This window comes from Schaedlerella sp. (genome assembly GCF_056796775.1).
Map to the genome: position 1 here is coordinate 1 of NZ_JBQIKP010000010.1, position 56,802 is coordinate 56,802.

Sequence of the window (56,802 nt, forward strand, 5' to 3'; positions counted from 1 at the left end):
GCTAAATATTCTACATATATTTTAGCATATTTAGTGCAAAAAGTCAAGTGCTTTTCGTATATTTAGCATAAATTAAAAAATGATTGAGACGCTACACTAGAGGGTATGGCAGTAACGAAGTTATCTACGCTGACTATTTTTGGTGCTGTTATCCCGTTTTTCATTAAATCAGATATACAGTATGTACTATCTCCGCTACCCTCTTTTTGGATTGGAAAAGCGATTTTAGAAAATATGCCGCTTTATATGCTGCCCGCATTTGTTTTATTTGCTATGTGGATTTGCTTTTTGTTTAAACGATATTTGCGTAAAATCTAGGAAGAAATAAGAGTATAAGTATCTGCTTTATGAAAGAAAAGGATTTGACATTATAAAAACAGAATGGTTGCTTTGCCCAATCTGCGGAAATAAAACAAGGTTATAGATACGGTAAGATACAGAATTGAAAAACTTTCCACTATATTGTCCGAAATGCAAACTTTTAGTAGGCTATAAATTTTTAACGCAAACGTCCACCATATAAAAAAACGGTGTATGGTGGGCTGTTTTTGTTGTTGGCTGCCGTTCGTCGCCTTTCCAATCTGGATTATTACATTTCAAAAATTCACGGAGGTAAGCATCATGAAAAAGAATTTAACAGAACTCGTATTTGTCCTGGACAGGAGTGGCTCTATGAGCGGGCTGGAGAAGGACACCATCGGTGGATTTAATTCCATGCTTGGCAGGCAGAAGGAGCGGTATGGATGGGAATTTTTATTCCTGGGCGCAAATATTGACGCTATCGAAACGGCCGGGCGCTTCGGGATCCAGCCCAGCCGTGCGGTGAATTATGAGTGCGACAGCGCGGGGACGCAGCTGAACTTTCAGGTCGTAAGCGATACGGTCCGCGTCTTGACCACGGCCAGTTCTCCCTCCTGGATCACCATTGAGATATATCCGCTGTGGCGTTTCAGGATTCCCCCGCTGGCTGCTTTGCGGTAGGCGGAAGCCGGAGCGCGCGGCTCCGGACAGTCTGCGAAAAATAAGAAAGAAACGGGGCAGCTGATGGGACAGCTTCCTCGCTTCTTTGTGGTGACATATTACTACAAGTCTTTGGAATGTCAATATTTACACTTTATATTTTTCCGCACATTTACTTTTCCTGCTCTTTCGGATCGTGAGTTTCGATATATTCAATCAATTCCAGGATTTCATCACTGCTCAGGCCTTTTTCTTTTAGCTTCCTTATAAGATTTACAACCTCTTTACCAGTCATTTATTCATCGCTCCTTCCTACTGAATTAAAGCATACTCAAGGGCATCTCATAGTGGCCATCCGGCCGTTTCATAAGGTATGGTTTAAGGGATGATTTTATTATATCAAAGGGAGCTTTGGGTGTAAAGCCTGTCTATAGATTTTAGGCAGATTTAAATTGCGATGCCATAATATTCTGCCGCCGCATCAACCAGGTCATTTCGGATTTTGGTGTGGTCGTTTCCATCCAGGGACATGACACAGAGAACTGCCTTCTCTTTCGGATAAACCATACAATATTGCCCATAGTTCCCACCTAAGAGCACTGCACCCGGAATGGGCGCCATGCGTATAAAATATCCATAACCATAGCTTTCGTAGTCGCGAACGATCTCATCTTTTCCTTGGTTATCAATCTGCTTCCTGCAGGCATCCGATACGTAGGAGGACGGAACGACCTGTTTCCTGCTATAGTCTCCGTTATACAGCAGCAGATGCCCGAAATGAGCCAGCTCATCAATTGTCAGATACAGTCCGTTTGCTGCCATGCAATGCCCCATGGGACATACTGTCCAGTCCGGATTGCCAATGCCGATTGGCTCAAACAGGCGGTCCCTGAGATAGTTCAGCAGATTTTCTCCCGTGCGCATTTCAAGTAGGCACGACAAGATATAGGTATTAAAATTGCTGTATAAAAAATGGGTTCCTGGTTCATGTACAAATTCTCCGGCTGTAAAATAATAGCGGATCCAATCTTTGACCTGATACCGCAGAGGGTCGTCACAAAAAAATAAGGGCTCTTTTAAGCCGCTGCTCATAGTCAGCAGATTTTCAACGGTGATTTTTTCTATATTCCGAGTATACTTCCCATCTTCCGGGATGTACTGCTGAAAATCCGCATAGATGGATTCCGCCCGTTTTATGATGCCTTCCTTTTCCGCAATACCTGCCGCCATGGCTACAAAAGGTTTGCTGACCGACCATACATTCAATCGGGTCTTGATCGGGAAAAGCTTATACTCCGCTTTCAGGATGCCATTCTTATAAGCCTGTGCATAGATAATATTCGAGTGTTTTTCTTTTGACTTTTTCAAAAATAAATCCATCAGCTCCTGCATGTCTGTCCCCCCTATTCAAAAAATAAATCCATATCGGAATAAACCGTCTCCAGCGTTTTGAGACGCTCTGAGATTTTATTTTTATTCTTCTTTTGTATTTTTGCAATGATGGCGTCAAAAAGAATATATAGACATACCACCGAATTAAATCCCATTTCATCCATGTTGGAATCGACGATTATGGACTCATCCGAAATCTCAATAATAGGAGAAATGATGCTGTCGGCTATGCTTAATACCTTGGCTCCTCTTTTTTTCAATATTTTCGTATACTGGTACGTCCATTTTGTATAACGAGCAAAGGTAATGGAGACAGCAGCGGTCTTTTCCGTAACACCGGATACCAGTTCTGTTCTGGAGTCGTAAAATTCCTTTATAACATATACATTTCCAAGCAGCCGCTCCAATACAGCTCCGAACCATAACGACGCGCTGTAGGATGAACGGGCACCGATCACTAGGATTTTGTCTGCTTCCAGCAACAGGGTAATAAAATGATCTAATGTCTCCTCATCCAGATGGTTTTTCCAATTTTCCAGCATGAGCATTTCCTTTGCGATTACACTCTGGTAACAGCTTCCGTTTGCAATGGCCCCCTCGGCCCGACGCTGGGGCTCCGTAAGAATTTCCTCACGGACCTTCTGCTGAAGGCTTGAAAAGCTTTCGAATCCAAGGGAATACGCCAGCCGAATAATCGTTGTCTCACTTACTGCGATTTCCTTGCTTAACTTTGTCAATGTAGAATAGCTGAATAAATCCTGGTTTTTCAGCACATACTCGGCGGCCTTCCGCTGTCCGGCGGATAGGGAGCCTATTTTTTCGCGGATCAATTGTTCTACCTTCATATGCTCTCCCTCTTTTTTTTCTATTCTACCATACGATTCGCTGTTCAACAACATATAGTAGAAAAAAATTCTTCGAAAAAATAAAAAATGTAAAAAATGCATAAAAATCATAACATAAATTTTCGCATTATTGCTAATATACAATCTTTAGGATTTATGATAACATGAAAAAGAATTAAATAATTCGTATTGCAATAATGAAGAATTAAATTCACTATTAGAACGTTTTTCTAAAAAAATGTATTATGGGATGCCATAGGTATTCTATCTGAACCGGAAGGAGAAAAGGAATGAACAACAGCAAATCAGAACAAAAAACAACGGGATTTCTTGGAAGATTTGACCTCTATACGATTGGTGTCGGGCAGGCAATTGGATCCGGCGTCCTCACCCTGATCGGCCCGGCAATTCTGCTGACCGGGCAGTCCGCATGGCTTGCCTATGTCGCGGCCTGTGTGTGGGGATTCTTTATGATTGCGCCCATCCCATGGATCACTTCAACGCTAAAATTGGGAGGAGGTTTTTACTCCGTCATCGGTGACCTGGCCGGAAAGCGGCTGGCCGGCATGTATGCCGTAGGATTTCTTCCTCAGACGATTAACCTGGCCACCTATGGGGTTGCGATCGGTATGTACGCAACCTCACTCTGGCCTTCACTGAATGCAAAATGGATTGGATGTGCGGCCTTGAGCCTGTTCTTTATCATCAATCTGTTTGGTGTGGATGTAATGGCAAAAGCACAGAAGATCATGGTGATCCTGCTCTTTGCCGCATTAGGGCTTTTCATTGTTTTAGGGGTTGTACAGATCAATAATCCGGTCATGAATTTTACTGCGCCCGACTTTTTTTCAGAAGGCGGTTCCGGCTTTTTTGCAGCGATTATGCTTTATGTGTATTCCACAAATGGATATTCCTGTATCATGAATTATGGAAAGCAGGCTAAAAATGCAAAATTGGATATTCCCAGGGCATTGTTCTATTGTATCCCGACATTGGTCATCGTCTACGGCGGGGTAGCACTGGTAGCAACCGGTGTACTGCCTCTGGATCAGGTAGCAGGACAGCCGTTGACTATGGTTGCGCAGAAGATACTGCACCCTTCCTTGTTCGTTATTTTTATGCTGGGCGGTCCGATCCTGGCTCTGTCGTCATCTATCAATTCGACGATATCGAACAACTGCATTCCGGTTGCCCAGTCCTGTAAGGATGGATGGCTTCCGAAGTCATGGGCATCTACCAACAGGTACGGAGCATATTGGAAGCTGATGACCTTCACCTACCTTATGGGGATTCTGCCGGTTATGCTTGATTTTTCGATCAGTCAGGTGGTAAATAATATTATGCTGCTTGCGTCCTGCGTTGCGTTCTTACAGATTTACGCATATTTTCAGCTTCCGAAGCGTCATCCGGAAGCATGGGCAAAGTCTCCGATGCATATACCGGACAAGGCATATTATGGAATCTGTACATTGAGCCTTCTGGCCTATGTCTGCATTTTCCTGAATTCGTGCTTAAGCCTGACGATTCCGGTCCTGGTCATCAGCCTGGCGGCGATTGTGGTATGCATGATCTATGGCTGGTTCCGGAGCAGCAGTCCTGAAGTAAATATGGAAATCAGTGTATGGGAGGAATAAACAAGATGAGAAATGACCAGAATATACTATCAGAATTTGTAATTGACACTTTAAAACAAAATCTAAATGTTATGTACGCCCAGATTTGGCGCGAAGGAACCCGGACAGCGGAATATAAACGGATGCCGGTAAAGACGCGTCTGAATACTTGGTCTGCCTGCAAAGGCGTGGTGTCATGTGCGGCAGGGATCGCATTGGACGAAGGGCTGATCCGTCTGGACGAAAAGCTTGTGGATATATTCCCAGAATCTGTGCCGGAGGATCCCGGAAGCAATCTGCCCAAAGTAAGTCTGGAGCATCTCCTGACCATGACCAGTGGGCTTGAGAACTCCCTGTTTTTCTGCGATTGGGAGGAGCGTTACACAACCAAAGACTGGATCCGATATTTCTTTACAAATGCTGTTTTTGCAAATGAACCTGGAACTCAGTGGCTGTACAGCAACTTCAACACGTACATGCTAAGCTGTGTCATAGAGAAACGGGCCGGTGTGAATCTGCTGGAATATCTCCGCAACCGTTTCTTTGAGCCGCTCGAAATCGGCAACCCGGACTGGACCCTGTGCCCCAAAGGCCATGTCCACGCGGCCAACGGACTTTATGTTACGATCGATGAAATGGCAAATTACGGGAACATGATCATGAATATGGGGAGATATAAGGACCGGCAGTTGGTTCCGGAGAGCTATATGAAAAAAGCGACCTCCAATCTGGCAGATAACTCCGCTTCAAAAACCCCCGGGAATCTGTATTCCGGCTTCGGATATGGATACCAGTTTGTGATGAACCCGGAACCGGGCTCATTTCGGTCTGACGGAAATTACGGACAGTTCTGCTTGGCCTATCCAGAAAAAAGGACCGTTGTTGTTGTGATGTCCCTGGAAGGACAGTTTCAAAAGATTGGTAACTCACTCTGGCAGACAGTGGTTCCGCAGTTGTAAAAAAGTATAAGAAAAATTTTCCCTGAACATTATGAAGTGTTACTATTCACAGTCATTTCACTCACATGCGCAAAAACAGTCGGCAAAGCCGTCTGCCGATGCTTCGCGTCTTGATTTTTTGCTTATGTGGGTGAAGTGACACCTTTAGGCATAATTTCTAATACAGATAAGGATTCAGAACAGCAGGCCGTCGATTCTGTCTGCTGTTTTGAACTGCCGTAAAAATAAATACGAGGAGGAAGGCTATGAACAAGGATTATTCATTGGAATCATTACAAATGCACTATGACCTGAAGGGAAAGATAGAGATTGCTTCCCGCGCAAGGGTGGATTCCAAAGAGGCGCTGAGTCTTGCGTATACGCCCGGCGTTGCAAAGCCCTGCCTGGAGATTCAGAAGGATCCTGATAAAAGCTATGAACTGACCCGGCGCTGGAATACAGTTGCGGTTGTTACGGACGGCACCGCAGTCCTGGGGCTGGGGGACATCGGTCCGGAGGCGGGGATGCCGGTCATGGAAGGAAAATGCGTCTTGTTCAAGGAATTCGGCGGCGTGGACGCGATTCCCTTGTGTATCCGCAGTAAAGAGACGGATGCTATTGTAGAGACCGTCCGTCTCCTGGCCGGCAGCTTTGGCGGGATCAATCTGGAAGACATTTCCGCGCCCAGATGCTTTGAAATTGAAAAACGCCTCAAAGAATGCTGTGATATTCCGATTTTTCATGACGATCAGCATGGAACCGCAGTCATTACGCTGGCGGGACTCATCAATGCGCTCAAGCTGGTTGGCAAAAGGCTGGACGAAGTAAAGATTGTGACCTCCGGCGCCGGGGCGGCAGGTATTGCCATTATCCGCCTGCTCATTTCCATGGGGCTGAAAAATGTGATCATGACAGACCGGCAGGGGGCAATCTACCGTGGCCGGGAAGGGCTAAATCCGATCAAAAAGGAAATGGCGGAGATTACCAATCACGCCTGCGAAAAAGGAAGCCTGTCGGATGTGATCCGAAAAGCGGACGTATTTATCGGGGTATCTGCCCCGGAGACATTGACCGCCGATATGGTCCGGTCTATGGCAGAGGATCCCGTCATCTTTGCCTGCGCCAATCCGACTCCGGAGATATTTCCGGAAGAAGCAAAAGCAGCAGGCGCAGCCGTAGTGTCTACCGGACGGTCAGATTATCCGAACCAGGTCAACAATGTATTGTGCTTCCCAGGAATGTTCCGCGGGGCCTTGGATGTCCGAGCCGCGGACATCAACGATGAAATGAAGGCGGCTGCAGCTCACGCGATCGCGGGTCTGGTGAGCGACGCGGAGCTGTCCGCAGATTATATCCTGCCCGCGGCATTTGATCCGCGCGTAAGGGATGCGGTGGCACAGGCGGTTGCGGAAGCGGCCCGCAGAAGCGGCGCGGCACGTATAAACGAGGAAACAAGTATGGCTGCCGTTTGAGGAGCAAGAACAACCCGTCTCTGGATGGCTTGCTGACGCGATAAACGGCAGCTTGAAAGACTATGGTCTTGACCTGGCAGATAAACAATACTGACTGCGGCACAGGAACATACAGAAAGGCAGTACGTTTCCAATACATGGCGTACTGCCTTTTTGCGTTTAGATCATTCATCAGAAGTAAATTCCGTTTTCTTCCCAAAGAGGAAAGGCTCTGAAAAACTGTGGTTAAAGAACACGATCAGGGGCCCCATAAAAAATGCTGTGATGAGCGTGCCGATACCCGGCAGCAGGCCTGTAACTGTTCCGATGATGACACAGAACAGGTCGCAGCCGATCCGTACGAATTTGAAAGGAAGCTTCCGCTTTTCCGCAATGACAATAGGGATTGCGTCATACACGGAAACGCCCAGATTGGAAGTCATGTATAAGGAAGAGGCGAAGCACATCACCAGGACTCCGACAGCAAGAAAAATGATCCGCGCCGGCAGATCAGGATTCGGAAAGAAACGGCTTATGACCATGCAGGCAAAATCAACCACATACCCCGTCAGAAACATATTGACCAGGGTGGCCGCGCCCATAGAGCTTCTGGCGATAAAAAGATCCAGCACCAGCATGATTCCGCTCAGTATGATGTAGTAGCTTCCATACGAAAGCCCTGTTTGAAAAAAACGCCCCCAGATTCCCTGTGCAAAACACTGGAACGGATCCACACCGAACTGTGAGCATTTGAAAAATCCAACGGCGATGGCGCATAAAATGACGCCGACGGTTGTCATAAAGATCCGTTTCTGAAAAATTCCCTGCTGATTCATTCCCTTTTCCTACCGATTCCGAGCTGCAGTACAGTCGTATACTCTCAAAAGCCTCTGACATTATAATACAGTTTTCGTGCCAAATCAACAGGGAAATTCCGTATGCTGGGCCGGCTCCATCGTAAATCCGATCGGTAGTTCTTCATTTTTGGTCATCATGCTTACCTCGTTGTCAAAATTAGTATAAGAAAATCACAAAAGAATATTCTTTCAGGGAAGAATTGCCGGAAAATGGACACACTAGATCTTGAAAAACCGCGTCAGCCGGCGAATGTACATGCAGACATGTCCGCTTGCCTCTCTGCTTCGCGGAAATCAACATGATGAGACAAGGATGGTAGAACAGCGATGAAAATTTTATTCTATGATACAAAAAGCTACGACAGGGATTCTTTTGAGGAAAAGCGGTGCCTTTATCCGGATATCGAGATTGATTATCTGAAATCCGAGCTGACCCCGGCCACGGCAAGGCTGGCAAACGGCTATGACGCGGTCTGTGCCTTTGTAAACTGTGATGTAGGAACAGAAACTGTAGAATTGCTCCACGAGTGCCGGGTACGCCTGATCCTGCTCCGCAGCGCCGGCTTCAACCACGTGGATATCGGAAAGGCAAAGGCGTTCGGGATCAAGGTCATGCGGGTGCCCGGCTATTCCCCGGAGGCGGTGGCGGAGCATGCCATGGCTCTGGCGCTGGCGGCAAACCGGCGGATCCACAAGGCATATGTGCGCGTCCGGGAAAATGATTTCAGCCTGGGGGGCATGCTGGGATTCAACTTTTACAGAAAGACCGCGGGAATCGTGGGGACCGGAAAGATTGGGGCGGCGATGGCAAGGATCTGCCATGGATTCGGCATGGAGGTGCTTGCTTATGACAAGTATCAGAATCCGGAGCTGGATTTCGTTCAGTATGTGGCCATGGATGAGCTGCTCGGCAGGAGCGACCTGGTTTCTCTGCACTGTCCTCTGACGGAAGAGACGTACCATCTGATCTGCCGGGAAACGATTCAGAAAATGAAGGATGGCGTGGTGCTGGTCAACACATCCCGGGGCGGCCTGGTCAAGACCGAGGACCTGATCGAAGGCATTCGGGCCAGAAAATTTTTTGCGGTGGGTCTGGACGTGTACGAGGAGGAAAAACGGAATGTGTATGAGGACCGTTCCGATGAAATCTTGGAAAGTTCGATCACATCCCGCCTCCTGTCGTTTCCGAATGTGCTGATCACCTCTCATCAGGGATTCTTTACGGAGGAGGCGCTGGGCGCTATTAGCGAGACAACTTTAAAAAACGCGGCTGCATTTGCCAAAGGGGAGAGCACGGGGAATGAAGTGGAATAAATAGTAATATCCCCCCGCCCTGGCGCATACCATAAATTAGGACATGCGCCAGGGCGCTGTAATCTCCGGATCCGCTTTTTTACATGCTGCGCTTCGGGGGACAAGACACGAAAGGGGGGATTTTTTTGTACGAAGAGAAATCCATAGAGGAGGTAACCGGACAGTTCCATACGGATCCTGAACAGGGACTGTCCTGGGCGGAAGCGGTCACCCGGCTGTCCGCCGACGGGAGAAATGAACTGGAAGGGGAGCGGAAAAAAAGTGTCCCGGAGACATTTCTGGAGCAGCTGAATGACCCGTTGATCTGTGTGCTGCTGGTGGCGGCATTCGTATCGTTTCTATTAAAAGAATATAGTGACACAGTCATCATCGGAGTAGTCATCGTGCTCAATGCGTCGGTGGGGGTGATCCAGGAGGGAAAGGCCCAGAAAGCCCTTGATTCGCTGAAAAAGCTGACAAGCCCGGAAGCGCACGTCCGCCGGGGCGGTGAGATCCGCAAGATCGCTGCCGCGGAGTTGGCACCCGGAGATATCGTGCTGTTAGAGGCAGGAATGCAGGTCCCCGCCGACCTGCGTCTGGTCAAAACCTGGAATCTCAAGATCGAGGAGTCCGCCCTTACCGGGGAATCCCTTCCGGTTGAGAAGGACGCGGAATTTTTGGCAGCCGGGGAGCTGCAGATCGGGGAGCGGAAAAACGAAGCGTTCATGTCCACCATGGTTGCCGGCGGCCGGGGCGAAGGCATCGTGATCGCCAGAGGGATGCAGACGGAGATCGGAAAGATTGCTTCTATCATAAAAACGGTTCCAAAGGAATTTACACCGCTCCAAAGGAAGCTTGCGGAGCTGGGAAAATTTTTGAGTATCGTGTCTGTCCTGCTCTGCGTTTTGCTGTTCGGTATCGCGGTGCTGCAGAAACGCGACATTCTGGAAATGCTCATTACGGCGATCTCCCTTGCAGTGGCGGCTGTGCCTGAGGGCCTGCCTGCGGTGGTGACCATTGTGCTGGCCATGAGCGTGTCCCGGATGGTGAAGGTGAATACCATCGTGAGAAAGCTGCCATCCGTAGAGACTTTGGGAGCGGTCAATGTGGTCTGCTCCGACAAGACCGGCACGCTGACCCAGAACAAAATGACTGTGACCCGGTGCTACGTCAACGAGCAGGTGATTCCCATTTCCACAAGCAATATCCGGGAGCAGGCGGAGATCCCGGAGCTGTTTTTGCAGGGCTTTGCGCTGTGCAACGACGCGGTCATTCCTGAGAGCGGCAGGGCGGTGGGTGACCCTACAGAGATTGCGTTGGCGGTCATGTCGTCCAACTGCGGAGTCCGGAAGGCACAGACGGAAGCCCGGTATCCGAGGGTGTCGGAACAGGCATTTGACTCTACAAGAAAGATGATGACTACGGTGCACCAATGCCGCGGCCTGATCGCTTTTACAAAAGGAGCGCCCGATGTGGTGCTGAAACGCTGCACAAAAATCTATCTGGGCGGCAGGATCCAGCCCCTTGGGGATCTCAAGCGCCGGAGGATCCAGGCCGCCCTGGCGGAAATGTCATCCCAGGCGCTGCGTGTCCTGGCGCTGGCCATGAAGGAGGGAACAGGGGATTCGGAAGCGCTGCTCAAAGAGCGGGACCTGGTATTTCTCGGCCTGGCAGGGATGAAGGACCCTATCCGTCCGGAGGCCAGGAATGCGGTCGCGAAGTTCAGCAAAGCCTCGGTGCGTACCATCATGATCACCGGTGACCATGCAGATACCGCATTTGCCATTGCAAAGGAACTGGGGATCGCCAGGAAGCCTGACCAGTGCCTGACAGGCGCGGAGCTGGACAATCTGTCGGATCACAACCTGCGGGTGCGTTTAAAAGAAACCAATGTATTTGCCAGAGTTTCCCCGGAGCATAAGGTACGGATCGTGAAGCTGCTAAAGGAGTGCGGCAATATCGTTGCCATGACCGGGGACGGAGTCAATGACGCGCCGTCGCTGCGCACCGCGGATATCGGCATCTCCATGGGATTGTCAGGAACAGACGTGGCAAAAAATGCCTCCGACATGATCTTGACGGACGACAATTTTGCCACCATTGAAAAGGCCATTGAAGAAGGGAGGAGTATTTTTCAAAATATCAAAAAAACCGTGCTGTTCCTGCTTTCCTCCAATTTTGGGGAGATCATCACCATGTTTACGGCGGTGCTGCTGGGCCTTGCCGCTCCGCTGAAGGCCAGCCATATCCTCTGGATCAACCTGATCACAGACTCCCTGCCGGCTCTGGCCCTGGGGGTGGATGAAAATGACAAGGAGGCATTGATGCGGGAGCCGCCCCGGAGCGCAAAGGAGGGGATGTTCGCAAACGGCGGGCTGGCATGTACGGTCTTTTACGGACTGCTGATCGCGGCCATCAGCCTGACCGCGTTTTTAAAGATTCCGTGGGATGTGCTGGCGGAGAGTGGGAAAGCCTTCAATTTGTCCAACATTGCGGCGGTGCTGCAGAACGAAGCGGCGCTGGCGCGGGCCCAGACCTACGCGTTTACCGTGCTGGGCATGTCGCAGCTCTTCCACGCCCTCGGTATGCGGGATGTGCGGACCTCCGTATTTTCCGGAAAACGAACCTTTAATCCGGTGCTGGCCGCGGCCTTTGTGCTGGGAGTCCTGCTGCAGATGGCGGTCACGGAGATCCCTTATCTGGTGGGGATGTTCGGGACGGCGGTCCTTGGGTGGCAGGAATGGGCCGTGCTGCTGATCCTGGCGGCATTCCCGGTGCTGGCCCATGAGGTGTTTGTGCTGACGGGGAATGGAGAGGAAGGATAAAAAGCAATAGACAGAAAAGGTGAGGAGCCTCCTGGCTCCTCACCTTTTCTGTCCTCTTGTTACTGCTTACACCCTGACCGGGTGCTCATAATAACGTATTCTTCGTTACAGGTCACACCTTGACCAGGCGTGCCCTGTAACTCAGGCCGTCATTTTAAATTGCCTGCGGCAATGGACGGCCTGAATCCCAGCTTTTATGTGCATCCTCCTGACCAATCAGCGTAGTGATTGGTCAGTGTGTGACATGTAACTATTCTTCCGTTTGCGATGGGAAAAGCTCCGGAATGTGGTTGAAATGAAGCCCCCAAAAATGTATAATGATGATAATTGTTCGGAATAGAATAATAAATTGGATGGGGAATAAAAAGAGCAAAATGGGATAATCAGGATGAACGATTCATTGCATTAAGAATTTTACTCGGGAAGGAACGTGGGATTTATGGGCAAAAATGAGATTTTGATACGGAATTTCGGACCGATTGATGAAGCCAGAATAGACTTGAATGATAAATTCCAGATTTTTATAGGGGCACAGGCGTCAGGAAAAAGTACAATCTGCAGAGTCGTTTACTTTTGCCAGAAGATCAGAGATTATACTCTGGATTTCCTGATGAGCTCTGAGCAGTTCACAGAAAACCATAAGAACGAATATTTCAATAATTACTTGAAAAAAATGACAAAGCAATTTATGGGCTGCTTTGGAACTACAAAGCATATGCAGCGATTTGAGATTCGTTACATTTTTCAGGAAAAAAGTATACGTATATTTTTGAATGAGGACGGGTATGTACGGTTCTTTTTTGACACGGATCTTCGAAATGAAATTTATGCTCTGATAAATGAAGCAGCAGACATGTTTCTGAACAAACTCGACTATGAGGTGAGCACGATCATGGACAATATTACAGCCATGGGTGTCATGAAGCAGCACTTAAATGTAGTGCTGTCTTCGCTGTTTGGAAATAAATCAGAAATCATATACGTGCCTGCCGGAAGAAGCCTGCTTGCAACTATGTCGGAACAGCTTCAGGATGTATCGGTGGATGAGATGGATCTGACCATGCAGGAGTTTATCAGGCTGATCAGAACTACAAGGAGTAAATTCGGAAGTAAAATTCCGGAGATGGTGAAGGTTTATACAAAAACAGTCAAAGGGCAGATTAATAATAATGCATTAGACCATGCATATCGTTTGATAAAAAGGATTTTAAAAGCAGATTATACCAGTGAAAGTGATGGAGAAAAGATTTATTTTGATGATTCTCATTGGGTAAAGCTGATGTATGGTTCTTCGGGGCAGCAGGAAGCCTTGTGGATATTAATGCTCGCATTTTCTATTATTTTGGAAAAAAGAGATGCATATTTTATAATAGAAGAACCGGAAGCACATCTGTTCCCTATTGCGCAAAAAGATATGGTCAGCCTTATTTCTCTGATGTCAAATGTGACCGGAAGCAGAGTGATTATTACAACCCACAGTCCATATGTTCTTACCTCGATTAACATTTTGTTGTATTCGGGAAAAGTAGAAAGAGCGCATACTAAAAATGAAAAGGATGTGATTCCCAAAAACCTGAGAATTTCTTATGATACATTTGCGGCATATAAAGTGGGAAAATTTGAAAGATCAGTGGAGTCTCTGCTTGACACCGAGAGCCATATGATTTATACGGATTATATTGATGAAGTTTCTGCGATTACAAATTCGGAATTGGATAAACTGATGGATATGGAGATGGAAAATGATCTGTAATAGGTTAGAACTATGTGTAGAGGAAGTGTTATCTGGAAAACATCCTGAAAAGTGCGGCAACCATAGTGAGCGGTGTATCGTATCTGCTGACAGGCGCTCGGAGATCAAATGTGAAGAAAAGAAGAAAAAATATATCCTCGAAAACAGCATGAAAAACCAGGTTATTTCTTTCAGGATGGATGGGGGAATTATCGTGGTGGATTCATCAGTGCCGGATAAGCTGAATAAGTGCGACTTTTTGTTTGTGGTTCATTCTCAGGAACGTTCGGCGATTTTGATTGAACTCAAGGGGATGGATGTCCCGAAAGCTTTAAAGCAGATACAGGAAACCGCTCATTTTCGAAAAAGGAGGTAACATCATGATCACAGGAGCTTTTATGGTGCCCCATCCGCCGCTGATCGTACCGGAGATCGGCAGGGGGGAGGAACGCGGGATTCGGGATACCGTTGACGCGTATCACGAAGTGGGCCGCAGGATCGGCGAGTTAAAGCCGGAGACGATCGTTCTGCTTTCGCCCCACCAGGTCATGTACGCAGACTATTTCCACATTTCCCCGGGAAATGGCGCGAAGGGAGATTTCAGCCAGTTCAGCGCGGGGCAGGTGCGGTTCGAGGTCCGTTATGATACGGAATTTGTGGACAATCTGTGCAAGCTGGCGGATGCCGGTGACCTTCCCGCGGGAACCGCCGGGGAGCGGGACCGGCGGCTGGACCACGGAACCATGGTGCCACTGTATTTTGTAAATCAATATTGGAAAGACTATCAACTGGTGAGAGTGGGCCTCTCCGGGCTCCCGCTGACCGTGCATTACGAGCTGGGCAGACGCATCCGGGAGACTGCGGAGGTACTGGACCGGAGGATCGTGATCATTGCCAGCGGGGATTTGTCTCACAGGCTGAAATCAGACGGCCCTTACGGCTACCAGAAGGAGGGCCCGGAGTATGACAGCCGCGTCATGCAGGTCATGGAAAGAGGCAATTTCGGGGAACTGCTGGAATTTTCCGAGGATTTCTGCGAAAAGGCAGGGGAGTGCGGGCACCGTTCCTTTACCATCATGGCCGGGGCGCTGGACCGGACGGAGGTGGAAGCCAGGCGTCTTTCCTATGAAGGGCCCTTTGGCGTGGGCTACGGCATTTGTATTTATGAGATCAAAGGAAGGGACCTGAATCGGAATCTGAAAGATCAGTATGAGGAGAAGGAGAGGAACCGGATCTTGAAGCAGCGGCAGCGGGAGGACGCATATGTGCAGCTTGCCCGGAACACTGTGGAGGAATATGTCCGTACCGGAAAGAAGCTCCGGATGCCGGAGGGACTTCCCGGGGAAATGCAGAACCGCAGGGCAGGCGTATTCGTTTCCATTAAAAAGGAAGGAAGGCTCCGGGGATGCATCGGCACGATCCAGGCAGTCTGCCCGTCCATTGCGCAGGAGATCATAGAAAACGGAATCAGCGCGGCTTCCCGCGATCCGCGTTTTTCGCCCATAGAGCCGGAGGAACTGGACAAGTTGACCATCACCGTGGATGTGCTGGGGGATACGGAAAAAATTGATTCCCCGGACAAGCTGGATGTGAAGCGGTACGGCGTGGTGGTGACAAAGGGCTATCGAAGGGGGCTGCTGCTTCCCAACCTGGAAGGCGTGGATACGGTGGAGGAGCAGATCGCCATCGCGAAGCAGAAGGCCGGGATCGGAGAGCAGGAAGAAGCGGAGCTGGAACGGTTTGAGGTGGTACGGCACTATTAAAAATGGAATGATTCAGAACAGCCGCGGGAGGAATCCTGCCGTTTTGCGTCTGCGGCTGGTACGGTACTCATGGTAGATTTTATCGGCCGTGAACATAGATAACAGGGAGGACATTATGAAAGAGACATGTCAGGCATGCATCCATCACTGTAGTCTGGAGCCGGGACAGACAGGGCTGTGCAGGGCGCGGAAAAATGAAAATGGCCGGATCATCTGCGGCAATTACGGCCAGGTGACTTCCCTGGCGCTGGACCCCATTGAGAAAAAGCCGCTGCACAGGTACCGGCCGGGCAGCCTGATCCTGTCTGTGGGGAGCTACGGCTGCAATTTGCGTTGCTCCTTCTGCCAGAACCATGAGATCTCCATGGCCGGACCGGAAGAGGCCGGGGCGGTATCCATTTTCCCGGAGGCCTTGGCGCAAAAAGCGGAAGAATATAAAGCGATTGGAAATATTGGGGCGGCGTTTACCTACAATGAGCCTCTGGTCGGCTGGGAATATGTGCGCGACTCGGCCCGGCTCATCAAGGAGCTGGGCATGGACAATGTGCTGGTCACTAACGGCACGGCATCTTGGGAGGTGCTGGAAGAATTGCTTCCCCTCATCGACGCCATGAACATTGACCTGAAAGCCTTCCGGGAGGAGACCTACCGGAAGCTGGGCGGGGATTTGAAGACAGTGAAGGAATTTATCACCCGCGCGGCGGCAGACTGTCATGTGGAGCTGACCACGCTGATCGTGCCGGGGATGAACGACGGGACGGAGGAAATGGAGGAGGAAGCGCGGTGGATCGCCTCCCTGGGAAAGGACATCCCGCTCCACGTGACCCGGTTTTTCCCCCGGTATCAGATGGCAGACCGGGACGCCACGGAGACGGGACGGGTGTACCGCCTTGCAGATACGGCGAGGAAGTATCTGGAGCATGTGTTTGTGGGGAATTGCTGATGGAAGAGAGTCGGGGATTGAAAGGAGAATAAAATGAAAGAGGTACTGAAGAAAAATCATGTAAAAAAGTTAGCGCTGGTGGGAATGGCGTTAGTGATCATGCTTTTTTCCATGATGATTCTTTCAAAGGCGGCAAGCGCCCCGGAAAATCATAAAAAAACAATCGCTGCATTAGATGAGAAAAGGGCGGATGTCTTAAAATTGACAGCAGCCTCAGCTGGAGCGGCAACAGCGATCGCGGCAATTCCAGGTGATTCGACCACACCCGTGGCGAATAAACTGGCAGATCTGGCCTCATATTTTTTGACCATTCTGATGGTGATCTTTCTGGAAAAATATCTGGTTACACTTACAGGATATGCAGCCTTTTTTATATTGATTCCGGCAGCGTGCGTCTTATTTGCGGCAGGAATTTGTCTGAACAGGACATTTTTAAAAGTGTTGGCAGCAAAAATTGCGGTCTTCGGGCTTGTCATATTTACGATGATTCCACTGAGTATAAAAGTCTCTGAGATGATAGAAGAAACATACGAAACGTCAATGGAAACGACCTTAGATGAGGCACAGGATCTAACGGCTGAAATAAATGATAGCACAGATTCAGAGGGGAATGTTTTGGATAAGCTTGTGTCCAAAATCAAAGGCGGAGTATCGGGATTGATGCAAAAAGGGGAATCGCTTTTAAATCATTTTATTGAAGCGATTGCTGTGATGATGGTGACATCCTGCTTGATTCCGATTGTTGTACTGCTGTTTATGCTCTGGCTTGTCCGGATCGTATTTGGGGTACAGATCCATGTGCCGAAGGAATTGCCAGACAGACCCAGGAAAAATATCTGCCAAAGAAAATAAAGGAGCGAATCGATATGATAAAAGTAATAGCAAGTGATATGGACGGTACACTTTTAGGGGACGACCACAAGCTTGCGCCGCGGACCGTACAGGCGATCCGCCGGGCATGCGATGCAGGGGTACGTTTCATGGTGGCGACCGGCCGTGACATGAACGGAGTCCTGCAGGAACTGGACGGTACGGGTCTGGTCTGTGATTATATCGTGGGGAGCGGCGCGGAGGTGCGAGATCCGCGGCAGAACATCATAAGCAGGGTGCAGATGGACACCGGAGTGTGCGGAGAAATCTATGACGTACTGAGACAATACCCGGTATCCACTATTTTTATGACCGGGGAATGCGACTACAGCATCGGCACTCCGGAAACGCTGGAAGAAGACCTGCGCAAAAACCTCCAGGTATTCTTTTCCGACCTGACCATGGAAGAAATCCTGGAAACGGAAATGTACCGGCACATGAAGGAAAGCACCCGCATCATTCCTGACTTTCAGACGCTAAAGGAGAAGGAGATCAACGTATATAAAATCTTTGTTTTCTGCTGTGACACGGAGGTGCTCGGGGAGCTTGACAGGCGGCTGCAAAAGGACAAAAGGCTTGCCGTAGCCTCTTCCTTTATCAACAATTTGGAGATCACCGATGCCCGCGCCCAGAAAGGCCCGGTGCTGAAAAGCTATATCGAATCCCTGGGATATACCATGGATGAGGTGATGACATTCGGCGACAGCATGAACGACTATTCCATGCTTTCCATGGACTTCGGCGCGACAGTAGCCATGGGTAATTCCGAGCCGGAGATCATCAAGGCTGCCAAGTATGTGACAAAATCCAATGAAGAGTACGGGGTGGCGTATGCAATCGAGGAAATGCTGAATCGGAGGAAGGCGTAGGGGAGAAGAACGACTCAGAAGGGCAAGCAGTTGTGGAAATGAACTGACACATCTTGACTTGCCTGTTTCTCCGGCGGCGCAGCTCAAAAAGCCTCGACGGCATCCCATTATGGCCATCCGGCCGTTTCATAAGGTATCCCCAAGGGCATTACATTATGGCCATTCGGCCGTTCCATAAGGTATCCCCAAGGGCATCCCATTATGGCCATTCGGCCGCTTCACAAGGTATGATAATAAGGGCAGATATCCTCATAATGCCCGTCCTTCATCCGAAACCCTTTCGGAATCGTTCCGAGCTGGATAAAACCAAGCCGTTCATAGAGATGTCTTGCGTGGACATTTGACGCGACCACCGCATTGAACTGCAGGATCGTAAACCCGAGCCTCCGCCCCTGGATGAGACAGTCGGAAACCAGAGCTTTACCGATATGCTGCCCACGGCATCGCGAACTGACAGCATAGCTGGCGTTGCAGATGTGGCCGCACCGCCCGACATTATTGGGGTGCAGGATATACAGGCCGCAGACCTCTCCGGTATCCGCATTTACCGCGGCGGCATTGTATGTCTGCTGCTCAAAAAATTCCTTCCCGGTCCGGGCATCCAAAAGCTCCTCTTGGGGAAACGCGATTCCCTCCTCCACAACTTCATTCCATATCCGAATCATTTCGGGAAGATGCTCTTCCCTGTAGGCTTCTATTTCTATCTTCACATTCATTTCTCAAAAATGTTCCTTCCCATTTTCTGTTTTACTCCATTTCAATTCGATCAGAAGAACCGACTGTCACTGCGCGGACAAATGTTTCGTCCCTAATGTGCTGTTGATAAATGCGATCAACTCGGCTTTATCTACATACGTATCCCGGATCGCTGCGGCAAAACCCGCATTTCCGGTATTCACATAGTTTCCCATAGGCTGCGCCGCTTTCCGAAGCTTTCATAGACAATTTTCTGGAACGGCAGACCGTGAAAGCCCCCTGCTGTTCCGGAGTGCTCAGGCAGATTTTCTGCCTCTTAGTATAACATGCTGGCGGATGCAGGGCAAGACGCATTTTGACTACTCATAAATGAGCAAAAATGCGGCGTTACAGGTCACACCTTGACCAGGCGTGCCCTGTAACTCAGGCCGTCATTTAAAATTGCCTACGGCAATGGACAGCCTGAGTCCCAGCTTTTATGTGCATCCTCCTGACCAATCAGCGTAGTGATTGGTCAGTGTGTGACATGTAACAAAGCGGCTGCGTTAGCAGACGTTAGAGTGCGTAAGCACAGTTTTTGCGAATGGATGAGCAGGTTGGAGGCTCTTTAGAGCATCCGACCGTACAGTTGGAATATTTTTATAAAAAGTCTTGATGATATACAAAAAAGAAAGTATAATTATATCAACAAAATGATATAAAGGAGTGAAAAAAATGATTATCAAGGCTTCAGCAGCACTTCGTAATGATTATGCTTCTATTTCTAACCTTGCGAGAGAGACCAGCGAACCGATTTATATCACCAAAAATGGGGAGGGCGATGGTGTGTTTATGAATATTGATGCCTTTGAAAAAAGAGAACAGGCATTAGAGCTTCGCGCAAAGATCATGCAGGCAGAAGAAGAGCGGCTAAGCGGAGCAAAGACAAGAAGCATCTCTGAAGCAAGAAAGGAACTGAGGGAACGTGCAGAAACAGTATAAGGTGGAGATCCTTCCCACTGCATGGGAGGATTTGAAAAAGATTGAAGACTATTACTTGCTTCAATTTGGCGTGGAATCTGCTATGAAAGTTACAGACCATATTTTAGATAGCATCGAACGGCTAAAGGCATTTCCGGATTCCGGTTCCCAGACGCCGGATCAATGGCTGAATCAGAAGGGCTACCGTATGGTCATATGGCAAAGATTTGCTTCTGTATACCGTCAGATCGGAGAGATTGTATACGTCTATCATATTGCGGATACACAGACAGAGTATACGAAATTATTCTAGTACAGCATTGCGTATATAATGGTGAATAATGTGCCTGACATGGACATCAAGCGCTTATTACTTCAAAATTAATGCAATGTTATACTAGCTGTGCGGTTGAATGCTCCAAGGAGCATCCAACCTGATTATTCATCACATCCCGAAGTCTTATCGTGTTCCAGTCCATGGATCTTCCACCGTCTCCTGCCCTCCATTCGTTTTTTGCATGAGCCCTGCTGATATAGCAGACGTAAAAACGAGCGTTTTTTTCTCCGAGAGAGGATTATTTTGGTTACATGTCACACCCCGACCAATCACCACGCTGATTGGTCGGGAGGATGCGCATAAGAGTTGGTATTCAGGCCGTCCATTGCCGTTGCAGCAGCGATGAAGCAACCGGAATCACTATGAGCGACACAAACACAAAGAGCGCTGTCAAGGCAATCAGAGCCTGTATGGGAAGGTAACTATCCTACAGGTATTAAATTCCGCATTTTTCAGGCGGCGGTCCTTTCCCTGTCGTTGCTGCTGGCTTCGGTTTCCGTGGTCGGAATCGCGCTTTGTTTCATCGGCGCGTTTTCTCCGATGTTTATTCCTTCTCTGGTCGGAAAAATTGCAGTACGCGTTCTGGCGGGCCTGGGCGTCGGTCTGATCCAGCCGTTGTCGGCATCTCTGATCGTGGACTGCTTTGAAGGAAAGGTGGCAAATACAATGATGGGAGTTCAGTCTTCCTGCGTTGGCCTTGGAGCATCGCTGTTTTCCTATACAATGGCCGGCATCATGGTATATGACTGGCACTATGCGTATTGTGCATATCTGTATGCTGCTGCGATCTTCCTGCTGGTATTATTCGGTATGCCGGCTTTTGTAAATCAGATCGGACGTGAGGAAAAGAAACCGGCGGCTCAGAATACTGCGGATCAGGTTGTAAAAAAAGCACTTCCGGCCGCATGCTACATAGGATTTGTGGCTCAGCTGATCTATGGACTGGGGTACGGTGCCTTTGATAACAGCTTGTCTCTGGCCGCGGTTGAGACAGGAACGATCACAACGGTACAGGCGGCGGCAATCGCAAGCTGGGGCGGCATTGCCTCATTGATCGGAGGTTTTTTCTTCGGCTTTATGAAAGGTAAGATTGGAAATAATATCGGCTGGTTATCCCTTGTGATGAATATCATTGGCTTTGCCGTTGTTGGACTTACATCTTCTACGACGATGTGGTATATTGGAGTTACGATATGCAAAGTCGGCTTCTGCTGGTGGATGCCTTATATCAACTTCCTTGTAAATGACGGGACGGATGAGAGCAATTCCGCACTGGCTACATCACTGGGATTTTTTGGTAATTCCTTCGGCGCGTTTATCTTTGCTTACGTCCTTGCCTTTGTCGGAAATATGGTCGGCGGAATTACACAGCATCAGGCATTCTTCTATGGATGTGCCTGGATCGGTATTGCTTTGGTTTTGATTGCGTTCAATCATTTCAAAAACTATAAGCATTATCAGGAAATCGCATAGTGCGGAAGCAAAAAGTATTATCAGGAAATTGTGCAATACAAAAAATTATAGGAGGCTATGAGCGTGTTTGATCCAAAAACAATTATGGAAAAAAGAAAACTTTTAGAGCCGATCCTGACTCCGATTCCCGCGGAATTTCCGCATACAGATGAAGTGCCGGAGGGCTGCGCCGTTCTTACAGGGCTGAAGGACGAGTGGGGATATTATGTAGATATACATCAGGATGTGATATATGCTGAGCGGGATGGGCGTAAGCTCCGAATGCATATTTTAGAGCCAAGGGTGCATTTCGGCGCGCCCGAAGAGGAAGAACGGACTCTGCGTAAATGGCCCTGCATTGCATATATTCAGGGGTCCGCGTTTCATGAGCAGTGGCTGTGGAATAACATTTCCCGCCACATTCGGATGGCAGAGCACGGCTACATGGTGGCGATCATAGAGTATCGTCCGTCTGAGACGGCTCCGTTCCCGGCACAGATGCAGGATGCCAAGACAGCAATCCGTTATCTGAGGAAGCATGCGGAAGAGTACCATATCGATACGGACCATATGGCAGTCTGCGGTGATTCTTCCGGCGGGCATACCGCTCTGATGGCGGGCTTTACCGGGGACGATGCGCCGGATACCGAGCTGTACGGCGAGTATTCCGCAAAGGTGAACTGCATTATTGACGTGTATGGGCCGACTGTATTTTCGCTGATGAATTATTATGACAGTTCCCAGAATCATTATGACCCGGACAGTCCGGAAGGATTTGAGATCGGACATAAGCATGTGCTGGAAAATCCGGAGCTTGCCGATGCGACGATCCCCATGAATTATCTGTCGGAGGATAAGCCTGTGCCGCCGCTCCTGATCATTCACGGCGGCCGCGATATGCTTGTGCCGTTTAATCAGAGCTGCCAGCTTTATAACTATATGAAGAAAATGGGGAAGGATGTTACATTCTATAAAATTGATGATGCAAACCATGGATGCCTTGGGTTTGACAATGATACGGTTCTTGGAATCGTGCTGGACTTTTTGAAAGAGAATATATGACTGAAGTAAAGAAACTGCTGAAAAATATCCGGATGTGGGGACGCCAACCAGAAAGGGGGGCCTCGCATCCGGAATTTTTAGTATAGCCTGATCTGCCCGGCCGGGGTGTGAACAGTAATGGAGTGAGGGATGCCAAACCAAAAGCCAAAACGAACACTTGCCAGAATCCGGGATAAATGATAAAATGACAAAATCTCAGCCAGATCATATTATTTGGCTCACGCGCGAGAGGTACAAACGGGGAACGGAGCGATATTGACCTGGCGTTGTATGCCGGGGATACGAAGCAGTATTATCATATTCTGGATTTTGTGGAGGAGATCGAATCACTGCTGATGTTTGATATCGTGGATCTGAACGGAGGCGCGGTTTCACGCGATCTTCTCGATGAGATCCAGAGGGATGGGGTGATCCTGTATGAAAAAGTTTGAGCAGTTAAAACGCTTATATAGAACCATTACCGGATATATGGATCCATATGATTTTTCCGACGCAATGATTTCAGGGCTGATAGCAGACTTTGACCGTTTGTTTGAATTGCCGTGGAAAAGCTTAAAAGAATATATGCGGAAGCGGTTCAAAACAGCGGGATGCCCCTATATTCGTTTGTGCAGAAGGTGAAAGCGGAAAATGGTCTTGCGCGGGATGAAGATATTTTTCTGCATTGGGATGCAATAAGGGAGAAGTATGCAGGGGCAGATGCCGTCAGGGAGAGGGAAAAAACAGAATAAAAAGAACAGCAGAAAAACAACGCGGTCAAAATTACGGGCCGCGTTGTTTTAATTACGGAACTCTTTTTTTTAATCGTACGGTTATTCTTTTATTTTGTCAAGTTCTGTCAGATTCACACCTGCAGTACCAAGCAATGCTTTTAAAGAAGTATATTCTTCTTTCAGATCAGCGTATGTTTTTACTGCATTTTCTTCCTTCGCTAAAAGCATACGTCGCTGCACTCTCTGAAAATCGTGGATAGATCTTTCTATAATTTCCAGATTATTCGGCATGAAATCACCTCCCTCTTATGGATGAGCACTTTCGGAAACTTAGGAACAGGAACATATAATATGAAAACACGACTTCTGATAATCTCATTGTATCAAAAGGAAATATAAGAGTAAAGTCTTTATTTGATGGTAAATCATTTCCAGCTGCGCGGCTGCGGCCTGCGTGATTTTACTCCTTTCTCTTATATCCATCCGGCGAGATTCCTTCATATTTCTTAAACACCTTGGAAAAATACGTGCAATTCTCAAACCCCAGGACATCAGACACTTCATACACCAGCTTCCCCTCCTCCAGCATCTGCTTCGCCAGCGCCACCTTCCTCTGATTCACATATTCTATAAAGTTCACCCCCATTTCCTTCTTAAAGACTGTACTCAAATACGCATTAGACACCCCGGTCTCTTTTGCGGCCTCGGACAGATGGACCTGGGTTGTCAGATGGCTGTCGATATAGGAGAAGATACTTTTTAACAGGTCCGACCGGCTGCATTTGTATGCCACAAAAAACTGTCTGTAAAAAATATCCTGAAATTCCAGGAACCAGCCTTCGATCAGATTCAGGCTGCCCATCATCATCAGCCTCTGATAGTGGCAGTTATTACCCCGGACCCGAATTTCTTCGATCGCCCCGTTTAATTTCTGTGCGGTCATGGAATAGATTCCCAGCATATCCATGAAGATCCGCCGCAGCACATTGATATGGATATAAGGGTCCGTCCGGATCGTGGACAGGATCTGGCGGATGACAGCTTCCGATTCCTTCCCGGAAAATGTCTCCACAGCCTCCTTGAGACTGTCAAGCAGCAACCGGGTCCCTTTTGGACTGTGTTCTTTGAGTGCGATTTTTTCCGGAAAATAACAAAGCTTTTGTTCCTCATCGTAATAACGGATGACCAAGATCTGCTCCGCCAATACGATCGCGCGGTTTACGGCCTCCGTATTTCCCATGACCGATTCATGGATGCCGAAATAAACCTTCCCAGGGAGATAGTCTGTCAATTCCTGATGAAGCTGCAAAAAGAATTCCCTGGAAAAATGCCGCTCAAAAAGGAAGCAGCAGAGCCGGTGGCCTTTGATGATCTGCATATACTCTGTGTAATGCTCCGCAAACCATTTTTTTGAAGCGTTTGCCGCAGCGTAAAAGGAATGCTCCGCAGACCATTTTTCCGCGGCTTCGGCCGCGGCATAAGCGGGATCTCCGGAAGTCGGTTTTTCTGCGTCTCTGGCTGTCCGGCAGGCGGAGACGTCCGGGATCTCTTCCGGAGGCAGGATGCACAGAGCCGTCCTGTAAGTTCCCACGTTCAGAAAAAGGTCCTTTCCATTCGGATTCAGGATCTCATCATAGCGGATCTCATGGAATGTAAAGGAGGACAGCTTCTCATCCCGGTCATTGCCTGTGCGGAGCTCCTGCCGGCATTTTTTCAGGATCCCCAGCAGTTCCTCGGAGGAAAGGTTCAGCTTCCGCAGGTAATCATAGGCGCCCAGCTTCATGGCCTCTTTTACCATATCAAATTCCTCGTTGCAGCTGATCACGATGACCCTGCAGTCCGTATTCTCGTCTTTCAGATGCCGCAGGATCCGGAGCCCGTCGATCTTAGGAATGTTCAGGTCCAGGAGGATGATATCCGGACGGTGCTCCCGGATCCTGTTCAGCGCCTCTTCCCCATCCGCCGCGTCGGGTAGAAGGGCGAAGCCATATTTTTCCCAGGGGATCAGCTGGCGCAGGCCGATTCTGGACAGTATTTCATCTTCAATGATCAATACACTATACATGTGACCTTCCTTTCGGTATGCGGATCCAGATCTCAAAACCAGTCATGGACTTTTCATTAAAGATCAGTCCGTAGGATTCGCCGTAAAGCATTTTCAGCCTTGAATTTACATTATACAGCCCAATCCCTGTAAAAGCACTTTTATTCTTATTTGGCTCTTTCAAAAGCTGATTCATTTTTTCTTTATCTGCCGATTCTCCATTGTCAAATACAGAAATTACAAAATTGTCCGGATATTCCACCGCAGACACGATGATCTGTCCGGCCTTCATATCCTTAACGCCATGGAGGATGGCATTTTCAACGATGGGCTGCATGGTAAACGCCGGAATCTCATACAAATACAATTCGGTGGGGATGGTGTTATAAAAATAGAAGGAATCCCCGAACCGCATCTGCATGATATCCACATAGGCCTGCAGAAGAATGGCCTCCTGGCCGACAGTAGTCATGCCGTTTTTGCTCTGATAGACGGCCTGGAGGATGGCGCCCAGGGATTCCAGCGCCCGCTCGGTCCGGCTGTCCTGCTCCTTCTGCGCCATGATCTGAATGGAATGCACCGTATTGAAGATAAAATGCGGAGAGATCTGGGACATCAGCATTTCATAATGCGCCTTTTCCTTCAGCTCGCTTTCCAGCTTGACCCGCCGGATCAGTTCTTCGATTCGCTCCCCGGCCTTGTTATAGCTGGCGATCAGCTTATTCATTTCCCCAAAGGAAACCTCCTCGTCCCGGAGCCTTAAGATCCCGCTGTCCGACTGTTCCAGCAGGTCTACCATACGGATCAGCGGGCGGGATAATTTTCCGGAAAAATAGAACATGGTCAGGATCGTCAGAAAAACCAGCAGTACGATCAAAACCAGTATCCCGAAGGCGATCCCGGAAAGTTCCTCCCTGTAGTTAGAGGCGGGGATGGAATAGACCAGGATATTTCCGGAATGCTCCAGTGGGACAGCCATATAGTAATCCGTGCCGCCCATGATGCCCCTCAGCACATGCTTCTGATCCAGCTTCCAGCCGGCGGCTTTTTGGGACAGGCGGTTCAAAAAGCTGGCATCCCTCCCATTATAATCAATCAGCCGGTGAAATTCATTATCCAGGATATAAAAAGCTTCCTGGCCGGAGCTTGCCAGCGCTTCTGTATAGTTGCCCCAGATCTTGGAGGCGGACAGCTGGACCATGATGATCCCCAGGGACCGTCCGGAATAATCCTGGATACTCCTTCCGATGTACAGGTGCTGGTGGTCCTTGATCGTATAATTGGACATGGCCCGGAAAACACGGATCAGTTCCGGCTGAAACGTGATCTTCCGCCCGTTCTCCAGAATGGTGTCATACCAGGATTCCTTCTCATAATCCAGAGTGGTCTTGCTTAAATGATAGGAGCTGATCAGATAGCCGTCCGAGGTCAAAATGGCGATCTTGCCGTCCACTGCATTTAAGACGGAGCTCTCCAGATCCGCAATCCGTCCCGACAGGCCGGATCTTGCGCGGTAAAGCTCATAGCTGTCCGAGCACTCGCCCAGCAGCCGGAGGCTTTCCAGAACGTCCCGGTTGACCATCATCATGCTGGTGGAATAATTCATCACCTCAATGATCTGATCCGCGTTATTCTTGATCTGGAGCAATGAGGAGCTGTCAAAGCGGACCTTGCTGTCACTCATGACCTTCTGCAGATAGATATTGAGGACCATCAGGCCGAGACACAGGGGGAGCACAACAAAGATGCTGATATATACGATCAGCTGCGTCCGTATTCCCTTTTTATGAAATTCCAGCAATTTTTTCGTTCTCATACTTCCTCCTACACATATCCATAGTTTAACACAAATCAGCGTGTGAAAACAGTGAAATTAGCAGCCAGGTTCAGGGAAGCCCAGCAATTGAAAACAGACTGCGCATCACAGGACGGCAGTCTATTTCATATTTGTGTTATCCTTTCACGGCTCCGGAGGACAGACCGTCCACCAGATTCTTCTGAACCAGGGCAAAGAAGAGGAGAAGTGGGATCAGGCTGATCACCACGGCCGACATCAGCAGCCCCCAGTCCACGGAATACTGTCCGACAAAGTCCTGCATTCCCACCTGGATCGTTTTCTTCAATGTGGTATTGATGAAAATGGACGCGTACATGTATTCATCCCAGGAGGACATAAAGCAGAAGAGCGCGGTTACGAACAATCCCGGCTTCGCTACATGGACGATCACGGTGAAAAAGGAACGCAGCCGGCCGCATCCGTCGATCATGGCCGCTTCCTCCAGCTCCCAGGGGATCGTATTGAAAAACGCGCAGGTATTCCAGATGGCGAAGGGAAGCGTAAAGGAGCAGTACATCATGATCAGCCCCACATAGCTGTCGATGAGCTGCATCTGCTTCATGATGATATAAAATGGAATACAAAGCAGGATTCCCGGAAACATCCGTGTCATCAATACAGCCATTTTAAGTTTTTCCGACCCGATGATGTAATATCTGGTCAGGCCGTATGCGGCCATCACGGACAGGACCATGCAGATCACCGTAGTCACAACCGTGATAAAGATACTGTTCATAAAATACCGCACAAAATTAGACTGGAACAGCACCTGGCGGAAATTTTCCAGAGTGATGTAGGTGGGAATGATCTGATCAGGATCATAAATCTGTTCCGAGCTTTTCAGCGCGGTCAGTACGACATAGATAAACGGCATGACCGCAAGGAAAACCATGATCCATATAAAAATATAGGAAATGGAAAGACGGACTCTTTCCCCTTGTTTTTTTGGCAGCAAATCGTCCACCCCTTTCTATTCTTTTTCCCGCACCAGGCGCAGGTAGATCCAGGAAAACCCTGTCATCACGATGAACAAAATGACAGAGGTTGCCGCCGCAGTGCCGAAATTATGGTTGATAAAAGCTTCCCTGTAGGCAAAGGTATACAGGATCTCCGTACTGTACAGCGGTCCGCCTCCGGTCATGAGCCAGATCGTATTAAAGCAGGAAACGATACCGATGAGATTCAGGATCGTGGCAATGGCCAGGGGCTCCTTGATGATGGGAAGCGTGATCGTCCAGAAGCTCTGCCAGCGGCTGGCTCCGTCGATCTCGGCGCTCTCATAGATGTCATTGGAGATCCCCTGCAGTGCGGCCAGGATAAAGATCATCTGAAACGGGATCCCCTTCCAGATCGCGACCAGGATCACGCACCAGAATGCGGAATCCATATTTCCCAGCCAGGAGACGGACTCCGTGATCATCCCCAGCTTGACGGCCAGGATATTGATGATCCCCACGTTTGCGTTAAATAAAAAAGTAAAGGTCATCGCTGCAATAGCATGGGGAACGGCCCAGGGAACCAGGATCAGGGTTCGGTACAGGGAACGTCCTTTGAGCTTCTGATTCAGCGCCAGCGCCAGCAGCATGGCGGCCAACAGCTGGATGACCAGATTTACGATGGTCCATTTTACAGTATTTCCGATGGACTGCAGAAAAATTTTGTTGGAAAAAATATTTTTATAATTGTCAAGTCCGGCAAAGGTATTGAAAATGGCGTCGTTTGGCCTGACCAGGTTATAATGGACAAAGCTGAGATAGATCCCGCGGAACAACGGATAGATGGAAAGCGTAAATACGGCGATCACCGCCGGCGCGAGCAGCACATATCCGGGCCAGTTCTTTTTCAGATCCAGACTTTTTTTAATCCTTTTTTTATTCATAGATTCCTCTCCTGTAAAGGTATTTATATCCACCCATTCAATCCATGTGATGATTGAGCGGGTGGATATACAGACCGCAGACAGATTCACCGTTTAGGCGGAGCCTGCCGTATTCATTTTCTGATCGATCAGACTACTGGTAATTGGTCTGAATATTTTCCTGCAGCTTTGCCGTCAGGGAAGCCAGCGCTTCATCCGCGCTTGCTTTTCCATAGTCTACTTCCAGGATCGCGTTTGTGATTAGCTCATCGATCACTTTTTCATTGATGACAGCAGGACGGGCGCAGGTATATGGAAATTCATCTGTAAATACCTGGAGACGTTCTTTTCCTTCCAGTGCCTTTGCATAGTCGAAATCTTTTCGCGCGGAAATCTTTCCTTCTACAGCCAGGATGGAATCCCCGGATTCGGAATTCAGGTAGCTGATCAGGTCGTAAGCAGCCTCCGGATTTTTGCAATTGGTATTGATATTCCAGGTCCATCCGCCCAGTACGGTTGCCTGTGTTTTGCCTTCCACCATAGTGGTGATGCCGTAATCCAGATCCGGATTGATCTTGTCGATTCCAGGAGCACACCAGTCGCCGCCCAGAAGGAAGGTTGCCTCTCCGTTGGCAAAGCTCTCATATACTTTATCCCAGGTTGTAGCTTCCTTGAAGGATTCTACAAGCCCGCCGTTTTCGATGATATCGCAGATAAAATCCCATGCCTCTTTTCCGGCTTCATTGTCTATCACAACCTCCGGAACCTCGCCGTTGGTGTCAATGACCGGACATTCGTTCTGATAAAAGAAGGAATAAAATGCATAGGCGCTTTGATAAGTAATGATCCCGCCGTAACCGGCATCCTTTACCACCTTCAATGTATCGGCCAGCTCTTCCCAGGTGCCGGGAACCTCCAGATCCAGCTCTTTTAAGCGTTCCGCATTATAATAAAATCCGCAGCAGTCCATGTACCAGGGAACCGAATGATATTCACCCTGGAATTTTCCGGAATTTAAAGGCCCTTCCTGATATTGGCTGATCAATTCCTCGGCGGAGGTCAGCTCGCTTAATGGATAGAGCAGTCCCATTGCAGCCAGGTCGATGGCGTGCCCGGAATTATCCATGGTTACGATATCCGCACCGCCTCCGGCCAGCGCCGCAGTCTGGAAGGATTCCTTGATATCCTGTTGCGAAGCGCCCTGCAGGGTGATCTTGATTTCCGGATGAGCTTCCTCATACTGCCGGATCACCTTCGTAAATTCCGCACCGAGCTCAGTGGATTCATCTACCCAGTCGTTTCCCATGAGAAGAGTGAGCTCTGTGGCGTCGGAACCGGATTTCTGCTGCTCCTGAGCTTGATCCTGCTCCGTGTTTTCGTTTGTGTTCTTCGTACCACCGGAACCTCCGCAGGCAGTTGCTCCGAGTACCATAGACGCGGCCAATAAGATAGCGGTCATTTGTTTCTTTTTCATATGTTGTATCCGTCCCTTTCATTTTTCTTTAAGTTTTGCCGGCTGTTTCTTATATCTGTATTAAACCACACCGGGGGTTTGATTAGAATAAAGATATTTTTTCAGTTTTCTGGAAAATACCAAAAAAATAGGTGCGGTATTTTTTTACTGCCCCCACTTCTACTATTTTTAACTGTTCTTCCGGATTTATATAAAATATGTTCATTTTCGACGAGACTGCGGAATCTTTTTCTGATAAAAGGCGCAAATCCTATAAATTTTTTTTATTCCTGTTTGGCATGGTATGCTCTACAATTTTTGTAATTGTTCTGAACAGTTACACCAATTTTAAAATGGAGGAATCAACGTATGAAAAAATTGAATGTAGCCCTGGTAGGACTGAGCTTCGGTCTGGAGTTTGCCGCGATTTACTGCAAACATCCGGATGTGGACAAGGTATATCTGGTGGACCAGAATGAAAAACTGCTGCGCATCGCAAGGGAACGCTACAGCATCCCGGAGGAACGGTGCCATACGGATCTGCAGGAGGCGCTGGACAATCCCGAGATCGACGCGGTGCATCTGGTGACGCCGCCGGCGACCCACGCTCCTTTTTCTGTCCGTGTATTGAATGCGGGCAAGCACTGCGGCTGCACCATTCCCATGGGAATGAGCATCCAGGAGCTGAATGATGTGATCCATGCCCGGAAGCAGTCCGGAAAAAATTATATGTTTATGGAAACCACGATCTTTCAGAGAGAATTTCTTTATATGAAGGAGCTCTATGAGAAAGGGGAGCTTGGAAGGCTCCAGTATATGACCTGCGCCCATTATCAGGATATGGAGGGCTGGCCGGAATACTGGAAGGGCTTTCCGCCGCTCATGCATCCCACCCATGCGGTTGCGCCCTGCCTGATGCTGGCGGGACATCTGCCGGACCGGGTATACGCAAGGGGCTCAGGCAAAGTCAGAAAAGAACTGGAAGAGCAGTACGGATGTCCGTATGCGTTTGAAGCGGCATTTATCTCGCTGAAGGACAGCGATGTGACGATCGAAATGGAACGCTTCCTCTACGGCGTGGCCCGGAGTTATTCCGAATGTTTCCGGATCTACGGGGAGAATAAGAGCTTTGAGTGGCAGCAGCTGGCAGATGAGGACCCGGTTCTCTACACCAGGACAGGCGCTCTGGAGAAGGTGGATATCCTGACCGATGAAAACGAGGAATCCAGCCGGGGCGGCGAGATCAGAGAGGAGCGGATCCAGATTCCGGACTATGCCCACCTTCTGCCGAAGGAGATCGCGATGTTCACTCAGAATACGGTCTACAATAATGAAAACACGCATCTGTCATTTACCCAGGGGGGCGGCCACGGCGGTTCCCATCCCCATCTGGTCCATGAGTTCGTCCGCTCCATCCTGGAAGAAAGAACACCGATCATGGACGATATCATGGGAGCCTACTGGACCGGCACCGGGATCTGCGCCCATGAGTCGGCAATGCGGGACGGAAAGGTGATTTCTATTCCGGCTTTTGAAAAAGTAGAATAAACAAAAGGCGGATGCCCCTGGACTGCTGTCAGATGCGGTCACAGGGGTACTTGTCTGTTCCTTTCAGCAGTACACTGACTATGAAATAACAACGGATTTCCGAAGTGCATTCTCCACAAAGCTGTTCAGAGACATTTGGCGGGAAGTGGCGCAAACGACCAGCTGCTTATGGAGTTCCGGGGAGATTCGGATATTGAAGCTGCCTTTATAGGCTTTCTCTGGCTCCCTGCCTTCCGCCTCACAGACCGAGAGATAATCATCAACTGCACTGTGAAAATCAGAAATAAGCTCGTTGGCATTTTTGCCTTCATAGGAAATCAGGGAACGGATCCCCATGACTTTCCCGAAAAAAAGAGCATCTTCTTCCGAAAACTCAATAGTTCCAATATAACCTCTATATTCAAATGTATTATTCATATGAGACCCTCCTGTTCCAAAATTTCTAATAATTGTTTTATCTGGTAAGCTTTCAATTCTTTTTGCGGATGCGGTTTATGGAGTAAGATATCTCCATGTTTTTCATTGGAAAAAATTACACGGGAACCACTCGTTTTTCCTTTATTAGAGCGGATATAATCGAGACAATTCAGCAGAGATTCCGCATCATCAAAAGTAAAATCTTTCGGTTTTGACTTGAGCCGCTGTATTAGCTTTTCTTTTCTTCCCATAGATTATCCTCCTCTTTATCTCTATTATACTTGGTATAAAGTAAAATAGCAACTAGAAATAGTTGCAGAAGATATTAGAAACCATATTATAGTTTCATGTATTCCGTAGGGGTCATACCGGTATACTTTTTAAATTCTTTCCACCTGTACGGTTGGATGCTCTAAATCAACAGGGGAGGCCCGGCAGCACAGCTGATCAACGACGGAGAACTGGATCCGGAGGAGCTGTAAATATATACTGAGCGCGGATAAATCTGCCGCACAGTATAACATGACGCGCATTGTCGAGGAAAAGCTTAAAAGAATATATGCGGAACGACCTGATGATGCTGCCCACCACTATAAAAATTCAGCAGCTATTTTATATATGGGACGAATTATGGATCTGTATATGGACGTGATCAAAAAACTGATCGAACGTCTGGCGGAAAGGTGATTTCTATTCCGGCTTTTGAAAAAGTAGAATAAACACAAACCATCAGAGACAGATAAACAGACGGCACGATCCCCTGATTGCTTTATATGCGAAGTCAGGGGATTTTTTTCTCGGCCTCCGGCTATGAAATAACAACAGAATTCCGAAGTGCATTCTCCACAAAGCTGTTCAGAGACATTGGAAAACGTATTTGCTCAATCGGGACAAGTCCGTATTTTCTTTTTTAATGCATCACTGATGGAAAGATCATAAAAGCCAGCCGCATTTTCCGTATGTATGGGATAAATGGCCTCTTTTGGATCTACGGCTTCGATCATTCTGGCAATCATTTCCGCATCGGCATGGCCGCTGGTATGAAGATGTTTGACCTCTATGCCTTTTGCCTTCTGCCGTTTCAGGAAGGAATCCCAGCCCGCCTTGTAAGCTTTGTGCCGGGGATCCAGATAGCCGTCCCATAGGGAATAGATGATGGCAGGCTTTAGATCGAGGAACTCGTCAATATACTTCTCACAGAAATCCTCCGGCTTGATGACTGCCAGAAATCCATATTCTCTCATAAGTTCTTTCTGCTTTCTGCACGTATCCCATTTCTTATGAGAGAGACTTTTTTCCAGATCCAGCGGGTAAACGTATTCAAATCGATAGAGGCCAGTATATTTTCCGGCCGCTTCGGTAAATGTATTTAGCTGCCGGATGACATATTCACTGTAAGTGTACATCCGCATTCCATAGGGCTTTGTATTTTGCGCGGCAGCATAAAAGGAAGCAAGGGAATCCAGGTTTGTAGAAGAGCAGATCAGGAACACATACTTATGGTCTTTGAAATATTCTGCCGCTTCTTTCTGCAGATCAGCTTCTGTGATGATTTTTTCCGAACCGCGGTTCATCATAGTACCCTCCGTGATGAGGATATCTACATCCTTGTTTCCTGACCGGCGGACATATGTATTGATCATAGGGATGATCTTTTCCCCGCGGTAACCATGCCCCCGGAAATCTCCGGTGTGCAGAATGGTCTGCTCCGGTGTCTCGACCCGGTACATAAAGGCGTCATAGGCGGAATGGTCGATGGTGTACCCTGTGACCGTGACTGCGCTTTGTGCATCGGTCCTTCCGTTTTCACCGGGGAGAGGGAGTACGATGGGGTGCTTCATTGTAACTTCAACAATCCGGTCGTTATCACGGAGGATGGACAGCGCTTTTTTTGCCCTGTTTTTTGTGTCGGAATCCCGGGATTTTTCCAAATATGTATAGATATTGATCAGAACCTTGCGTGTTACGGCTCCCATATACAGCTTTATACCAGAAGGGATTTCTGCGAAACGGCCGATATGATCCCCATGGTAGTGGGTAAAGAAAACGCCGTCTACGGGTTCATGTTCCCAGTCGTATTTGAAATCTTCCGTGATATCCGAGCCGGGAAGGGACTGACCGTAATCGATCATGAGGCGGATTGCCCGGGGGGCCTGCATGCGCTTTGGCGGAGCCTGTGTTTCCGGTTCGCGCAGAGCAGGATTATCGGATATCTCCGGGGTATATGTTATGACCGTTACACATCCGCCAATCTGGCTGCCCTGATAGATTTTTACATTTGTGGACATTTTGCGTTCCTCCTATATATGATACTCACGGCCCATTTATCTGGCGTGCAGTATATTTTTTCCTACCGTGTATTTGGTCAGATTGATTCATATTTCGGAAGGATTTTCGTAAGCTCCATTTTTTCACATCTTTCCCGGTATTCCTGCCGCCAGTTTAAAGGAAACAGGGTTTCCAGCGCATCCTTTAAAGCATCTGGCGAATATCCCTTTCTGATATAAAGTGCTCCGCAAATATAAATATAGGAGACCATCGCCTGTATTCCCTGCGGACCCCTGCTCCAATAGTCGTTTGTCGCTATTTCAACGATTTCCCCATATGGATAGCAGTCTGCCACCATCTGGATGGGAATCCGCAGAGGTTCAGGCAAATCCTCTATCAGAATATCCAGACACAGAAGCCCATGCCTCCTCGCCGTCTGTGCAAGCGCTAAGATATACAATGCCGCATCGATGAGAAAGCTGGCATCCGCATCGCAGGCAGACTTTAATTTTTTAAAGGCATCCTGCCTTACATCATTTAATATACCGTCTCGTACTCTCTCTTCTGTAATTCCCTCTGAGATTTTTTCTTTTAAGTATTCTAACTTCCAGCCTTTATCCAGTCCTTCCAAAACCTTTTCTTCTAAAGTCATTTTACCTTCCTCCTTGAGTTGTCAAAGTATTCTGATTTCCCCGGAGGCCTCCAGCCGTCCGAGAACGAGTAACATGTTGGAAATGCTCTGGGATGCGGTCTTTTTGCTTATGGGATGCAATTGTACGGCAGTTTCTTTGGCTGTTGTACCGCTGCGTCTGCTCAGGTTTCGTATCACCCTGTCCCGTACATCTTCGCCGAGAGCACAGATACAGGCGGAAACGGTGTTCATATCCATATCCCGGAGGAGTCTCTGTACATCCCGGTCCGGCAGTCTGCCAAGCACCGATTCCAGAGCGTGGATGTTCTCCAACATTTCCTCATCCTGGAATAACGGCCAGATGATATGGGAAAAGCTTTCTGATATTTCTTTCTCATGGCGGGATTCCATTTCCTGATATGTCCTTTCTGTCAGTTCCTCAAATTCCCGGCGAAGGCTGCCCGGAGGAAGCAGGGACTGAAGGAGATATCTAAATCCAGCCGAAAGCAGGTGCTCAGGGTCAGAAATGTAAAGAGCTGTCCGAATATAGATATATGCGGTCATAGCCTGGACACCCTGGAGATCACGGCTCCAATATTCATTCGTGACAAGTTCGATGGCATCGTCTAAATCATATGGATCCGAAATAAATGTGCAGACGGATCTGAAAAATTCTGACGGGGAATCCTTCACAGCCTGTTCCATGGCGGAAAGTCCATATAAATCCCTTGTTTTCACAAGTGAATATATGTAGACGGCTGTGTCAGTCAATAAATGGAGATCCTCCGTATTCGCCGCCTTTAATTTCTTGATCGCGTCCCGTCTTACATCATCTAAGATTTTTTTCATGATCATTTTCTCCTTGTATTGAGTCCGATGGGAGTATATTTCAAAAATTATAACACAGGCAAGGTACCGTGGATGACAACAGTGTGGCGGGTAATTTATAATATTTGAAAAAAGTATTCCGAAAAGTATATATCTGCATCGCCATGTCATTGTCGTTTATCTGCGGAGCAGTATGATATATTGGTGAAAGAATGAATTACGCTGGTGTGCATAGAAAGGAAAAAAGATGCAGGAGCTGTATTCGATCATGAGAGATTTATTGGAAGTAGAATACAATCAAAAATCTTTGCTGTACATATTAAAGAGGCTGGAAGCTTCTTATGGGAATGAGCAGGAAGAAAAATGGATCGCGAACAGCGCCGGATATTACCTGGAAGCCTTGCAGAAAGAACTGAGAGGGGCCATCAGCCGATTAGATGCTTATGTGGCGGAAAAAGCGGAAAATCCTGCCTCATCAGGATAAGGAACTATGCAAAAATAATCTTACCATAAGCTGAATACCGCTCTAAGCGGGCGGCGGCTGCGTGTCAGGGAATGTGAGGTCAATCTGCCGGATACGGTTTTTTCTGGTTACTGGCGCCGGCAATATAATCCATAGAGACATTGTAGAATCTGGCAAGAATCAGAAGGCTGTCAACGGGAATCCTTGTCTTGCCGCTTTCATAATCTGCGTAGGTTCTCTGCCCGATATGGAGCAGGTCTGCAATCCTTTGCTGAGTCAGGGACTTATCCTCCCTGAGCTCGCGTATCCGTTCATTATACTTCATGTTAGTCACACCTCGGTTCGGCTGTAAGGAACTGCCACAGTGTAGATTAGGAACTATTTATGGAGCTGTGTACCATGTGGCACAGCATCCGGGCCTAGAATATATTCAGTATAAAGTAAAGGCATGGGACAGTTGACAAATAGAGCTATAAACTCTAAAATGGAAGGAACTGAAAAAGGGAGGAGGAATCGAATGGGGAAGTTTATTGAGCTGTCAAAAATCGAACGGCAGCTTTTATTATATGAGATTTTCCTGCACTGCGAAGTGACGGAATTTGCTGAGATCACATCCAGGCTTCCCATCAACAAGCGGATGATCCAGCGGGACATTGTAGATCTGCGGGAGGCCGGGCTGATGGATGTGGTATATTCTAAAAAAGAACGGGGATATGTGAAAAAAGACACGCCTCAGTTTCATGAACACGCGGCCGGAAAACGGAGGCAGTCTTTAAAACGCCTGTACCGCCTGGGAACATTGATGACCGAACTGGAGAATGAGGACATTGCAGACTGGGAGAAGGAACTTGAGAATGAGGACGGCGAGGCAAAAGAGTATTTTACCGCGAAGGATTCCTATTATGAATTATTTCCCGAATCCTCAGAGCGTACCCGCCAGAGGGATTTTAAGACCCTGAGGCGGATCGGGCATGAGGTTGGATATGACAACAATGACCATTGTTTTGTAATGGAAGAGGATTATGGGCTCCGGGAGGATTTTGACGTGAAAAAGAAGGGGGGAAAGCTGATCCGAAGATCCAATGAATGAGCGGATGTTGGAGTCGATATCTAGTACAGCACCGCAGGGGGAAATATGGGTGACACACTATTGTCGCTTTGTGGCAATCCGGTATGTTATAGTGCTATACGAAAGATGCAGGAAGTATCCACTATACAAATGGAGGAATGCCGATCATGAACTATTTATGTGTCGCAGTAAAAAAAGAGGTCATAACAGAAATATTTTACAGCAGAGATGAGGCGCTTGCGTATTTCCAGCAGAAACATGGAAGCCGGATCGTAGAAAAAATGGAGGAGAGTGAAAGACGGCTGGAGAATCAGATCACCATTCTTGGACGGAAGCTGGAAAAGTACAAAGACCAGCCGGAAATGAGGCAGCGGCTTTCCGAACGCAGGCAGGCGGCAGAGGAGAAGTGGAGAGATCTCGAGAGATGGCTGAACGGGGAAGATGAGCGAAAGCCTGTATATATGGAAGAAACATTTGACCAGTATAAGGAAAGGCTGCTTACGGAGGATGAAGAACTATTTTTTCACATGGCGGGGATTTACTGTCTGGGTACTCGCTACAGGGTGGCCGAAGAAAAGCATTACTATATGTGCAGACTGGTGGAAGACATGGAAGGAAGCTCTGAGGCAGTCAGGCATCTGCCGGAGAAGATGGCGGAGGGAAGCCATTTATTCTATGTCTGTGCGGAGAGCTCTGAAACGGTAAAAAGATACAGACAGCAGATTTCCAAAATAAGGGCACAGGTGAGACGGGATTATAATAAGAACCGGGCGTTGATGAAAAATCCGGGAATATTCAGGGAGGTGCTTTGAAGATGGGCGTACATACTTTGGCGGACAAAGTCCGCCGGCCCTGCAGGGGAGCGGATTGCGATATGTCGTTTATCTATGCGTTTATAAATTCAGAGGATGTGGCCAGACATTGCCGGGAAATCGGACATCGGTTTACACCTATACAGAGCGCATATCTGATCGATCACAGCTATCGGCATACGCTCGGGGAAAAGCACAGGGCATTTCAGTGGGGTACGGAGCATATGCAGGATGAAGAGATGCTTTTCGGATCAGAAGGCCGGGCAGCCGTCAGGGAAGGAAGAAAACCGGAGACTCTTCATTGCTTTTTACAAAAATATATGCATCTGCAGAATCAATGCCTGGATGAATTTTTTGATGTGAGTGAAAGCTGCGTTTATAAATAAAGCGACTGTGATCACGGTATGTATGAAGGAGTCTGTGAAAGCGGGTGTAACTGTAATTGCTATGAAGGAGTCTGTGAAAGTGACTGTAATCGCGGTATGTATGAAAGCGTCCATGACCCGGTGGAAGAATACGGTAACGGGCGTAAATGGTCTGAACAGGAGGGAAATTATAAGACTGCGGAGGAGATCAGATGTATAAGGAATGCGCAGGTAGTGCGGGTTTTGGCGGCTCGGAGCCGGAGGAGCATTTTATCCATGCAGGGAGTATCAGGGAGCTTCGGTTATATCAGGGGTTATTCGGATTCTGTGTGGGAGATGCGCTGGGAGTTCCGGTGGAATTCTCAGACAGACGCAAAAGGAAGGAGGATCCGGTTCGGGAGATGCGCGCATACGGAACATATCACCAGCCGGCCGGAACCTGGTCTGATGATACATCCCTGATGCTCTGCCTGATCAATGCAATCAATCAGGGATATTCCATACAAAAGGCAGCAGACAATTTTGTGGATTTTTACAAAAACGGGGCATTTACCCCGTATGGAGAGGTATTTGATATCGGTATTTCCACGCGGGAGGCCATTGAAAAAATGTGCGGAGGCGAATCGCCCGTCAGATGCGGCGGGAATTCCGATCTGGATAATGGGAACGGTTCCCTGATGCGGGTGCTTCCGCTTGCGTTTTACGGGCTGCGGATGGAAGGGCCGCAATTGATTTCTCTGGTGGAGGAGGTTTCTTCGCTGACTCATCGACACAGACGTTCCATATTCGCATGTATCTTTTATGTGAAATTTGCGATTCGTCTGGCGGAGGGAGACTCGAAAGAAGAAGCGCTGGAAGGTACGATCGGGTTTATAAAAAAATACTGCTCGGAAACCTGCGCGGCGGAGCGGGAGCATTTTGACAGAATTCTCAGTAAACGGATTTTGGGACTGGCAGAAAATGAAATCCGAAGCACAGGGTATGTCGTAGATACACTGGAAGCGGCTCTATGGGCTTTTTTTGGCGGGGAATCATACAGGGAGATCGTGCTGAAGGCCGTGAATCTGGGCGGGGATACTGATACCATAGCGGCAATTGCAGGCGGGCTGGCGGGAATCTATTACTGTGCGTCAGGAGAGCGGGCTGCAAAGGGCGGTACGGCGGAGATTTGGGAAGGAACCTGGGAGGAAGATAGCCCGGCGGAAAGAGAGGCGGGAATCCCCAGGGAATGGCTTCAATGTATTGCGAAAAAAGAAGAACTGTACCGGATGTTCCGGCAGTTTTATAAGGTCTGTGAAGGAAAATGGCGGGATAGGTAGTATTTTAGTGGAGATAAAAATCTAAAATTTAAGGAGGATGAAAATGAAAGAGTACGACGGAAAAGCAAAAGGAAAAAAGGAAGGAGTAGAAATTGGCATGAATGATATGATAGAAAATGAATTAAGGAAGAAACATAAAAACTTGTATCCATTGTCTTCTGAACATATTCAATTATCTTCAAATATCAAATTTTTTGAAAAAGACGGAAAAATTGAAATTCTTTTAAAGGAAGATGCGATTGGAAGAGGAGAGAAAAACAATAATATGCAAGAGGATTCTGCTGCTTTTGAAGGATGGGCAGTAATTTTAAAACGTTATTTAGAAAAAGATATCAAATTGGGTTTTGCTGTTCCATTAAATCTGGAAGATCTGAAAGGAGAATTTGAGGGTAACGGACATTTTAATAGATTTTTATATAGGGCGCTTCGGTTTCGGGAACAGTATGAGTGGTTTTCATTGTCTGAGGATTTAGAAACAATAATATTCGCAGAAGATGGGTTTTGCGATTGGCTGAAAGAGAATGGAGAAAGCTTTGTCAATAATGTGCCACTGCAGGATAACAAAGAGTCAAATAATGATAAAATTTCCGAAAATTGGGTGGAAAGAATGTTGGCGGGAAAAGAAAGTATCCTTCACGATGTGATTGAAAATGAAAATTCAGAAGGAAATGAAATTTTCCGTCAGCTTCCGGTAGGGCTGTTTTCAAATACGGTAAAAAGAGAAAATGAAGTATTTGCAAAAGGAAGTGCAGCGGTAGATTTATGGACGTGGGCTGGGGATAAGCTCTATGCATTTGAGTTAAAATACAGAAATAAAAAGGTTGGTATCATAGCGGAACTCTTTTTTTATGCAAATTATCTGTACGATTTGCTTATTGAAAAGAATTTTACTCTGAATGAAAAAAATACTAAGAAAAGAGGATATCATAATCTGCTGAAAAATAAGTTTAAAGAAATCTGTGCATGTATGCTTGTAGATGAAATACACCCGTTAATTGATGAAAAAGTTTTGGAAATATTAAATGAAAATAAATCAATAAATGATATAAAAATTTCGTACATAATGCGGAAATACAACATGGAAAATGGGTGTGTATCACTTGCGAAGTAATAAACTGATCATTACAAGAGGGAGTGACGCTTTCATTATTTTCCGCGTGGCAGAGTGGAAATCCGGAGGCAACGGGCGCTCATCTTTCTGAATCCCTGCCTCTGTTATGAGGGGATGCTCCGAAAGATAAAGGCAGAATTTCGGTTGGATCGCAATGAGGCGATCCGGGATATCTTAGTGAAGGCAGACGGCAGCAGGCATTATCAATGTGATTGTGAGGAGGATATGGATGGATAATCGAACGTATCTGGGTACTACGGCATGGATGGTTCGGCGTGACGGCAGCATTTTTCCGGTGGTACAGCATATTTACGGGAATCCGGAGGATGTGGAAGAGACGCTTTTTGCCGCGGAATGGCTTTATGAGCGTACAAGACGCAGACAGACAAGGAAAGACATCGAAGCATTTGTCCGGATGTGGGGGCTGCAGTTTGCGGAGGAAACAAACGGAGAAGAGTTAAAGAACCAGATTTATCACAGGATGGAAGAGCGTCCGTATCCGTTCATTACCCGTCAATTCGCAGACAAAATCGTGGATATCATTGCAGGGTGGAAGGACCATGGCGGACATGCGGATGAAACCATGGACATCAACGGATATTGCAGGCAGGTGACTCTGGATCTGAATGAGGAGTTTCTAAGAGTGCGGTTTGGCGGCAAGTACCGTACGGAGCCGGGAAACCGGACGCTGTACTTTCGGATTTCCTCGGAGAATTACAATTGGGGCAGAGTGATAAGGGAATTTGACGATCATGTCTGCTCTCAGCTGCATAGTGAAGGATTCATCGTGATGGCTGATCAGGAATCGGCAGAAGTCAATCCTGTGATCTTAAAACAGAAAAAATACTTTTTGGCCGCAGATTAAAACAGATGTAAAAAGACATCGATGTTCAGAGCGACAGATTGCGGACTTGTCCGCTGCCATTTCGAATCGTTATATGCATGTGGAAAATGGAAAGGGAGTGTGTGGAATATGCTTCTCACAATTACATACAGGATCCCGGATGGAGACGCAGGGCATTCCGCCCGGGATCTGAGCTGGCTCCTGCATAAAAATCCATCCAGGCTGCACGAATTTTCCCTTCCTATGGGAAAGGCGTATGTATGCTATCCGGAGCGATTGGATGAGAGGACTACGGCGGCGTTGCTGCTTGATCTGGATCCGCTGGATATTGCAAGGGGAAAGCCGGGAGCCAGATACAGGAAGCTCTCGGATTATGTCAATGATCGTCCCTATGCGGCATCTTCGTTTTTAAGCAGCGCCATTTCCCGGGTATTCGGTACGGCCATGAGCGGGCGCTGTGAAAAAAAGCAGGAGCTGGCGGACAGCCGGCTGGAGCTTTCAGCCTGTGTGTATATGTTCCCCGTGGGGGAGAAAAAGGAACTTCTAAAGGAAAGATTTGAACCGCTTGGATATCGCCTGTCCTATGAGTGCTTCCCGATTGATGAGCATTTCCCGGAGTGGGGCGAAAGCCCCTATGTCAATCTGACGCTGAGAGGCCGTGTGCGTCTGGCAGACCTTCTGCGTCATCTCTATGTGCTGATCCCTGTTTTTGACCGGCAGAAGCATTATTTTGTTACGGAATCTGAGATTGATAAGCTCCTGATCCATGGAAAGGGCTGGCTGGAAACACATCCGGCGAGAGAGTGGATCGTGCGCAGATATTTTGCAAAGACACGGAGCTATGCGGACATTGCGGTACACAGACTCCGGGGAGAAGGCGGGGGAGAATCCGAAGGAGAGGCAGGAAGCGGACGGGAGTGTAAAGAAGAAGGCAAGTGGGAGCCGACAGAGCAATTCCAGAGAAAGTGTAGATACGTTGGTGAGGAAGAGGGGGCATGGGGGCCAAAGGAGCAGTTTGCGCCGTTAGATCAGCTCCGTCTGGAAGCAGTGCGGCGGGAAGTGATCCGCTGCGGCGCTTCTTCTGTCATTGATCTGGGCTGCGGGGAGGGAAAGCTTTTGGAACTTCTTCTTCCGGTCCGGGAGATTGGAAAGCTGTGTGGGATGGATGTGTCAGTGGAGGCACTGGAAAAAGCGCGGAAAAGAATTTCGGGCAGAGAATATTCCAGACAGGTGAAAGGATATCCCGGGCAGGGCAGAAGATATTCCGGGGAAGAAAAAGAGTATACCGGACAGGCGAGAAGGCTTCCGGAGCTGTTCCAGGGCTCCCTGCTGTATCAGGACAGCCGTATCTGCGGATTTGACGCGGCCTGCGCGGTGGAGGTCATGGAACACATCATGCCCGAAAAGCTGCCCATATTCGAAAAGGTTCTGTTTCAAAAGGCGGCTCATCCGACAATTATTGTCACGACACCGAATCGGGAGTACAATGCACGCTATCACTGTGCGGGCGGGGGGATGCTCCGTCATGAGGATCACCGCTTCGAATGGACGAGGGAAGAATTTACGGCCTGGATCGAAAAAATCTGCGGGCAGTATGGCTATGAAGCGGAGGTCAAGGGGATCGGGGAAATGGATGAGCGCTATGGATTTCCAACTCAAATGGGGGTGTTTACAAAATGCAGATAGAACTGCCCGAATTCTCACTCATCCTGCTGGTGGGCCCGGGCGCGGCCGGAAAAACGACGTTTGCAGGAAAACATTTTCTGCCTACGCAGGTTCTGTCATCCGATGCGTTTCGGGGTATGGTATGCGATGATGAAAATGAGCAGAGTGTAACGAAGGATGCCTTTGAACTTTTGTATCATGCGGCGGAGAAGCGGCTGGCTCACAGGAGGACAACGGTCATTGACGCCACCAATCTGCAGAGAAATGACCGCAAAAGAATGTTAGAGCTGGCAAAAGCGCAAAATGTACATACGGCTGCGATCGTCTTTCACCTGCCGGAGAGCGTGATCCGGGAACGGAATCTGGCGCGGAAGGACCGCAGGCTTCCGGAAGCGGTGCTGAAATCCCAGCTTATGGCTCTCAGATCCGGTATGCGGAAGTTCAAAAAGGAGGGCTTCCGTTTTGTCTATGTGCTGGACAGTGAAGAAGAGATTGAGAATGCCGAGATCGTCTATACAAAGCTTTGGAGTGATAAAAAAGAAGAGCATGGACCCTTTGATATCATTGGAGATGTACACGGATGTTTTGATGAACTGACAGAGCTTCTTGACAAGCTTGGCTATGAACCGGGGGAAGACGGGATTTACCGGCATGCCTGCGGGAGAAGGGCGGTATTTGTGGGGGATCTCTGCGACCGGGGACCGAAGAACGCGGACGTGCTCCGGCTGGTGACGCGGATGGTCGGCGCGGGTACGGCATTCTGTGTTCCGGGCAATCATGACGATAAGCTGAGAAGGTATCTGGAACACGGCAAGGTACAGATTTCTCACGGACTGGAAAACACGATCCGGGAGCTGGAGCGTGAAGAGGAAGGATTTCTTGAGGAGGTCCGGGCGTTTTTGGAAAATCTTGTCAGCCATTATATATTTGACGGGGGAAGTCTTGTGGTCTCACATGCGGGAATCAGGGAGGAGTACATCGGCCGGGTATCCGGCAGGATCCGGGCCTTTTGTCTCTATGGAGACACCACTGGGGAGACAGACGATTCGGGCTTTCCGGTCCGGCGAAACTGGGCCGCAGATTACCGGGGAGCGGCCACGATCGTTTACGGGCATACGCCCCGGGAAGAGGTGCAGGCCGTGAACCGCACGTATTGTGTAGATACCGGATGCGTGTTTGGCGGAAAACTCTCCTGTCTCCGTTATCCGGAGATGGAAGTGGTAAGCGCTGCGGCTCACAGGCAGTATTGTGAGGGGAGCCGTCCGTTTGGCGGCAGTGAAAAAGAAGATGCGGGGATTCTGGATATTCAGGATGTACAGGGAAAGCTGCATCTGTCTACAAGACTGCTGCCAGGCATCACCATTTCGGAGGAGAATACGGCATCGGCACTGGAAGCGATGAGCCGGTTCGCGGCAGATCCTCATTGGCTGATCTACCTGCCGCCGATGATGTCGCCCAGCAGGGCGAGTTCCAGGGAGGATTATATGGAATATCCATGGGAGGCATTTCAGGATTATCAGAAAAACGGAGTGGGGCGTGTGGTATGCGAGCGGAAGCATATGGGCTCCAGGGCGGTGATCGTATTGTGCCGTACTGCCGACACGGCCAAAAGACGTTTTGGTGTGGGGGATGGAAGCAGAGGTATTATCTACACCAGGACGGGAAGACGCTTTTTTGAGGAAACGGATATGGAAGCGGAGATTTTGGAAAGGCTGGATCAGACGCTGGCTGAGAATGGCTTTTGGGAGGATTTTCAAACGGAATGGGTCTGTCTGGATACCGAGATCATGCCCTGGTCCGGGAAAGCAAAGGCTTTGCTGAGAAGCCAGTATGGCCCGGTCGGGAGAGCAGGCAGGGAGTCGCTTTCGGCGGCCGTCCAGGTTCTGGAGCTTGCAGCCGGGAGTCTGGACATCCAAAACACGGACGAGGATGCATCCCGCCGCGGGACAAGCGAGGATGTGTCTGATGACAGGACAGCCGCAGAGCATTTTGAAAAATCTTCGGAAAGAGAACTCCGCAGTCTGCGGCAGCATTTTGCCAAAAAGCGGACTGCGGCGGAAGAATATGTAACAGCTTACCGACGGTATTGCTGGAATGTGGATTCCGCGGGGGATCTGCGTATTGCGCCTTTTCATCTCCTGGCCTGTGAGGGACGGGTGTTTTCCGGGGAGAAGCATGTCTGGCATATGGAAACATTAAAGCGATACTGCACGGGACGTGATCCGATTTTTATGGAAACGGAATATCTGGAGGTAGATTTATCCCGCAGGGAAGAACTGGAGAAGGCGGCCAGATGGTGGGAGACGCTGACGGAAAACGGTGGGGAAGGGATGGTGGTCAAACCGGAGACATTTGCCGTATGCGTGGGCTCACGGCTGATACAGCCGGCCATAAAGTGCCGGGGGAGGGAGTACCTGCGGATCATATACGGCCCGGAATATCTGACACCAAAGCATTTGGCACGGCTAAAGCAGCGCTCCCTGTCCCGTAAGCGGAGCCTGGCGTTAAAAGAATTTTCACTGGGGCTGGAAGCTTTGGAGCGGTTCGCGGCGAAGGAACCGCTTTACCGGGTACACGAGTGTGTATTTGCAATCCTGGCGCTGGAAAGTGAGCCGGTTGACGCGGCGCTGTAGGGATGAATATGGAAAGTAGGAAGGAGAACGGAAGATGACGAAGGAGCAAATGAGAAAGGAAGCGGCAGAGAGGATGCATATGCTGGGGCTTCTGGATGAAAAGGAGCAATCTGTGATCCGGGATTTTGAAGAGGAACATAAGGTATATGTAAGCAGGCCGACGAATCTGGGCGTGATGGTGGGAGTTCTCTATGAATGGTCGGATGAAGAGAGAAAGCTGGTTGAAAAAGTAGAGAATCAGTTTCAGATCCTGGTCTATCATGTGATCAGAAACGTAACCAACGCAGGTATCCTTTACGCAATGCTCTCTGTCTCTTCTTATGAAGAAGAATGGCAGGCGGAGAGGAAGGCGCTGAAAGGCATTGAAGCGGGTGGGGCAAATCCTCTGGCCTATGTGTGGAATGCCGGATTGCAGGATGAAGAAGCTCTGGATCTGTCAAAGGGGTTCGGAGAATGGGGCTCCATTCTTGTTGTCAGAGGGGAAGGCGGACTTTGCCAGATCTTTCCGGATTATGAATAAGTTCTGCTGACCGAAGGAGGAAAACCATGGGTTATCATTACAAATACAAGGAGTACATTGGTGCTGTTATAAATGTTATTTAAAACTTCGCGGGAGTAAAACGGAGCCTTTTGATACAACAAGACTGCAGAACGCGAAATATATCTCACTGGAAGAAGCAAAACGTATTGTGAGAAATGCAGACGCGCTGAAGCAGAAAAAGCAGGCCGTTCTGGCGGCAGCTTTGGGGTTGCTGCTTTTAGGTGATAAGGAGAAGTAACCCCTATTTACGGGTAAAAGCCTCAATGTTAAATTTTGAAGACCGAGGCACGAAGGAATGCCCCTGGCTCGCTGTGAATTGTAGGACAATGGTTATTATTTCGATGTTTTTTACAACCATTCCGTTGTCTTTTCCCATCATGACTGCTATAATAAAAAACACGACATTGATTTGGAACAGTAGAAAGGCGGAAAAAAATGAACGTAAGAGAGAAGCGCAACGAAGTATTGGGCTCACGCGTAGTAAAGGCCCTGGAATCCCGCAACATGGAAGCTTATTATGTAAAGACAAAGGAAGAGGCCCTGGCCAAAGCCCTGGAGCTCATTCCGGAGGGCAGCTCGGTCAGCTGGGGCGGCAGCATGTCCGCACAGGAGATCGGCCTTTTGGACGCGGTCCGCGCAGGAAATTACGAGGTGCTGGACCGGGGGACGAAGGAGACCCGCGCGGAGCAGGAAGAGGTCATGCGCCAGGCGCTGAACTGCGATGTATTCCTGGGCAGCGCCAACGCGCTCAGCGAGGACGGGATCCTGGTCAACATCGATGGAAACGCGAACCGTGTGGCGGCCTACGCTTACGGCCCGAAAACGGTTCTGCTGATCGTAGGTATGAACAAGGTGGTCAAGACCGAGGCCGATGCCATGAGCCGCGCAAAAAATGAGGCGGCGCCCATCAACGCGCAGCGGTTCGGCATCCAGACCCCATGCGTAAAGAACGGAACCTGCGCAGACTGCAAGTCTCCGGAATGCATCTGCTGTCAGATCCTGATCACCAGATTTTCCAAGGTCCCGAAGAGGACGAAGGTGATCCTGGTAGATGAAAATCTTGGGTTTTAGAAAGCATCCAAAACAGCACCAAACGGTTCTGAGGTACATATAAATTTAAGAAAGGCAGGCTGTGCAGGCAGAACGATGGAAAAGAAGAATATGAAAGGCAGGCAGGCCCCGGCAGGCAGATCCGGCGGCAAAACCAGCGGCAAAACAGGCGCCGGAACAACGGGCGGCAAAGCAGCCCGGGGAAAAGCTTCCGGGAAGTCCGGTAAAGCCTCCGCAAAAAAAGGCGGAGGCAGAAAAAATAAAAAAGAAGGTAAAAAGGGCGGCAGCCTGCTCACCACATTGATCATGCTCATTGCATTCGGCATCCTGGCCGTTTCCGTTTACCAGATCGTGATGATGGTCCTTCCATATTATACCGGCGGACAAGAGTACGATAAGGTTAAAGAAATGGCAGTCACGGAGCCTGACTCTGGAGAAGAGGGGGAAGAGAAAAAGCCCGGGGACGGTTTCCAGGTGGATTTTGAAGCGCTTTTGGCGGAGAACCCGGACACGGTTGCCTGGATCCGGATGGAGGAGCCGGCCATCATCAGCTACCCCGTCGTCAAAAGCAGGGACAATGAAGAATACCTGACAAAGACATTTTCCGCAAATGACAATAAGCTGGGAGCGATCTTCCTGGATAAGCGGAGCCATTCCTCTTTCACCGACCGGAATTCCTTCATCTACGGTCACAACCTGAAGGTGGGCGGTGAGATGTTTTCCCAGCTCAGCGCCTATGCGGATGAGGAGTTCTGCAAGCAGCATCCTTATTTCTATATTTATACGCCCGACGGCATGACCAAGGTCTACCAGGTATTTTCAGCAGGCGTGGTAAAGGCGGTTGCGGAGAATTATAATCTGAACTACAATACGGATGAAGATTTTCTGAATTACCTGGAGCTGTGTAAAAATTCATCCAATTATCAGGTAGAGGCGGACCTGCATGCAGGCTCCCGGATCGTCAGCCTTTCCACCTGTACCAATGTGCTGGAGGATGAGCGGTTTCTGGTTCAGGGTGTGCTGATTGAGGAATACTGATTTATCTGTGTGAAGGAATCTGACATGGATTTTAGGAGGGATCATGATGGCGGATCGTTTTGCGGTAGGGGACATCATCCGGCTGAAAAAGCAGCACCCATGCGGGAATTTCGAGTGGGAGGTGCTCCGGGTAGGGGCGGACTTCCGTCTGAAATGCTGCGGCTGCGGGCATCAGGTGATGGTACCCAGGAAATTGGTGGAAAAAAATACGAGGGAAATTCGCAAAAAGGCTTGAATCATAAAATGTCTTGTGCTATGATAAGTACCTGTGTGACATACACATTGGTTTACAGCTGTTTGAGGACGGCAGACAACAGGATCGGCCGTTGTACTGAACAGCAGTGTCAGGTTGTGCAGATCTGACATCTGACAGACAATTATATTCCTTGCTCCCGGGCAGGCGGGGGCCAGAGACCAGAAGGAGGTGCAGGACACATGAACAAGTATGAGTTAGCCGTTGTTGTCAGCGCAAAGCTCGAAGACGATGCAAGAGCAGAAGTAGTAGAGAAGGTAAAAGCATTGATCACCCGTTTCGGCGGCAATGTAACAGACGTTGACGAATGGGGCAAGAGAAGATTTGCTTATGAGATCCAGAAGATGAAAGAAGGATACTACTACTTTGTACACTTCGAGTCTGACGCGGCTGTTCCGGGTGAAGTGGAACAGCGTATCCGTATCATGGATAACGTGCTCAGATATTTATGCGTGAAACAGGAGGCATAAAAGAAAGAGGTATATATGAATAAAGTAGTTTTGGTGGGTCGCCTGACAAGGGACCCCGAAGTCAGATATTCACAGGGTGACAGCGCAACTGCAGTAGCAAGATATACGATCGCCGTAGACCGCAGATTCAAGAGGGACAACGAGCCCACCGCTGATTTTATTCCGTGTGTGATCTTCGGACGCTCCGCGGAGTTTGCGGAGAAGTATTTTCGCCAGGGTATGCGCGTAGCCATTTCCGGACGGATCCAGACCGGAAGCTACACGAATAAGGACGGCGTGAAGGTGTACACGACAGAAGTGATCGTAGAGGAACAGGAGTTTGCGGAGAGCAAGTCTGAGTTTGAAGCGAACCGCGGTTCCTATCAGCAGAACTCTTATCAGCAGCAGAACAACTACCAGCAGTCGGCGCCTTCGCCGGCGGCAGATGTGGGTGATGGCTTCATGAACATCCCGGACGGGATAGATGAGGAACTGCCGTTTAGTTAAATTTGCCGAAAGGGTATGATCCCGCGGGAATCCTGCGGATTGAGCGGAATCTGCCTGGTAATATAATAGACGTTCCTAACCGATCCGTATGGCAGTCCATGCGGAGGCTATAAATTCAGGAGGTAAAGGAAGATGGCTTACGAAAAGGGAAGCAGACCAGAGGGCGGCTTCAAGAGAAGAGGCCCTGTACGCAGAAGGAAAAAAGTATGCGTATTCTGCGGAAAAGAAAATAACGAGATTGATTACAAAGACGTGGTAAAGCTGAAGAAGTACATCTCTGAGAGAGGGAAGATCCTTCCGAGAAGAATCACAGGCAACTGCGCAAAGCATCAGAGAGCGCTTACCGTAGCGATCAAGAGAGCAAGACACATCGCTCTGATGCCGTACGTTCAGGATTAATTGAAAAAAGATATGTAAATGAGCTGCCGTACCGGGGATCCAGAGGATTCCGGCGCGGCAGTTTTTGTGTGCCCGGCGGGCGCGCGTTCTGGTAAATATCGAACCGTTCAGAGCGCGGACCCGTCTGCTGCCGCTCTGAATCATTATCCCACATTTTATATTCCCTCCCGGCGCAGATTCAGATTATAGTGGATTAATTTCAAAAAAGGTGATATACTAGACCTGTTAGTGACCGGAAAAGCCATCCGGCGCTGCTTTCCGGCAGGGCAGGCGGTTTGATCCGGCGGGGTGTTTTCCTGATGGCATGCTGTACATACATGCCGGGAGGGGCGGACGTATCAGGGCAGACGATTCCGACTCAGTGGGAGCGCTGCAGAGGATACGGTCCGATGAGATGAAGAGGAAAAAACATGAAAAAGAAAGATGTGCGTTTGAAGGGACAGTTAAAGATGTATATGCGATGGCCGCTCATCATGACGGTACTTTTGATCGCAATGAACTTCTGGATGTATCGGATCGACAGACAGGCGGCCGGGATGATGTCCGTGTTCGTCATCATCTATGCGGCGGTCGTCGGTATCCTGTATTTCCACAACCGTTCTTTGATTCTGGCCGATATGATCCAGTTCTCGACCCAGTATAAGGGGATACAGAATACCCTTCTGCGGGAGCTGGCCATTCCCTACGCCATTCTGATGGAGGACGGCCGGATCGTGTGGAAGAACGACCGGTTTGAGGAGGAATTCTGCGGTAGGCGGCGGGAGAGGTATCTGAACAAGCTGATCCCGGAGATCGGCCGAAGCGTATTTCCGGGAGATGAGGAGAACGCGGAGCTGGAGATCCAGCATAACGGGCGGGATTACCAGGTCCATCTCAGCAAGGTTTCCATGGAAGGCTTCAGCGAGACAGAGGATGTACTGCATATTCCCAGGGACAAGGAATTTTTTGTGGTCATCTATATGACCGACGTGACGGAATTGAATGCCAATCTGCGGGAGATCGACAATCAGCGAATGATCGCCGGCCTGATCTACATCGACAATTATGATGAGATCATGGACAGCGTGGAGGAGGTGCGCCAGTCCCTTTTGGTGGCGCTGATTGACCGCAAGATCAATAAATATATCAACGATGCCGACGGGCTTGTGAAGAAAATGGAAAAGGACAAGTACTTTATCGTCATCAAAAAGGAAGCTTATCAGAAGTTTGAAGCGGACCGGTTTTCGCTGCTGGAGGATGTGAAGCAGGTGAACATCGGCAACGCGCGTTCGGCTACGCTGAGTATCGGCCTGGGCGTGAATACATCTACTTATGCGCAGAGCTACGATTATGCCCGCATGGCGATTGACCTGGCGCTGGCCAGGGGCGGCGATCAGGCGGTAGTAAAGGACTGCCACGGATTGAAATATTACGGCGGAAAGAAGGAGCAGACCTCCAAGAATACGCGGGTCAAGGCCAGGGTCAAGGCGGAGGCGCTTCGGGAGTTCATTGTGGCCAAGGACCAGATCTTTGTCATGGGACACCGGCTGGCGGATGCCGACAGTCTCGGCGCCTGCATGGGGATCTACCGTGCGGCGAAGGAGCTGGGCAAGAAGGCGCATGTGGTGCTGGAGGAGGTTTCCAATTCCATCCGGCCGCTGTATGATGAGATTTTGGACAGCTCCGCTTATGAGAGCGATATTTTCCTGACGCCGGACAGGGCGCTGGACCGGATCAATGAAAATTCCATGGTGGTGGTGGTGGATACTAACAAGCCGCCTATGACGGAGTGTCCGGAGTTGCTCAAGCGGTCCAAGACCATTGCCGTACTAGACCACCACAGACAGGGCAGCATGGTCATTGAAAATGCGGTGCTCTCCTATGTAGAGCCTTATTCCTCGTCTACCTGTGAAATGGTGGCGGAGGTGCTGCAGTATATCGTAGACGACCTGCGGATTCCATCGGTGGAGGCGGACTGCCTGTACGCCGGGATCATGATCGACACCCGGAATTTTATGAACCGGACCGGAGTAAGGACCTTTGAGGCGGCGGCATTTTTAAGAAGGTGCGGCGCGGATATTACGCGAGTGAGAAAGATGTTCCGGGACGATATGGAGTCCTACCGCGCGAAGGCGGAGACCGTGCGTATGGCCGAGGTTTACCGCAGCGAGTATGCCATCGCGGAGTGCCCGGGCGATATCGACAGCCCCACGGTACTGGGGGCGCAGGCGGCCAATGAGCTGCTGGATATCAGCGGGATCAAGGCGTCCTTTGTACTTACCATTTACAATGGAAGAATTTTCCTCAGCGCCCGTTCCATCGACGAGGTCAATGTTCAGATCATTGCGGAAAAGCTGGGCGGCGGCGGGCATATCAATGCGGCAGGCGCGCAGTTTGACCATACGAACGTGCAGGAAGCGATCCGCAGATTGAAGGAGACCATCGACCAGATGATTGAGGCGGGGGATATTTAATAAAGATAGTCTGCTGTCCAGAACAGCGGGATGTCCTTGGGTATACCTTAGGAAACAGGTGAATGGCCATAATGGGATGCCCTTGGGCATAGATATAGAGAATAAAAGGAGTTGTATACTATGAAAGTCATTTTACTGCAGGATGTAAAGTCTCTCGGAAAAGAGGGAGAAATTGTAAATGTCAATGACGGCTACGCAAGGAATTTCATCATTCCGAAGAAGCTGGGCGTGGAAGCGAACAGCAAAAACATGAATGACCTGAAGCTGAAAAAGAACAATGAGGAAAAGATCGCCAAGGAGAATAAAGAGGCGGCCGAAAAGCTGGCCGGGGAACTGAAAGCCGGACAGGTCGCGCTTAAGATCAAGGTGGGCGAAGGCGGAAAGGCGTTTGGTTCCGTGTCCGCAAAGGAAATCGCTGCCGCGGTCAAGGATCAGATGGGCCTGGACGTGGACAAAAAGAAGATCCAGCTCAAGGAAACGCTGAAAACACTGGGAACACATATAGTTCCGGTGAAGCTGCATCCGGAAGTGACCGCGGAATTGAAGGTAGAGATCGGGGAAGAGGCATAATGAATACTCACGGCAGATCTTATCGGCTGTGAGTATCACAAATATTCCACCTGTACGGTTGGATGATGAGGAGTAAAAATAGATGGAAGAGGCGGTAATTAAACGGATCCTGCCTCATAGCACAGAAGCGGAGTCCGCCGTCATCGGGGCGATGCTGATGAATAAGGATGCCATTTTGGAGACAACGGAGATCCTCACAGGAGAGGACTTCTATCAGACTGCATATGGCATCCTGTTTGACGCTATGGCAGAATTATTTCATATGGGAAAGCCGGTGGACCTGATCACACTGCAGGAGCACTTGAAAGAGAAGAATGTTCCGCCGGAGGTCAGCAGCCTGGAGTTCGCGAAGGATATCCTGGCAGGCTTCCAGACCTCGGCAAACGCAAAAGCCTATGCGCAGATCATCAAGGAAAAGGCAACTCTGCGCAGGCTGATCAAGCTCAATGAGGAGATCGCCAACACCTGCTACCTGGAAAATCGTCCCCTGGAGGAAATCCTGGAAATGACGGAAAAGCGGGTATTTGAGCTGGTGGAGCGGGGCAATTTCCAAGACTTTGTGCCCATCAAGCAGGTCGTTCTCAACGCCCTGGAGGTCATTGAGAGGGCCTCCAAAACAAGAGGCACCGTAACCGGCATCCCGACCGGGTTTATCGATCTGGATTATAAGCTGTCGGGCCTGCAAAGGTCGGACCTGATCCTGATTGCGGCCCGACCGTCTATGGGAAAGACCGCGTTTGTGCTGAATATTGCGCAGCATGTGGCATTTCGGCAAAATCTTTCGGTGGCCGTGTTCAGTCTCGAAATGTCCAAGGAGCAGCTGGTGAACCGTCTGTTTTCTCTGGAATCCCACGTGGACGCGCAGCTTCTGCGTACCGGGAATCTGAAGGATACGGACTGGGAAAAACTGATCGAGGGCGCAGGGATCATCGGAAAATCCAGGCTGATCATAGACGATACCTCTGGAATCTCCATCGCTGAGATGCGCTCCAAATGTCGGAAATTCAAGCTGGAACAGAACCTGGACCTGATCATCATCGATTATCTGCAGCTGATGAGCGGGAGCAGCAAGAGGAGCAACGAGAGCCGCCAGCAGGAGATTTCAGAGATCTCCCGTTCCCTAAAGGGGCTGGCAAGGGAGCTGAACGTGCCGGTCATCGCGCTGTCCCAGCTGAGCCGTGCGGTGGAATCCCGAAACGATAAGCGTCCCATGCTTTCCGACCTGCGTGAGTCAGGGGCCATCGAGCAGGACGCTGACGTGTGTATGTTTATTTACAGGGATGATTATTACAACCACGATTCCGAGGATAAGAACATCGCGGAAATCATCATTGCCAAGCAGAGGAACGGCCCCATCGGGACCATTCGGCTGGCATGGATGCCGCAGTATACGCGATTTGGAAATGAAGAGCGGCAGCCGCAGTAGAAACGGAGCAAAAATAATCTTACCATACTGCAAGTACCTGAGGAACTGTCCCAAAAGCACGGGGCAGTTCTTTATGTAAGCAGCTTCTTCAACTTCCCCAGCGGTGTTTCCCTGGCGGCTTCCCGCCGTCCGGCCTGCTGCTGGCGTATGAGCACATCCAGCTTCCGGTAATGCTCTTCCTCCCGGCGCTCGTTTGCCTGGAAGAGAAAATCCATTTCGCGGATGACATCAGAAGTGACCTTGCGGCTGATGTCTTTTTTTAGTGTTTCATTGTTTGCGGAAACCACATCGGTCAATACATCCCCGATCAGCGAACGCACCTGTTCCAGCTGTGTCACCTGGATCACATCAGCTTCCGGAGCTGCCGGATGGGCGGAAGCCAGGGAGGCCGATCCCTGCATACAGTCTGCCGCACGGTCTGTCCCGTCGGAGCGTATATCGTCGGTTCTGCTGTCTGTCCCGTCGGAGCGTATATCATTGGTTCTGCTGTCTGCCTTGGCGGCCTGTATATCATCCGATTTGCTGCCTGCCCCGATTGCCTTGCTGCCTGCCCCGATTGCCTTACTGCCTGCCCTGATTGCCTTGCTGCCTGCCTCGTCTGCTTTGCTGCCCGGCCCATCAGCCTGCATGCCGCTTGTTTTACCGCCTGCATCACTGGTATGTACGCCGTACGCCTTGTTCGCTTCCGCCTTTGAACTCCCGCCTTCCCCGCCTTCGGCTGCTTCTTTCTCTGCTCCTTCCTCTGCATCTTCCGCCCTGGCAGCGTTCAGCCGTTTTCGGGCTGCGGTTAATTCGGGGATCATAAATTTCAGATCACGCAGGAGCATTCCCTCATTCTTCAGTTTCTGGATACAAAGAAAAAGCTGTATGTCATCTTCCGTATAGCATCGATGTCCCATGTCAGTGCGGCCGATCTCCAGCCCAAGTTCGTCTTCCCAGTAGCGAAGAACGTGGGATTCTACCTGGAGCTTTTTGGCCGCCTCAGAAATCATGTACCTGACCTCGCCCATATATATGATACCTCCTTAGGATTATGATACACTTTCGGAATCAGGCACAAAGAGATTCTTAAGCCTGTCCACCTGCTTTCGCCCCCTATTATACCATATGGAACAGCAGGGGATGAAAAAAAGCGTTCGTCAAATAAAGACATTTTTTCCTTTTTTTATTTGCTGTTATCCATATTCATACTTCACGTACAGAGAAAAAAGTGATATTATAAATAATATGGGAACTTCTGAGTATAGGAACTGTGCAAAAATAATCGTACCATTTTGCTTGCCCAAATCTTCATACACTGCGTTGTCGTCAATCGACGTACCCCGGTACGCCTCATTCCTTCGCCTTGTGTCTGAAAATTTGTTCTGCGCAAAAAGGCAA

Annotated in this window: 59 protein-coding genes and 1 pseudogene; 41 read left to right on the plus strand and 19 right to left on the minus strand. The window is 49.0% G+C overall.

Translation table 11 applies throughout. The annotated features are described in order from the left end of the window. Window positions 1-105: 105 nt before the first annotated feature. From ACTOY7_RS21500 to ACTOY7_RS06830, 3 genes and pseudogenes are all read left to right on the plus strand, one after another. Window positions 106-318: an Rv2686c family ABC transporter permease subunit gene (locus ACTOY7_RS21500; protein ID WP_489744059.1), complete on the plus strand. Its 213-nt coding sequence runs from the start codon at window positions 106-108 to the stop codon at window positions 316-318. Between the two features lie 49 nt (window positions 319-367). Further along, a pseudogene (locus ACTOY7_RS06825) lies at window positions 368-523 on the plus strand (cysteine-rich KTR domain-containing protein). Between the two features lie 98 nt (window positions 524-621). Beyond that, window positions 622-981: a hypothetical protein gene (locus tag ACTOY7_RS06830; RefSeq protein ID WP_482670939.1), complete on the plus strand. Its 360-nt coding sequence runs from the start codon at window positions 622-624 to the stop codon at window positions 979-981. Between the two features lie 151 nt (window positions 982-1,132). Here ACTOY7_RS06830 and ACTOY7_RS06835 read toward each other — a convergent pair whose 3' ends face one another. The 3 genes from ACTOY7_RS06835 to ACTOY7_RS06845 form a co-directional block, all read right to left on the minus strand. Beyond that, window positions 1,133-1,255, minus strand: a complete 123-nt coding sequence (locus tag ACTOY7_RS06835; RefSeq protein WP_300822572.1) for a hypothetical protein — start codon at window positions 1,253-1,255, stop codon at window positions 1,133-1,135. A gap of 152 nt (window positions 1,256-1,407) precedes the next feature. Further along, window positions 1,408-2,352, minus strand: a complete 945-nt coding sequence (locus ACTOY7_RS06840) for a serine hydrolase domain-containing protein (RefSeq protein WP_482670940.1) — start codon at window positions 2,350-2,352, stop codon at window positions 1,408-1,410. Window positions 2,353-2,363: 11 nt separating this feature from the next. Continuing rightward, window positions 2,364-3,197 carry a MurR/RpiR family transcriptional regulator gene (locus ACTOY7_RS06845; protein ID WP_160280549.1) on the minus strand — a complete coding sequence of 278 codons (834 nt, stop codon included), beginning with the start codon at window positions 3,195-3,197 and terminating at the stop codon, window positions 2,364-2,366. 290 nt (window positions 3,198-3,487) lie between these two features. Between ACTOY7_RS06845 and ACTOY7_RS06850 the strand changes: the two genes are divergently transcribed. The 3 genes from ACTOY7_RS06850 (at window position 3,488) to ACTOY7_RS06860 (ending at window position 7,220) form a co-directional block, all read left to right on the plus strand. Further along, on the plus strand, window positions 3,488-4,831 hold the full coding sequence (locus tag ACTOY7_RS06850) for an APC family permease (RefSeq protein WP_160280548.1): 1,344 nt from the start codon (window positions 3,488-3,490) through the stop codon (window positions 4,829-4,831). A gap of 5 nt (window positions 4,832-4,836) precedes the next feature. Further along, window positions 4,837-5,769, plus strand: coding sequence for a serine hydrolase domain-containing protein (locus tag ACTOY7_RS06855; RefSeq protein WP_160280547.1), 933 nt, complete (start codon window positions 4,837-4,839; stop codon window positions 5,767-5,769). 245 nt (window positions 5,770-6,014) lie between these two features. Beyond that, window positions 6,015-7,220, plus strand: coding sequence for an NAD(P)-dependent malic enzyme (locus ACTOY7_RS06860; RefSeq protein ID WP_160280546.1), 1,206 nt, complete (start codon window positions 6,015-6,017; stop codon window positions 7,218-7,220). A gap of 164 nt (window positions 7,221-7,384) precedes the next feature. Here the strand turns inward: ACTOY7_RS06860 and ACTOY7_RS06865 are convergent, their stop codons facing one another. Next, a complete protein-coding gene (locus tag ACTOY7_RS06865) occupies window positions 7,385-8,035 on the minus strand; it encodes a YczE/YyaS/YitT family protein (protein WP_482670941.1) in 651 nt (216 codons plus the stop codon). Window positions 8,036-8,383: 348 nt separating this feature from the next. Here ACTOY7_RS06865 and ACTOY7_RS06870 point away from each other — a divergent pair, with 348 nt between their 5' ends. The 8 genes from ACTOY7_RS06870 to ACTOY7_RS06905 all read left to right on the plus strand — a co-directional run bounded on the left by ACTOY7_RS06870 (window position 8,384) and on the right by ACTOY7_RS06905 (window position 18,351). After that, the gene (locus tag ACTOY7_RS06870; RefSeq protein WP_160280544.1) at window positions 8,384-9,370 is read left to right on the plus strand and encodes a 2-hydroxyacid dehydrogenase; all 987 of its coding nucleotides are present in this window, start codon (window positions 8,384-8,386) and stop codon (window positions 9,368-9,370) included. Window positions 9,371-9,495: 125 nt separating this feature from the next. Beyond that, window positions 9,496-12,174, plus strand: coding sequence for a cation-translocating P-type ATPase (locus ACTOY7_RS06875; protein WP_482670942.1), 2,679 nt, complete (start codon window positions 9,496-9,498; stop codon window positions 12,172-12,174). Between the two features lie 439 nt (window positions 12,175-12,613). After that, window positions 12,614-13,927, plus strand: a complete 1,314-nt coding sequence (locus ACTOY7_RS06880; protein WP_160280542.1) for an AAA family ATPase — start codon at window positions 12,614-12,616, stop codon at window positions 13,925-13,927. After that, window positions 13,917-14,282, plus strand: coding sequence for a hypothetical protein (locus tag ACTOY7_RS06885; RefSeq protein WP_300886268.1), 366 nt, complete (start codon window positions 13,917-13,919; stop codon window positions 14,280-14,282). Before ACTOY7_RS06880 ends, ACTOY7_RS06885 begins: the two co-directional genes overlap by 11 nt. Window position 14,283: 1 nt before the next feature. Continuing rightward, entirely contained in the window at window positions 14,284-15,669 is a 1,386-nt protein-coding gene (gene amrA, locus ACTOY7_RS06890) for an AmmeMemoRadiSam system protein A (protein WP_482670955.1), read from the plus strand. 115 nt (window positions 15,670-15,784) lie between these two features. Further along, on the plus strand, window positions 15,785-16,612 hold the full coding sequence (gene amrS, locus ACTOY7_RS06895) for an AmmeMemoRadiSam system radical SAM enzyme (RefSeq protein ID WP_482670943.1): 828 nt from the start codon (window positions 15,785-15,787) through the stop codon (window positions 16,610-16,612). Between the two features lie 33 nt (window positions 16,613-16,645). Next, window positions 16,646-17,464: a hypothetical protein gene (locus ACTOY7_RS06900; protein WP_482670944.1), complete on the plus strand. Its 819-nt coding sequence runs from the start codon at window positions 16,646-16,648 to the stop codon at window positions 17,462-17,464. Between the two features lie 14 nt (window positions 17,465-17,478). Next, on the plus strand, window positions 17,479-18,351 hold the full coding sequence (locus tag ACTOY7_RS06905; protein ID WP_300822596.1) for a Cof-type HAD-IIB family hydrolase: 873 nt from the start codon (window positions 17,479-17,481) through the stop codon (window positions 18,349-18,351). A 218-nt stretch (window positions 18,352-18,569) separates the two neighbouring features. On the opposite strand, the gene ACTOY7_RS06910 is transcribed toward ACTOY7_RS06905, so the two are convergent. After that, on the minus strand, window positions 18,570-19,061 hold the full coding sequence (locus tag ACTOY7_RS06910) for a GNAT family N-acetyltransferase (RefSeq protein ID WP_394683165.1): 492 nt from the start codon (window positions 19,059-19,061) through the stop codon (window positions 18,570-18,572). 72 nt (window positions 19,062-19,133) lie between these two features. Continuing rightward, complete coding sequence (locus tag ACTOY7_RS06915) at window positions 19,134-19,262, minus strand: hypothetical protein (protein ID WP_300886274.1); 129 nt, start codon at window positions 19,260-19,262, stop codon at window positions 19,134-19,136. Between the two features lie 499 nt (window positions 19,263-19,761). On the opposite strand from ACTOY7_RS06915, the gene ACTOY7_RS06920 reads away from it, so the two are divergent. From ACTOY7_RS06920 to ACTOY7_RS06945, 6 genes are all read left to right on the plus strand, one after another. Next, on the plus strand, window positions 19,762-20,028 hold the full coding sequence (locus tag ACTOY7_RS06920) for a type II toxin-antitoxin system Phd/YefM family antitoxin (protein ID WP_160280535.1): 267 nt from the start codon (window positions 19,762-19,764) through the stop codon (window positions 20,026-20,028). Beyond that, a complete protein-coding gene (locus ACTOY7_RS06925) occupies window positions 20,012-20,320 on the plus strand; it encodes a type II toxin-antitoxin system RelE/ParE family toxin (protein WP_160280534.1) in 309 nt (102 codons plus the stop codon). The genes ACTOY7_RS06920 and ACTOY7_RS06925 overlap by 17 nt, the downstream gene beginning before the upstream one ends. Before the next feature lie 501 nt (window positions 20,321-20,821). Beyond that, window positions 20,822-21,817 (plus strand): MFS transporter, encoded by a 996-nt coding sequence (locus ACTOY7_RS06930; protein ID WP_160280533.1) that lies wholly within the window; start codon window positions 20,822-20,824, stop codon window positions 21,815-21,817. Window positions 21,818-21,880: 63 nt separating this feature from the next. After that, complete coding sequence (locus ACTOY7_RS06935) at window positions 21,881-22,858, plus strand: alpha/beta hydrolase fold domain-containing protein (protein WP_394683384.1); 978 nt, start codon at window positions 21,881-21,883, stop codon at window positions 22,856-22,858. Window positions 22,859-23,064: 206 nt separating this feature from the next. Next, a complete protein-coding gene (locus ACTOY7_RS06940) occupies window positions 23,065-23,289 on the plus strand; it encodes a nucleotidyltransferase domain-containing protein (protein WP_300886077.1) in 225 nt (74 codons plus the stop codon). Next, window positions 23,276-23,479: a hypothetical protein gene (locus ACTOY7_RS06945; RefSeq protein WP_300886072.1), complete on the plus strand. Its 204-nt coding sequence runs from the start codon at window positions 23,276-23,278 to the stop codon at window positions 23,477-23,479. Before ACTOY7_RS06940 ends, ACTOY7_RS06945 begins: the two co-directional genes overlap by 14 nt. 191 nt (window positions 23,480-23,670) lie before the next feature. On the opposite strand, the gene ACTOY7_RS06950 is transcribed toward ACTOY7_RS06945, so the two are convergent. The 6 genes from ACTOY7_RS06950 to ACTOY7_RS06975 form a co-directional block, all read right to left on the minus strand. Beyond that, window positions 23,671-23,862 carry a hypothetical protein gene (locus ACTOY7_RS06950; RefSeq protein ID WP_160280531.1) on the minus strand — a complete coding sequence of 64 codons (192 nt, stop codon included), beginning with the start codon at window positions 23,860-23,862 and terminating at the stop codon, window positions 23,671-23,673. A 169-nt stretch (window positions 23,863-24,031) separates the two neighbouring features. Then, window positions 24,032-25,636, minus strand: a complete 1,605-nt coding sequence (locus tag ACTOY7_RS06955; RefSeq protein ID WP_300886073.1) for a response regulator — start codon at window positions 25,634-25,636, stop codon at window positions 24,032-24,034. Beyond that, complete coding sequence (locus ACTOY7_RS06960; RefSeq protein WP_482670945.1) at window positions 25,629-27,431, minus strand: sensor histidine kinase; 1,803 nt, start codon at window positions 27,429-27,431, stop codon at window positions 25,629-25,631. Before ACTOY7_RS06960 ends, ACTOY7_RS06955 begins: the two co-directional genes overlap by 8 nt. A 136-nt stretch (window positions 27,432-27,567) precedes the next feature. Then, a complete protein-coding gene (locus ACTOY7_RS06965) occupies window positions 27,568-28,407 on the minus strand; it encodes a carbohydrate ABC transporter permease (protein WP_394683387.1) in 840 nt (279 codons plus the stop codon). Window positions 28,408-28,422: 15 nt separating this feature from the next. Beyond that, entirely contained in the window at window positions 28,423-29,331 is a 909-nt protein-coding gene (locus tag ACTOY7_RS06970) for a carbohydrate ABC transporter permease (protein WP_160280527.1), read from the minus strand. Between the two features lie 133 nt (window positions 29,332-29,464). Beyond that, window positions 29,465-30,784, minus strand: coding sequence for a sugar ABC transporter substrate-binding protein (locus ACTOY7_RS06975; protein WP_482670946.1), 1,320 nt, complete (start codon window positions 30,782-30,784; stop codon window positions 29,465-29,467). A 348-nt stretch (window positions 30,785-31,132) separates the two neighbouring features. On the opposite strand from ACTOY7_RS06975, the gene ACTOY7_RS06980 reads away from it, so the two are divergent. Further along, window positions 31,133-32,311: a Gfo/Idh/MocA family protein gene (locus ACTOY7_RS06980; protein WP_300822648.1), complete on the plus strand. Its 1,179-nt coding sequence runs from the start codon at window positions 31,133-31,135 to the stop codon at window positions 32,309-32,311. Window positions 32,312-32,389: 78 nt separating this feature from the next. On the opposite strand, the gene ACTOY7_RS06985 is transcribed toward ACTOY7_RS06980, so the two are convergent. From ACTOY7_RS06985 to ACTOY7_RS07005, 5 genes are all read right to left on the minus strand, one after another. Then, window positions 32,390-32,728, minus strand: coding sequence for a type II toxin-antitoxin system HicB family antitoxin (locus tag ACTOY7_RS06985; protein WP_482670947.1), 339 nt, complete (start codon window positions 32,726-32,728; stop codon window positions 32,390-32,392). Then, entirely contained in the window at window positions 32,725-32,979 is a 255-nt protein-coding gene (locus ACTOY7_RS06990) for a type II toxin-antitoxin system HicA family toxin (RefSeq protein WP_160280523.1), read from the minus strand. Before ACTOY7_RS06990 ends, ACTOY7_RS06985 begins: the two co-directional genes overlap by 4 nt. Window positions 32,980-33,609: 630 nt before the next feature. After that, on the minus strand, window positions 33,610-35,016 hold the full coding sequence (locus ACTOY7_RS06995) for an MBL fold metallo-hydrolase (RefSeq protein WP_482670948.1): 1,407 nt from the start codon (window positions 35,014-35,016) through the stop codon (window positions 33,610-33,612). Between the two features lie 77 nt (window positions 35,017-35,093). Next, complete coding sequence (locus tag ACTOY7_RS07000; RefSeq protein WP_160280521.1) at window positions 35,094-35,648, minus strand: hypothetical protein; 555 nt, start codon at window positions 35,646-35,648, stop codon at window positions 35,094-35,096. 21 nt (window positions 35,649-35,669) lie between these two features. Continuing rightward, window positions 35,670-36,476, minus strand: coding sequence for a FliG C-terminal domain-containing protein (locus tag ACTOY7_RS07005; RefSeq protein ID WP_482670949.1), 807 nt, complete (start codon window positions 36,474-36,476; stop codon window positions 35,670-35,672). A 247-nt stretch (window positions 36,477-36,723) separates the two neighbouring features. On the opposite strand from ACTOY7_RS07005, the gene ACTOY7_RS07010 reads away from it, so the two are divergent. Further along, entirely contained in the window at window positions 36,724-36,939 is a 216-nt protein-coding gene (locus ACTOY7_RS07010) for a hypothetical protein (protein WP_160280519.1), read from the plus strand. 79 nt (window positions 36,940-37,018) lie between these two features. Here ACTOY7_RS07010 and ACTOY7_RS07015 read toward each other — a convergent pair whose 3' ends face one another. Further along, on the minus strand, window positions 37,019-37,243 hold the full coding sequence (locus ACTOY7_RS07015) for a helix-turn-helix domain-containing protein (RefSeq protein WP_300822661.1): 225 nt from the start codon (window positions 37,241-37,243) through the stop codon (window positions 37,019-37,021). A gap of 192 nt (window positions 37,244-37,435) precedes the next feature. Here ACTOY7_RS07015 and ACTOY7_RS07020 point away from each other — a divergent pair, with 192 nt between their 5' ends. The 19 genes from ACTOY7_RS07020 (at window position 37,436) to dnaB (ending at window position 55,422) form a co-directional block, all read left to right on the plus strand. Beyond that, on the plus strand, window positions 37,436-38,008 hold the full coding sequence (locus ACTOY7_RS07020; RefSeq protein WP_482670950.1) for a hypothetical protein: 573 nt from the start codon (window positions 37,436-37,438) through the stop codon (window positions 38,006-38,008). A gap of 146 nt (window positions 38,009-38,154) precedes the next feature. Then, window positions 38,155-38,799, plus strand: coding sequence for a hypothetical protein (locus ACTOY7_RS07025; RefSeq protein ID WP_482672128.1), 645 nt, complete (start codon window positions 38,155-38,157; stop codon window positions 38,797-38,799). 2 nt (window positions 38,800-38,801) lie between these two features. After that, the gene (locus ACTOY7_RS07030; RefSeq protein WP_482670952.1) at window positions 38,802-39,185 is read left to right on the plus strand and encodes a hypothetical protein; all 384 of its coding nucleotides are present in this window, start codon (window positions 38,802-38,804) and stop codon (window positions 39,183-39,185) included. Window positions 39,186-39,376: 191 nt separating this feature from the next. After that, window positions 39,377-40,483, plus strand: coding sequence for an ADP-ribosylglycohydrolase family protein (locus ACTOY7_RS07035; protein ID WP_482672127.1), 1,107 nt, complete (start codon window positions 39,377-39,379; stop codon window positions 40,481-40,483). Window positions 40,484-40,526: 43 nt separating this feature from the next. Then, entirely contained in the window at window positions 40,527-41,594 is a 1,068-nt protein-coding gene (locus tag ACTOY7_RS07040; RefSeq protein ID WP_482670899.1) for a hypothetical protein, read from the plus strand. 114 nt (window positions 41,595-41,708) lie between these two features. Continuing rightward, window positions 41,709-41,831 (plus strand): hypothetical protein, encoded by a 123-nt coding sequence (locus ACTOY7_RS07045; protein WP_394683855.1) that lies wholly within the window; start codon window positions 41,709-41,711, stop codon window positions 41,829-41,831. Next, window positions 41,824-42,459 (plus strand): hypothetical protein, encoded by a 636-nt coding sequence (locus ACTOY7_RS07050; RefSeq protein ID WP_482670898.1) that lies wholly within the window; start codon window positions 41,824-41,826, stop codon window positions 42,457-42,459. The genes ACTOY7_RS07045 and ACTOY7_RS07050 overlap by 8 nt, the downstream gene beginning before the upstream one ends. A gap of 108 nt (window positions 42,460-42,567) precedes the next feature. Beyond that, window positions 42,568-44,124 carry a 3' terminal RNA ribose 2'-O-methyltransferase Hen1 gene (locus ACTOY7_RS07055; RefSeq protein ID WP_482670897.1) on the plus strand — a complete coding sequence of 519 codons (1,557 nt, stop codon included), beginning with the start codon at window positions 42,568-42,570 and terminating at the stop codon, window positions 44,122-44,124. After that, window positions 44,115-46,736 carry a polynucleotide kinase-phosphatase gene (locus tag ACTOY7_RS07060; RefSeq protein WP_482670896.1) on the plus strand — a complete coding sequence of 874 codons (2,622 nt, stop codon included), beginning with the start codon at window positions 44,115-44,117 and terminating at the stop codon, window positions 46,734-46,736. The genes ACTOY7_RS07055 and ACTOY7_RS07060 overlap by 10 nt, the downstream gene beginning before the upstream one ends. A gap of 34 nt (window positions 46,737-46,770) precedes the next feature. Further along, a complete protein-coding gene (locus ACTOY7_RS07065; RefSeq protein WP_482670895.1) occupies window positions 46,771-47,256 on the plus strand; it encodes a hypothetical protein in 486 nt (161 codons plus the stop codon). A gap of 456 nt (window positions 47,257-47,712) precedes the next feature. Next, window positions 47,713-48,348, plus strand: a complete 636-nt coding sequence (locus ACTOY7_RS07070; RefSeq protein WP_482670894.1) for a lactate utilization protein — start codon at window positions 47,713-47,715, stop codon at window positions 48,346-48,348. Between the two features lie 75 nt (window positions 48,349-48,423). After that, window positions 48,424-49,365 carry a class B sortase gene (gene srtB, locus ACTOY7_RS07075; protein ID WP_300885062.1) on the plus strand — a complete coding sequence of 314 codons (942 nt, stop codon included), beginning with the start codon at window positions 48,424-48,426 and terminating at the stop codon, window positions 49,363-49,365. Between the two features lie 46 nt (window positions 49,366-49,411). Then, window positions 49,412-49,600 carry a DUF951 domain-containing protein gene (locus tag ACTOY7_RS07080; protein WP_160280629.1) on the plus strand — a complete coding sequence of 63 codons (189 nt, stop codon included), beginning with the start codon at window positions 49,412-49,414 and terminating at the stop codon, window positions 49,598-49,600. Between the two features lie 200 nt (window positions 49,601-49,800). Then, entirely contained in the window at window positions 49,801-50,088 is a 288-nt protein-coding gene (rpsF, locus tag ACTOY7_RS07085; RefSeq protein WP_160280505.1) for a 30S ribosomal protein S6, read from the plus strand. Between the two features lie 15 nt (window positions 50,089-50,103). After that, complete coding sequence (locus ACTOY7_RS07090) at window positions 50,104-50,574, plus strand: single-stranded DNA-binding protein (protein ID WP_160280504.1); 471 nt, start codon at window positions 50,104-50,106, stop codon at window positions 50,572-50,574. A gap of 132 nt (window positions 50,575-50,706) precedes the next feature. Then, window positions 50,707-50,973: a 30S ribosomal protein S18 gene (gene rpsR, locus ACTOY7_RS07095; RefSeq protein WP_160280503.1), complete on the plus strand. Its 267-nt coding sequence runs from the start codon at window positions 50,707-50,709 to the stop codon at window positions 50,971-50,973. A 410-nt stretch (window positions 50,974-51,383) separates the two neighbouring features. Next, window positions 51,384-53,426, plus strand: coding sequence for a DHH family phosphoesterase (locus ACTOY7_RS07100; RefSeq protein WP_482670893.1), 2,043 nt, complete (start codon window positions 51,384-51,386; stop codon window positions 53,424-53,426). A gap of 120 nt (window positions 53,427-53,546) precedes the next feature. Beyond that, entirely contained in the window at window positions 53,547-53,996 is a 450-nt protein-coding gene (rplI, locus tag ACTOY7_RS07105) for a 50S ribosomal protein L9 (protein ID WP_394683861.1), read from the plus strand. Between the two features lie 82 nt (window positions 53,997-54,078). Beyond that, window positions 54,079-55,422 carry a replicative DNA helicase gene (gene dnaB / locus ACTOY7_RS07110; RefSeq protein WP_160280500.1) on the plus strand — a complete coding sequence of 448 codons (1,344 nt, stop codon included), beginning with the start codon at window positions 54,079-54,081 and terminating at the stop codon, window positions 55,420-55,422. Between the two features lie 71 nt (window positions 55,423-55,493). On the opposite strand, the gene ACTOY7_RS07115 is transcribed toward dnaB, so the two are convergent. Continuing rightward, entirely contained in the window at window positions 55,494-56,432 is a 939-nt protein-coding gene (locus tag ACTOY7_RS07115) for a MerR family transcriptional regulator (protein WP_482670892.1), read from the minus strand. Window positions 56,433-56,802: the final 370 nt, after the last annotated feature.

Bases quoted from the DNA above. Each gene is read 5' to 3' on its own strand.
- ACTOY7_RS21500 (WP_489744059.1), top strand. From the start codon at position 106: ATGGCAGTAACGAAGTTATCTACGCTGACTATTTTTGGTGCTGTTATC.
- ACTOY7_RS06830 (WP_482670939.1), top strand. From the start codon at position 622: ATGAAAAAGAATTTAACAGAACTCGTATTTGTCCTGGACAGGAGTGGC.
- ACTOY7_RS06835 (WP_300822572.1), bottom strand. From the start codon at position 1,255: ATGACTGGTAAAGAGGTTGTAAATCTTATAAGGAAGCTAAAAGAAAAA.
- ACTOY7_RS06840 (WP_482670940.1), bottom strand. From the start codon at position 2,352: ATGCAGGAGCTGATGGATTTATTTTTGAAAAAGTCAAAAGAAAAACAC.
- ACTOY7_RS06845 (WP_160280549.1), bottom strand. From the start codon at position 3,197: ATGAAGGTAGAACAATTGATCCGCGAAAAAATAGGCTCCCTATCCGCC.
- ACTOY7_RS06850 (WP_160280548.1), top strand. From the start codon at position 3,488: ATGAACAACAGCAAATCAGAACAAAAAACAACGGGATTTCTTGGAAGA.
- ACTOY7_RS06855 (WP_160280547.1), top strand. From the start codon at position 4,837: ATGAGAAATGACCAGAATATACTATCAGAATTTGTAATTGACACTTTA.
- ACTOY7_RS06860 (WP_160280546.1), top strand. From the start codon at position 6,015: ATGAACAAGGATTATTCATTGGAATCATTACAAATGCACTATGACCTG.
- ACTOY7_RS06865 (WP_482670941.1), bottom strand. From the start codon at position 8,035: ATGAATCAGCAGGGAATTTTTCAGAAACGGATCTTTATGACAACCGTC.
- ACTOY7_RS06870 (WP_160280544.1), top strand. From the start codon at position 8,384: ATGAAAATTTTATTCTATGATACAAAAAGCTACGACAGGGATTCTTTT.
- ACTOY7_RS06880 (WP_160280542.1), top strand. From the start codon at position 12,614: ATGGGCAAAAATGAGATTTTGATACGGAATTTCGGACCGATTGATGAA.
- ACTOY7_RS06885 (WP_300886268.1), top strand. From the start codon at position 13,917: ATGATCTGTAATAGGTTAGAACTATGTGTAGAGGAAGTGTTATCTGGA.
- amrS (WP_482670943.1), top strand. From the start codon at position 15,785: ATGAAAGAGACATGTCAGGCATGCATCCATCACTGTAGTCTGGAGCCG.
- ACTOY7_RS06900 (WP_482670944.1), top strand. From the start codon at position 16,646: ATGAAAGAGGTACTGAAGAAAAATCATGTAAAAAAGTTAGCGCTGGTG.
- ACTOY7_RS06905 (WP_300822596.1), top strand. From the start codon at position 17,479: ATGATAAAAGTAATAGCAAGTGATATGGACGGTACACTTTTAGGGGAC.
- ACTOY7_RS06915 (WP_300886274.1), bottom strand. From the start codon at position 19,262: ATGGGAAACTATGTGAATACCGGAAATGCGGGTTTTGCCGCAGCGATC.
- ACTOY7_RS06920 (WP_160280535.1), top strand. From the start codon at position 19,762: ATGATTATCAAGGCTTCAGCAGCACTTCGTAATGATTATGCTTCTATT.
- ACTOY7_RS06945 (WP_300886072.1), top strand. From the start codon at position 23,276: ATGAAAAAGTTTGAGCAGTTAAAACGCTTATATAGAACCATTACCGGA.
- ACTOY7_RS06950 (WP_160280531.1), bottom strand. From the start codon at position 23,862: ATGCCGAATAATCTGGAAATTATAGAAAGATCTATCCACGATTTTCAG.
- ACTOY7_RS06955 (WP_300886073.1), bottom strand. From the start codon at position 25,636: ATGTATAGTGTATTGATCATTGAAGATGAAATACTGTCCAGAATCGGC.
- ACTOY7_RS06960 (WP_482670945.1), bottom strand. From the start codon at position 27,431: ATGAGAACGAAAAAATTGCTGGAATTTCATAAAAAGGGAATACGGACG.
- ACTOY7_RS06970 (WP_160280527.1), bottom strand. From the start codon at position 29,331: ATGAATAAAAAAAGGATTAAAAAAAGTCTGGATCTGAAAAAGAACTGG.
- ACTOY7_RS06975 (WP_482670946.1), bottom strand. From the start codon at position 30,784: ATGAAAAAGAAACAAATGACCGCTATCTTATTGGCCGCGTCTATGGTA.
- ACTOY7_RS06980 (WP_300822648.1), top strand. From the start codon at position 31,133: ATGAAAAAATTGAATGTAGCCCTGGTAGGACTGAGCTTCGGTCTGGAG.
- ACTOY7_RS06985 (WP_482670947.1), bottom strand. From the start codon at position 32,728: ATGAATAATACATTTGAATATAGAGGTTATATTGGAACTATTGAGTTT.
- ACTOY7_RS06990 (WP_160280523.1), bottom strand. From the start codon at position 32,979: ATGGGAAGAAAAGAAAAGCTAATACAGCGGCTCAAGTCAAAACCGAAA.
- ACTOY7_RS06995 (WP_482670948.1), bottom strand. From the start codon at position 35,016: ATGTCCACAAATGTAAAAATCTATCAGGGCAGCCAGATTGGCGGATGT.
- ACTOY7_RS07000 (WP_160280521.1), bottom strand. From the start codon at position 35,648: ATGACTTTAGAAGAAAAGGTTTTGGAAGGACTGGATAAAGGCTGGAAG.
- ACTOY7_RS07005 (WP_482670949.1), bottom strand. From the start codon at position 36,476: ATGAAAAAAATCTTAGATGATGTAAGACGGGACGCGATCAAGAAATTA.
- ACTOY7_RS07010 (WP_160280519.1), top strand. From the start codon at position 36,724: ATGAGAGATTTATTGGAAGTAGAATACAATCAAAAATCTTTGCTGTAC.
- ACTOY7_RS07015 (WP_300822661.1), bottom strand. From the start codon at position 37,243: ATGAAGTATAATGAACGGATACGCGAGCTCAGGGAGGATAAGTCCCTG.
- ACTOY7_RS07020 (WP_482670950.1), top strand. From the start codon at position 37,436: ATGGGGAAGTTTATTGAGCTGTCAAAAATCGAACGGCAGCTTTTATTA.
- ACTOY7_RS07025 (WP_482672128.1), top strand. From the start codon at position 38,155: ATGAACTATTTATGTGTCGCAGTAAAAAAAGAGGTCATAACAGAAATA.
- ACTOY7_RS07030 (WP_482670952.1), top strand. From the start codon at position 38,802: ATGGGCGTACATACTTTGGCGGACAAAGTCCGCCGGCCCTGCAGGGGA.
- ACTOY7_RS07035 (WP_482672127.1), top strand. From the start codon at position 39,377: ATGTATAAGGAATGCGCAGGTAGTGCGGGTTTTGGCGGCTCGGAGCCG.
- ACTOY7_RS07040 (WP_482670899.1), top strand. From the start codon at position 40,527: ATGAAAGAGTACGACGGAAAAGCAAAAGGAAAAAAGGAAGGAGTAGAA.
- ACTOY7_RS07045 (WP_394683855.1), top strand. From the start codon at position 41,709: ATGCTCCGAAAGATAAAGGCAGAATTTCGGTTGGATCGCAATGAGGCG.
- ACTOY7_RS07050 (WP_482670898.1), top strand. From the start codon at position 41,824: ATGGATAATCGAACGTATCTGGGTACTACGGCATGGATGGTTCGGCGT.
- ACTOY7_RS07055 (WP_482670897.1), top strand. From the start codon at position 42,568: ATGCTTCTCACAATTACATACAGGATCCCGGATGGAGACGCAGGGCAT.
- ACTOY7_RS07060 (WP_482670896.1), top strand. From the start codon at position 44,115: ATGCAGATAGAACTGCCCGAATTCTCACTCATCCTGCTGGTGGGCCCG.
- ACTOY7_RS07065 (WP_482670895.1), top strand. From the start codon at position 46,771: ATGACGAAGGAGCAAATGAGAAAGGAAGCGGCAGAGAGGATGCATATG.
- ACTOY7_RS07070 (WP_482670894.1), top strand. From the start codon at position 47,713: ATGAACGTAAGAGAGAAGCGCAACGAAGTATTGGGCTCACGCGTAGTA.
- srtB (WP_300885062.1), top strand. From the start codon at position 48,424: ATGGAAAAGAAGAATATGAAAGGCAGGCAGGCCCCGGCAGGCAGATCC.
- ACTOY7_RS07080 (WP_160280629.1), top strand. From the start codon at position 49,412: ATGGCGGATCGTTTTGCGGTAGGGGACATCATCCGGCTGAAAAAGCAG.
- rpsF (WP_160280505.1), top strand. From the start codon at position 49,801: ATGAACAAGTATGAGTTAGCCGTTGTTGTCAGCGCAAAGCTCGAAGAC.
- ACTOY7_RS07090 (WP_160280504.1), top strand. From the start codon at position 50,104: ATGAATAAAGTAGTTTTGGTGGGTCGCCTGACAAGGGACCCCGAAGTC.
- rpsR (WP_160280503.1), top strand. From the start codon at position 50,707: ATGGCTTACGAAAAGGGAAGCAGACCAGAGGGCGGCTTCAAGAGAAGA.
- ACTOY7_RS07100 (WP_482670893.1), top strand. From the start codon at position 51,384: ATGAAAAAGAAAGATGTGCGTTTGAAGGGACAGTTAAAGATGTATATG.
- rplI (WP_394683861.1), top strand. From the start codon at position 53,547: ATGAAAGTCATTTTACTGCAGGATGTAAAGTCTCTCGGAAAAGAGGGA.
- dnaB (WP_160280500.1), top strand. From the start codon at position 54,079: ATGGAAGAGGCGGTAATTAAACGGATCCTGCCTCATAGCACAGAAGCG.
- ACTOY7_RS07115 (WP_482670892.1), bottom strand. From the start codon at position 56,432: ATGGGCGAGGTCAGGTACATGATTTCTGAGGCGGCCAAAAAGCTCCAG.